This window comes from Aeromonas sp. R2-1, assembly GCF_040908425.1.
Taxonomy (GTDB): domain Bacteria; phylum Pseudomonadota; class Gammaproteobacteria; order Enterobacterales; family Aeromonadaceae; genus Aeromonas; species Aeromonas caviae.
Genome location: NZ_JBFODR010000024.1, coordinates 1 through 57,223, shown reverse-complemented (window position 1 = coordinate 57,223; position 57,223 = coordinate 1). Strand labels below are relative to the sequence as shown.

Below are 57,223 nucleotides of genomic sequence, written 5' to 3'. Positions count from 1 at the left end.
GGGCCGTCGCAGCAAATTGGAACCGCGATAGGTCTACCACATGCTCAGCAATCATGATGTTTCCTCACCGATTATTGGCACGGCTATTTTAAGTTTTAAGGACAAAGCTTCCATTGGAAGTCCCCGAACGGTCGGTCACCCCTCGCGGACTGACCGGATTCGACTGCCACCACATTAACAACAAGGCAATATACAGGAACAAAAAAAGCTAATGTTTAACATCTAATAAACAATAACCAGGGTTCTATTCCCGCCTATAATGATCGCTGTTTTATATCACCTTTATTTGATTGAAATCAATGTAAAACCACCCTCAATACATGTTTTTTCAAGGCAACTTATAGGGCTTTTCCCATTAATTATGGGAGCTTCATCACAAAAAACACCAAGTCGTAAATAATTGATTTAAATCAATTTTATGACACATCAAAATAGTTTCAATTCTGTTAAACAAATACGCAACCCCGGAAATAAAGCCCTCGCATCTCGATTATTTCAATAAATGGCCAGGCTCATCCAAAAATCAATTTAAACCCAGTAAAAACACATGTTTATGCGGATTGACACCCCCACCAAATTCATTAGTTTATCTAATCAAAAGCCCATAGATTTTCTTGTTTGCCCCACCCGGAAAGAGCTCCTACAATGCGCCTCGCAGTGAGGGCATACCTCTGAATACAGGCCGGTCATTCCGGGTTCCCGGTACGTATTCGATGAACATTTCGAACCTGTTTGTTGGGATTAATGATGAAAAAGTTTGTTGCCAAGACCATCCGTTACTACAAGCTTTCTTTCGTTCAACTCTATCAAATGAACCGACTCTGAAGCCTCGCGACGGCTCCTCTGTTTTTTCCCGACCGGTCTGCAGACGCGCTCACTGTCTGTGAACATCCATCCTGAATTGTCTTTGCCCACCGCCTGTGCCGTGGGCTTTTTTTTGCCCGCAAAACAAAAAGCCGCCTCAAGGGCGGCTTTTTGGTTCATAGCGCAACGTCTACTGATCTGCCGGTCGTTCCAGGCCAAAGTGTGCGTAGGCTCTCTGAGTTGCGATCCGCCCTCTGGGTGTACGTTGCAGATAGCCTTGCTGGATCAGATAAGGTTCCAGCACGTCTTCTATGGTGTCCTTCTCCTCACCGATGGCGGCGGCCAGGTTGTCGAGCCCGACGGGCCCCCCCATAAACTTGTCGATGACGGCCAACAATAGCTTGCGATCCATGAAGTCGAAACCTTCGTTGTCCACGTCCAGCATGTCCATGGCACGGGCCGCAATGGGTCCGTCAATTCGCCCGTCAGACTTCACCTGGGCAAAATCTCGTACCCGCCTTAACAAACGGTTAGCAATCCGCGGTGTCCCCCGGGAGCGACGGGCTACCTCGAGAGCGCCGTCTTCCGTCATGTCGAGCCCGAGGCAGCGGGCGCTGCGAGAGACGATGTCGGTCAGGTCCTTGACGTTGTAAAACTCGAGGCGCTGCACGATGCCAAACCGATCCCGCAGGGGGCTGGTGAGGGAGCCGGCCCGGGTGGTGGCACCGATCAGGGTGAAGGGAGGGAGATCGAGCTTGATGGAGCGGGCCGCTGGCCCCTCCCCTATCATGATGTCGAGCTGGTAGTCCTCCATGGCCGGGTAGAGCACCTCCTCCACCACCGGGCTGAGACGGTGGATCTCGTCGATGAAGAGCACATCGTTCGGTTCCAGGTTGGTGAGGAGCGCCGCCAGATCGCCGGCCTTCTCCAGCACGGGGCCTGAGGTGGTCTTGATGTTGACCGCCATCTCGTTGGCGACGATGTTGGCCAGCGTGGTCTTGCCAAGGCCGGGAGGCCCGAAGATCAGCAGATGATCGAGGGCCTCCCCGCGCTGGCGGGCGGCCTCGATGAAGATCTCCATCTGATCGCAGACGTGATCCTGTCCGGTGTAATCGGCCAGCTTTCTGGGCCGGATGGCCCGATCGATGATCTCGTCCTCACGGGCGGCACCGGCCGAGATGAGGCGATCCGCTTCAATCATTGTCTACCTCACACCAGGCTGCGCAGGGATTCACGAATGATCTCCTCTACCGACATGCCGTCGGCGGCCACCTTGCTGACGATCTGGCTGGCCTGCTGCGGCTTGTAGCCGAGGGCCACCAGTGCACTGGCCGCCTCCTCGCTCGCATCCGGGGCACGCAGCGGACTCTCTTTCGCGGGCAGGGTGATTTCGGCCGGGGAGAAGAGATCGTGGCTGACCCAGCCCTTGAGGCGGTCTTTCATCTCCACCACCAGGCGCTCGGCGGTCTTCTTGCCCACGCCGGGCAACTTGACCAGTGAGCTTATCTCCTCGCGCTCGACGCTCATCACAAACTGGGTGGCCGTCATGCCGGAGAGAATGGCCAGGGCCAGCTTGGGGCCGACCCCGTTGGTCTTGATCAGCTCGCGAAACAGCGCCCGCTCCTGCTTGTGGTTGAAGCCGTAGAGCAGCTGGGCATCTTCACGCACCACGAAGTGGGTGTGAATAACGGCCTCCTTCCCGAGTTCGGGCAGATCATAGAAGCAGCTCATGGGCATATGAACCTCATATCCCACCCCTCCGACTTCCAGCAACACCTCGGGGGGTTGCTTCTCGATGATGACGCCTCTCAAGCGACCGATCATGTTCTTTTCCTCGCCACGCAGACTCTCGCAAATTGGGTCATAGCATAAAGAATAACTGGATAAGTATCCAGCATAGGTCCATGCAGATCATGGGATGACCCGCTCTTCATACCCGGCCATTTCCCTCGTTCAGAACACAGTCTGTCACTTTATTTTCCATCGGGGATGGCACATCTTCGTCATTGATTGAACACTGAAATGGTCTTGTTCGGCACCATGGAAGGCTTGAATCATGAAAATCGTCACCACATCCAACCTCGGACTCACCATTCTGCTCGGCTGCACCCTGGGCATGGGGGCGATCGGCTGGTATGGCAGCCAGCGGCTGGCTGATCTGCTCTCCTACGTCCTGGGTGCCGCCTGGCAGACGGCAGATGGTGCCATGGAGGGTTCCATCGAACTCGGCAACCAGTCGCTCTATATCCAGAAAATGCTCTCGGGGATCCCCCTCGACGCACCGGAGCTGCAACGGGCAAAAGAGGCGGCCAGCGACGCTTTGCGCCGGGTGGAGCAAGGCGGGCTCATCGATGCGGCAGCCATCACCACGCTGAAGCAGCATGAGCAGACCTATCAGCAAGAGCAGGCACAGCTGCTGACCCTCTATCGCACCTTCACGAGCGCCGATGAGGCGCTGCGCGCCAGTTCTGAACGCATGTCACGCCTCTCCACCAGGCTGGAGGTGATCGGTGACGAGGCCGTCGAGAGCCTCACCCGCTCACCGGATCAGGCCATCAGCTGGAACGGCGGCCTCGCGACCCGCTGGCAGGCGGCCGATGGCGGCATGGAGGCCAACATCGGATTCTTGCGCCAGCTCTATGCGCTGGAGAAGATGCAGAGCGAAGGCCCTACTCCTGCCATCCAGGCCGAGCTGGCACAAGCCACCCGCTTCTATCAGGAGGCGGTTGACGGCATGCTGGCAACCGGCCAGTTCGATGTGCCCGGCGACGGGGAGTTTGCAGGCCAAATGCTCTCCACCCAGTATCGCGCCCTGCAAGCCGACAATGCCCGCCTGATCCGTGAATGGACCACAGCCCTGAGCGCTTATCAGAACCAGCTGGCCCGTTACGAACACAGTGCCGACCAGCTCAGGCTGGCGCTGGTCGAGGTCGAGGCCCAGGGGGACGCCACCGTCGAGGATCAGGTTCACCAGCTCAACGCCATCATCGACTACACCAGGGGACTCATCCTGGGGGGCTTGCTGCTCAGCCTGCTGATCGTCACCTGCTGCGGCTTCTGGCTGGTTCGCACCATTGTTCGCCCGCTACTCCAGGTCGACAAGCGCATGCAGGACATCGCCGCCGGGGAGGGAGATCTCAATGCCCGCATCAACCTCTCACGCGACGACGAGATTGGCTCCCTGGCCGGCAGCGTGGATCGCTTCATCGAGAAGCTGCAGAAGATGATCAGCGCCACCATGGACAACAACCAGCACATCAACCAGCACGTGCACACCTCGGTCAACCGGGTCCAGGCCATCAGCCAGAGCAGCCGCCAGACCGCTGCGCATGCCCAGGCGCTGCACCACGACAGCGAGCAGATGGTGCAGGTGGCCACCACCATCTCGGACAACTGCAACCTGGCGGCACACAACGCCAACGAGGTACGCCAGCTCACCACGCAAAGCAGCCAGTATGTCTCCTCCGCCACCGCCGGCATGCAGCGGGTGGTCATGGAGGTGGGTGAATGTGCCACCGCCATCAATGCCCTCAAGGAGCAGGCAGGGCAGATTGGCCAGATCATCTCCACCATCAGCAATATTTCGGAGCAGACCAACCTGCTGGCACTCAATGCCGCCATCGAAGCCGCCCGGGCGGGCGAGATGGGACGCGGTTTTGCCGTGGTGGCCGACGAGGTGCGCACCCTGGCCAATCGCACCGCCACCTCCAGCGCCGAGATAACGGACGTGATCAACAGCATCCAGCAGCAGACAGAGCAGGCCTATCTGATGATGCAACGCAACCTGAAAACCGTGGAATCGGGTATGGCGGACTCCGACAACACCAAACAGATCCTGTTCAAGGTAGAAGAGGCCATCGATCAACTCGCCGACATGGTGCAACAGGTAGCAGAGGCGACCAGCCAGCTCTCCCACACCCTGGGACACACCACGGGCAAGGTTTCGGATATCAGCCTGCAGGCCCAGACGGGCGAACAGGAAGCCCAGGAGTGCCTGCAACTGGCCTCCTCCCTCCATCAGGCCAGCAAGCAGCAACAGCAGTTGCTGTCGCAATTTCGGGTCTAGTGTGGGCGGGGCAAGGCCCCCGCCCTCCCCCCAGCGCCGCTGAATTTAGCCCTTGGGCCGGGGGGCTTCGCCTGTTAAAATTCCGCACTTGAAATTTTCCAGGGCCAAGCCGCCCGAACTAGCGAAGGTCTACCGCGATGCGTACCAGCCAATATCTGCTTTCCACTCTCAAGGAAACCCCCTCCGACGCTGAAGTTGTCAGCCACCAGCTGATGCTGCGCGCCGGGATGATCCGCAAACTCGCTTCCGGCATGTACGCCTGGCTGCCGACCGGCCTGCGGGTCCTGAAGAAGATTGAAAACATCGTCCGCGAAGAGATGAACAATGCGGGTGCCGTCGAAGTATCCATGCCGGTGGTACAGCCCGCCGAGCTGTGGCAGGAGTCCGGCCGCTGGGATGACTACGGCCCCGAGCTGTGCCGCCTGACCGACCGTCACAACCGCCCCTTCGTGCTGGGCCCGACCCACGAAGAGGTGATCACCGCGCTGGTCCGTTACGAAGTGAACAGCTACAAGCAACTGCCGCTGAATCTGTACCAGATCCAGACCAAGTTCCGCGATGAAGTGCGCCCCCGTTTCGGCGTGATGCGCGGCCGCGAATTCCTGATGAAGGATGCCTACTCCTTCCACATCGACAAGGCTTCCCTGGTCGATACCTATGAGAAGATGCACGCGGCCTACTGCACCGCCTTCACTCGCATGGGTCTGAACTTCCGCCCGGTGCAGGCCGATACCGGCTCCATCGGGGGCACCGGCTCCCACGAATTCCAGGTGCTGGCTGAGAGCGGTGAAGACTTGATCGCCTTCTCCGATACATCCGATTACGCCGCCAACATCGAGATGGCCGAAGCCCTGGCACCGGCTGGCGAGCGCGCTGCCGCAACCAAAGCCCTGACCAAGGTGGCCACCCCGGCCGTCCACACCATCGACGAAGTGGCCGCTTTCCTGAACGTGGCGCCGACCGCCATCGCCAAGACCCTGCTGGTACTGGCCGAGGAAGACGAGCACGGCAAACAGGCCGTCATCGCCCTGGTATTGCGTGGCGACCACGAGCTGAACGAAATCAAGGCTGAGAAGCTTTCTGGCGTGGCTAACCCGCTGACCTTCGCCAATGACGAGCAGATCAAAGCGGCCGCCGGTTGCGATGCAGGCTCCATCGGCCCGGTCGGCTTTGCCGGTCGCATCATCGTCGATCGCAGCGCCGCCCATCTGAGCGATTTTGTTTGCGGCGCCAACGAGACCGGTTTCCACCTGACCGGTGCCAACTGGGATCGCGACATCACCTCTTTTGAGGTTGCCGACCTGCGCAACGTGGTAGAAGGCGACCCGAGCCCGTGCGGCCAGGGCAAGCTGCTGCTCAAGCGCGGTATCGAAGTGGGCCACATCTTCCAGCTGGGTACCAAGTACTCCGAAGCGATGAAGGCGAGCGTGCTGAACGAAGGCGGCAAGTCCGTCACCATGGAGATGGGTTGCTACGGTATCGGGGTTTCCCGTCTGGTGGCTGCCGCTATCGAGCAGAATAACGACCAGTACGGCATCATCTGGCCGGACGCCATCGCCCCGTTCGAAGTGGCCATCGTGCCGATGAACATGCACAAGTCCGAGCGCGTGGCCGAGCAGGCACAACAGTTCTACGCCGAGCTCAAAGCCGCCGGTGTGGACGTGCTGTTTGACGACCGCAAGGAGCGCCCGGGTGTGATGTTCGCCGACATGGAGCTGATCGGTGTGCCCCACGCCATCGTCATCGGCGACCGTGGTCTCGACAACGGCGTGGTGGAGTACAAGTGCCGCCGCTCCGGCGAGAAGCAGGAAGTGGCCATCGGCGAGATCGTTGCCCTGCTCAAGGCCAAGCTGGGTCGTTAATTCCGCCCTCTTGCCGAGATAAAAAAGCGCGCCAAATGGCGCGCTTTTTGTTTCTGCTCTTCTGGGCGGCAAGGGCCGGAGCCCACTATCTCAACTATTGCGACCGATGAAGAGATCGGTCACATGGCAGCTGCTTCTCGCGGCCAACGCATCCAGCATGTAGGCCGCCGCGTCTTCCGGCGTCATGAAGCCACTCGAATCCACGTGATCCGAATTCTCCCAGAACTCGCTGCGGATCCCGCTCGGATAGAGGTTCACCAGTCGCAGGGGAGCACTCTTCAGCTCGGCCCGCAAGGATTCGAGAAAGCCGCGCATGCCCCATTTGGAGGCGCAATAGAGGCTCTCGTTGGCCTTGCCGGTCTGGGCGGCAGAGGAGAGCACATTCGCCAGCACGCCGCCCTTGTCACCGATGAGACGCACCGTCTGCTGGGCCACCAGTATGGTGGAGATGAGATTGCTCTCCACCACCCGGCGGATCTGCTCGGCGGTGTAGACACCCACCGGGCCGAACTCGCCGACACCGGCACAGTGGATCACCATGTCGGGCAGGCCGCCCCACTCCACCGCAGCGGCAAAGGCGACATCCACCTCTTCGTGGTGTGCCAGATCGGCGGCAATGCCGATCACCGCCTTACCGAGCAGCTCTTCCTGCTCCTGCAGTTTCTGGTAACGGCGACCCATCATGGAAACCTGATGGCCGCGTTCAACCAGCCCTATGGTCAGGGCGCGGCCCAGTCCGGACCCCGCGCCAGTCACTATGATGTGGCCCATGCGTGCTCCTCAGGGAGATCAGAAGGTAAATTCACCACCGATGAACCAGCCGTCGATGGTCTGATCGACGCGATCGAAGTCCATCTCGGCCTCACGCCAGCCGGCGCGGATCTTGAGCGGCACGGAAGAGAACTTGTAGGAGCCGCCCAGACGGTAGTCGTAGTTGTCGGCATCCTGCACCCGCATATCGCCAAACGCCGCAAAGCCGGTCCCCGGGATGCGTACTTCACCCCCGGTGTAGGCCATCAGCACATCCTTGTCATAGGAGTAGTGCTGGGTGTTGAAATCACCGTCGTAGCGACGACCGGTCAGACCCAGATCGATCTGGAACAGATCGTTGTTGAACAGGCGATAGTAGAGGCTCAGGTCGTAAGCCAGCAGATCGTTGTTGAAGCTGCCACCGCTGCTGCTGAAGTCGGACATTTCGAACTTGGCGTTGGGCAGCAGCAGGATGCCGTGCTCCAGTTGCAGGTAGCCGCTCCAGTTGTAGTTCTCGTCGTAGCTGCCATCGGCACCCACGCTGCTGACCTGGCCACTTCCCTGGGCATTCCACAGATCGGCACCCGCCGCAAAACGCCAGTCATTGGCGGCCATGGCCCCATGGCTGAGCAGAGCCATCACAGTGCCGGCAATCAGGGTCTTCTTCATCACTTCGCTCCATTTTGGACTGGAAAGGCCATCATTTTACCCGCTGGGCAAGGAATACCTAGAGTAAAAAGCTGAACAAGCGTCCATAAATGTCAGTGCTTCATCCCTTTCATGGGTTCGACCGGCTTCACGGGCAGGCTCAGTGACAGCGTCTGCCCATCGTCCAGGGTCAGGGTCAGCGGGAAGGGCGTGCCCTGGGACAGGGTATGGATGTCGAACAACATGATGTGCAGGCTGCCGGGCTTGAGCACGGCCTCCCCCTTGGCCGGGATCTCGATACTCTCCACCTGGCGCATCTTCATGACGCCGTTCTCGTGCAAATGGGTGTGCAGCTCGACACGGCCCGCCTCAGGAGACGCTCCCGCCACCAGTTTCACCGGTTTGTCTCCATCGTTCCTGAGCACCATGAACGCCGCCGTGTTCGGCGAACCAGGGGGCAGCAGGCGCACATAACCATCGACCGCGTCGACCTTGGCCAGGGCCGGGGCGGCCAGAAGCAGTGCCATGGTGGAATAAAACGCACGTTTAAACATGGTTGAAATCCTTTTATGATGTTGTTAAACGAGACAAAGCTTACCCCTGTGGCAAGCTTTTGACAGCCCCCGACAACAAGGATTCAGACATGGCCCTCACAATTCTGGCCGAACAGCAGGACGGCTTGCTCACCCTGACCTTCAATCGACCGGAAAAGCGCAATGCCCTCAACACGGAGACGTATCTGGCGCTGACCGATGCACTGCGCCAGGCAGCCCGGGACGAAGAGGTCCATGTGCTGCTGTTGCAGGGCCAGGCGGAGTGCTTCACCGCCGGCAACGATCTGGCCGACTTTGTTGGCAAGCATGCCCTTGAGCCGGACGACCCCATCCTGCAATTTCTGCACACCCTGGCCGACTTCCCCAAACCTGTGATCGCCGCAGTGGGCGGCCCGGCAGTCGGCATCGGCACTACCCTGCTGCTGCACTGCGACCTGGTCTATCTGGGTGACAACGCCCGGCTGCAGCTGCCTTTCGTCGAGCTGGGACTGGTGCCGGAGTTTGCCGCCAGCCTGCTGCTGCCACGCGCCGTCGGTCACCTCAAGGCGGCGGAGCTGTTGCTGCTGGCAGAGGCCATCGATGGGGAAGAGGCGCTGCGTCTCGGGCTCGCCAACCGGGTGCTGGCCCCGGCGGACCTGCTCCCCTTCGCTCGGGAGCAAGGATTGAAACTAGCGGCCAAGCCGCCGATGGCGCTCCAGAAGAGCAAGGCGCTGCTCAAGCAGGAGCTCAAACAGGCGGTGCATTTCGTCATCGACCTGGAAGCGCGCGCCTTCGCCCAGGCCCTGCAAGGGGAAGAGGCGCAAAACCGCATCGCCAGCAAGCTGCAAAAACGGCGCTGAACTCAGTTGAGACGGAACCGGCCTATCAACTCGCAGCCCTGCACCCTGTCCTGCACCTGGATAAGCCGGGCGATCTCCGGATTGGGGTGGCGCTTCAAGAAGGAGAGCAGGGCGGCGCGGCAGCAGCCCAGCTCGCTGATGAGGGATTCGCACTCCCGGTTGGGGCACTGGGGCACCAGGGCAGTGACCAGCTCGGAGGCGAGCTTGAGGTAGCGCAGTTCATAGGCGGGCTCTTCCATGGCACGCCAGAAGTCGGCCATGCGGTGACAGGTGGCGACCCGCATGCTGGCCAGTTCGTCCAGATCCCCGGAGGCCAGCTCATACACTTCCCCCAGGGCCTGCTGATAGAGGCAGATCGCCGTGCCCAAAGCCCCCATGCCAAGGGCGTTCTCCGCCTCCAGCATGTAACGTTGCCAGTTCTGATGTTCCATGTTCCTCTCCTTTGCCGACACGAGTGGAGTTTGTATCATGGCCAATCGAGAACAAATATCAACCAGACCCTTTGTGCAGGATCCCTCAACCCGCCGTTCTGGGCTGATTGACGCGACACTGCTTGCCGGGGTAACCAGGCAGATCCGACGCCTTGCTGCTGCACGCCAGCCGTTTGGCTTCGGCGAGGCGATCCGCGAGGTTGACCTCATCGATCGGCTGCCAGGCCATCTGCTGGCCGAGCCAGCTGGCCCAGGCAAACTCGACGAAGTAGACCTGATCCTTCTTGCTGAAGTAGCCCGCATCCTGCAACAGCCCCGCCAGGGTGCGGTAGGGGTAATCCGGCAATTCACCGATATGGCCGGGCAACTGCTCGGGAGTCAGGGGTTGACCCCGTTCATCCTTGAGCCAGGCCCAGTGGTTGTTCTGCATCTGGCTCCAGAAATTGGCCCTGTCCTGCAACCGTGCAATCACCTTGACCCTGACCTGCTTCACCCCCTGCTGCCACAGCGCCTTGGTCAGGTGGTGCCTGTCCACCAGCCAGTAACCCCCATCCGGCGCGATGACGATGGGGATCTCTTTCTTTTTCATCAGCTTGTCGAGCTGCTTCTCGCTCTTGTCCGCCAGCTCCCGGGCTGTGGTATCCACCTGCAACTGACCGACGCCGCCCTGGGTGGGGTGCAGCGCCTCTATGTTCACTTCGCACCAGCTTCCCACCGAGCTGCTCTTCTCGCACGGGGACAACGCCCAGGCGCCCTGGCTCAGCACGCAGGCCAACAAGATCCATGCTCTCATCACTCTCTCCTTTTCCTGGCGCTCACGGCGCCCCCTCGTTGACAGCCGCATCGGATATCATGGGACTCATGCTGGCGGTCTGACCAGCAAAGGGGATATCATGATTTCCCATCTGCCGGCGATGCATTCTCGCCGAGTTTTCTCCTCGCTTCACACATTTTGAAGGATTCACCATGAAAGGATGGAGCCCCCTACTGGCCCTGCTGGGCTGTGCCTGCGTCCAGGCCGCCGATGTGCCGCCCGGTACCCCACTCGCCGCTGAACAAGCCGTCGTCCGTCATCTCAAGGATGAACCGGCGAGCCTGAGCCCTCTCAAGCTGGTGGGACTGCCGGAGCTGCAGGTCCTCAGAGACCTTTACGAGGGGCTGCTGACCCAGGGGCCGGACGGCAAGGTGCTGCCCGGGGTGGCATCCCGCTGGGACAACGAGGGGAACCAGACATTCACCTTCCACCTGAGGCCGGATGCCCGCTGGTCCAACGGCGACCCCGTGCGCGCCGCCGACTTCGTCTATGGTTGGCGCAAGCTGGTTGACCCCAGGGAAGCCGCCACTTTCGCCTGGTTCGCCCAGCTTGCCCGCTTCGACAAGGTGGACGACATAGTGGCAGGCAAGCTGGCCCCCGATGCGCTCGGGGTGGAGGCCGTCGATGACCATACCCTGAAGGTGACCCTCTCCCAGCCGGTGCCCTATTTCCTGAGCCTGCTGACCCACCCCAGCCTGTCGCCCCTGCACCAGGCCAGCATGGAGCAATATGGCAACCAGTGGACCCAGCCCGGCAAGCTGGTGGGCAACGGCGCCTTCGTGTTGAGTCACCGGGTGGTGAACGAGAAACTGGAGCTGACGCCCAATCCCTACTACTGGGATCGCGCCCACACGGTGCTGACCCGCGTCACCTTCGTGCCCATCAACCAGGAGAGCGCGGCCACCCACCGCTATCTGGCCGGGGATCTGCACATCACCGAATCCTTCCCCAAGGAGCAGTACCAGAGCCTGATGGCCCAGATCCCGGGGGAGGTCTATACCCCGGAACAGCTCGGCACCTACTACTACGCCTTCAACACCCAGCGCCCGCCCCTCAATGATGTACGGGTTCGCCAGGCGCTCTCCTACACCATCGACAGGGGCCTGATTGCCGACAAGGTGCTGGGCACCGGGGAGAAACCGGCCTACCACTTCACCCCGGACGTGACCGCCGGCTTCGACCCCAAGCCCAATCTGCTCTCCACCAGCAGTCAGCAAGCGCTGGACGAGCGTGCCAGAGCCCTGCTGAAAGAAGCGGGCTACGGCCCAAGCAATCCCCTCAGGCTGACCCTGCTCTACAACACGGCGGAAATTCACAAGAAGATGGCGCTGGCCATCGCCAACCTGTGGAAACAGAAGCTGGGGGCCCGGGTCGAGCTCACCAACCAGGAGTGGAAAACCTATCTCGACAGCCGTCAAAGCGGCCAGTTCGAGGTGATCCGCTCCTCCTGGGTCGCCGATTACAACGACCCCTCCGCCTTCCTCGGGCTCTGGGGATCGGGCCACAGCGGCAACATGGCCCGGTTCACCAACCCGGCTTACGACAAGCTGCTGGCGCAGGCGGCCAACAGTCAGGATCCCGCAGAGCGGGCCCGCCTGTTCGATGAGGCCGAGGCCATCTTGCAGAAGGAGGCCCCCATCGCCCCCATCTACCAGTACACCAATGCCCGGCTCATCAAGCCCTGGCTCAAGGGGTATCCCATCAACAACCCGGAAGACGTGGCCTACAGCCGTCAGCTCTACCTCGTCAAACACTGAGTCCGGGGAGGGGTCGGGACATCTGACCCCTCCTGGCACTGTTCCTGTTCAAGTTCCCGGCATAAAATGCCGCCTCTTTTCATTCATCAACCCCGTGATCCGATCCTGCCATGCGTGCTCTGCTCCTGATTGCCCTGTTTGTTGCCCTTCCCGCCAAGGCCGCCGATGAAACCGAATGCCGCCAGGCCTTCCTCGAATGGATGTTGAGCCAGCAGAAGCAGTTCAGCGACCGCAAGGCCAGCAAGATGGAGCGGCGCAATGCCGAACGAGCCATCGATCAGGCCCGGGATGCCTTCGCCAAGCAGGAGAGTTTCTGCCAGGCCATGGCCTGGGTCGCCAGCGCAGAAGACAATGACCCCCGCTTCAAACCGAGGACGGGGGAGATCCACGACTTCACTCCCCGCGGCTGAGCCCGCCATCTACGACTTTTTTCAGCCTTTCCCGTGTTGATTTATTGACCCAAGCCAAGGTGGTGTAACAGTCCGCATCTACAATGACGCCGTAACAATCACAAATATAAAAAATAACTTTATCAGTTACTTGGCTCATTCAGGATGCGCACATGACCACAACCCGGCACGAAGGGGAGATCCGTTTCCCCGATCACATCTCACTGATCTCGACCACGGATCCCGCCAGTCACATCACTTATGCCAACCAGCACTTTTGCGATGTGGCGGGCTACAGCGCGACCGAAATGGAAGGGGAGCCCCACAATCTGGTCCGCCACCCCGACATGCCCAAGGCCGCGTTCGCCGACATGTGGCGCCGCCTGCAACAAGGTAAGAGCTGGATGGGGCTGGTAAAGAACCGCGCCAAGAGTGGTCAGTTCTACTGGGTCAACGCCTACGTCACGCCGATTCTCAACGATCAGCAGCAGATCATCGAATACCAGTCTGTCCGCACCCGTCCCCAGGATCACGACATCGCCTGGGCAGAGCAGCTCTATGCCCGGATCCGTGACGGCAAGGCACTGCCCTGGCTGACCCGGCTGACCCTGGAGCCGGGGCAGCTGTGTCTGCTGCTCTCTGGCACCGCCCTGCTCGGCATGGGGGCCAGTCTGGTCACCGGCCAGCCGGGGTGGGGCGTCATCACCCTGCTCTGCTTGCTGGCCCAGATGGGGCATGGCTGGCATCTGCAACGGCGGCTGGCCAGACTGCTGGCCATGGCGGGCGAGGAGCAGGGCAGCGCCCTTTGCCAGGTACTCTATGCCAGGCGTCAGGACAGCCTGGCCGCCCTTGAACTGCTGCTGCGCATGAAGAAGGCGGAGCTGCGCGCCGTGGTGGGTCGCAGCGCGGACACCAACCAGCAGATCCTGCAGGCGGCGGAAGATGACAGGGGGCATATCCAGACCATAGACACTCACCTGCAACAGCAGCGGGCCCAGAGCGAGCAACTGGCGGCGGCCATCACCCAGATGAGCCAGTCCATCCGCGATGTGGCTGACAATGCCCACCAGGCCAATGCGCTGGTGGGCGAGGTCCAGCAGGTGTCCGCCAGTGGTCAGCAGGCGCTGGCCACCACCCGGGATTCGGTCGACAGGCTTCATCAGGAGCTGGACGCCAGCCAGGGCGTGCTGGCGCGCCTGACCCAGGACAGCCAGAAGATCAACGGCATTCTGGAGGTGATCGGGCAGATTGCGGATCAGACCAACCTGCTCTCCCTCAATGCGGCCATCGAGGCGGCACGGGCCGGTGAACAAGGGCGCGGCTTTGCGGTGGTGGCCGACGAGATACGGGCCCTGGCCCAGAAGACCCGCAGCTCCACCGGCGAGATAAGCGACATGATAGGGGCGCTGCAACAGAGCACCCGGCAACTGTCCGATGGCATGGAGCAGGGGGCCCAGACATCAGTGCTCTGCCAGCAGCACATGGGGGCCACCGCCGAGGTGCTCGACCAGATCAACCGGATGCTGGCCCGGGTGACCCACACCAGCGACGAGATAGCCCAGGCGGTGAGCCAGCAGGCGGATGTCACCAGCACCCTGGATCAGGGGATCCACCAGATCCACCAACTGGCGAGCCACACCGCGGACAACAGCCGTCAAGCCCTCGATGGCATCACCTTGCTGGTGGAGCGGCTGCAAAACCTCTCCCGCCTGATCAACCAGTTCCACGACTGACCCCCTTGCCGTGTAGTTTGGCGCGCCCCCGGGCGCGCTGCCGATCTCTCCTCTCCTTCACGACGACAGGCTCCCGCCGGGGGCAAGAAGTCCGTCTCAGGATTTGCCCTTGAACTGCTTGATGCTGCGCTTGCCCTGGGTGCGACGGTTCGCCTGCTTGTCTCTTGGCGCCCGTTTGCTCTCCCCGCTGGCGGGTTTGTCGGTCACCGGGAAACCTGCCAGCGCCGCCAGGGGCAGGGGCCGACCGGTCAGGGCCCGGATCCCCTTGAGCGCCTCCCCATCCCCGTGACAGGTAAGGGAGATGGCCAGACCGCTCTGCCCGGCACGGGCGGTACGACCGATACGATGCACGTAGACGGGGGCATGGTCCGGCAGATCCAGATTGATCACCACCGGCAATGCCTCCACGTGGATGCCGCGCGCCATCAGGTCCGTGGCCACCAGCACCCGCACCCTGCCCTCCTTGAAATCCGCCAGCGCCTGCTCCCGCGCGGCCTGATCCTTGTTTCCGTGCAGGACCGCCACCGTCATGCCAGCCCTGGCGAGTTTCTTGGCCACCCCGTCCGCGTCGTCCCTGGCACTGATGAAGACCAGCGCCTGGGGCCACTCTCCGGCCTCCAGCAGGGCGATCAGCGCAGGCACCTTGCTGCTCCTGTTGACCAGATAGAGCCGCTCCTCGATGTCGCTCACCAGGCTGTTGAGCGGCTCGGCCTCGATGCGCACCGGATCCTGCAGCAGGCCAGAGGCCAGGCTCTCCAGCTCGACCGGCAAGGTGGCGGAGAAGAGCATCTGCTGCCGCGCCTCCGGCATCGCCTTCATCAGCCACTGGATATCGGGCCAGAACCCCATCTCCAGCAGGCGATCCGCTTCATCCAGCACCAGCATGCGCAGGGCACCCAGCCCCAGCGTCTGCTGGGCCAGCAAGTCCCGCAACCGTCCGGGGGTCGCCACCAGCAGTTGGGGGCCGAGAGCCAGTTCCCGCTCCTGCCACTCCTGGGCCACCCCGCCACACAGGGTCAGAAGGCGCACCCCCAACCCGTCGGCAATCTCCTGCAGGGCGGCGCTCACCTGGCTTGCCAGCTCCCGGGTGGGGACCAGTACCAATCCCTGTACCCGGTCGCTGGCTGCGTCCAGCCTCTGCAGCAGCGGCAGGCCGAATGCCAGGGTCTTGCCACTGCCGGTCCTGGCCAGGGCAAGCAGATCCCGTCCTGACAAGGCAGCAGGAATGGCTAGCTGCTGAATGGGGGTCGGTTTTTCCAGCGCTGCGGGCAGCAGGGGCAACAGGGCGGGGGCAAGGGCGAGTTCGTCAAACGTCATGGGGATCGCAGATACAGGCTGAACGAGGATGTGGAGGCGAAGTCTAGCCAGACCCACCCCATAAGTAAAAGGTTCGGGAGCGCAATAAAAACGGCCTGCCCCGTGTGAACGGGGCAGGCCGTCAGGCAATCAGCCTGTGGCGCGACTTACAGAACGGCCAGGGCGGCGGCGTAGTTCGGCTCGTCGGCGACTTCGGCCACCAGCTCGCTGTGCAGCACCTTGTCGTGCTCATCCAGTACCACGATGGCACGGGCAGCCAGACCCACCAGCGGGCCGGAGGAGAAGGCCACGCCGTAGTCCTGCAGGAAGGAGACACCACGCAGGGTGGAGAGGTTCACCACCTTGTCCAGACCCTCGGCGCCGCAGAAACGGGCCTGGGCGAACGGCAGGTCGGCGGAGATGCACAGCACGACGGTGTTGTTCAGGGCGCTTGCCTGCTCGTTGAACTTGCGCACGGAAGTGGCGCAGGTCGGGGTGTCGACGCTCGGGAAGATGTTCAGGATCTTGCGCTTGCCGGCGAAGGTCGCCAGGGTCGCATCGGACAGATCGCCAGCAACCAGGGAGAAGGGCTTGGCCTGCTCACCGGCAACGGGGAAGTGGCCGGAGACGGAGACGGGGTTGCCTTGCAGGGTGACGGTATTGCTCATGTTAGGTCCTTGATGATTGATGTGGGATCCAGGGTCCCCAGTATAGGCCCGCCACGGGATGACAAACACCCGCTAATGAAAGGGATTTGGCATCCCTTTGCGTCCCTCCAGCTCCAGGGGCAGATCAGCGGCCACGGTCATGGTCCCGGACAAAGAGGAGAAGAGGACTTGACCTTGGACTTTACACCAAGGTTTACACTCGGCTCAGTCATCCAGGATCCCGCAGGGGCGGGATCCCTCAAGAGGAACGCATCATGAGCAAATCCTGCTGCAGCCATCAACACGCCGCTGCCCCCATCAAGGCCGTCAGCAAGGCCGCCACCCCACAGGCCGGGCACAGCCACACCAGCCACTGCTGCGACAACGCGACACAGGCCAGTGGTGTCGCCAACCCGACCCGCCACGATCATCAGGGGCAAAGTGGCGCAGACGGCCCGGGGGATGAAGAGCCCCCCAGAGGCGCTTGCGCCACCGACACAGCCCACGACCACGACCACGACCACGACCACGATCATCATGAGCAGGGGCACGCCCACACGGCCGCCGCGACCGAGCCGCCGCTGGCTACCCCCGAGCAGAACAGCCGCCGCCATAGCTGGCAGGTGCTGGGCATGGATTGTCCCAGCTGTGCACGCAAGATAGAGACCGCCGTCAGCCGGGTGGAGGGCGTACAGCAGGCTCGGGTGCTGTTTGCCACCGAGAAGCTGGTGGTGGATCTGGCCCCCGGCCTCTCCCCCGATCCCGTTACCGCCGCCGTGCTGGCCGCAGGCTTCCAGCTCAAAGGAGGCGCTCAAAACACGGCTCGCAGCGAACCGGGCCGCAGCCCGCTGATGCAGAGAGTCAGCAATCTGCTCGCCAAATATTGGCAGCCCCTGTCGCTCGCCGGATTGATGGGGGTGGCGGCCCTGCTGCCGAGCCAGATCGGTCAGCCGCTCTTTACCCTGGCCACCCTCTGGGGGCTGTGGCCCGTCGCCCGCAAGGCGTGGGCACTGACCAGAAGCGGCTCCCCCTTCGCCATCGAGACCCTGATGACGGTCGCCGCCGTGGGGGCCCTGTTCCTCGGCGAAACCGCCGAAGCGGCCATGGTGCTGCTGCTGTTCATGCTGGGGGAACATCTGGAAGCCTACGCCGCTGGCCGCGCCCGCGCCGGGGTCACCGCCCTGATGGCGCTGGTGCCCGACAAGGCGCTGCGCATCCGCACCACTGCCGAGGGCGAGGTACGGGAAGAAGTCGCTGCCGACCAGCTGCGTCCCGGTGACATCATCGAAATCGCCCCGGGTGCCCGCCTGGCCGCCGATGCCCGCCTGCTCGACCCCCTCGGCGCCTTTGACGAGAGCGCCCTGACCGGCGAATCCATCCCGGTGGAGCGCCGCCGGGGTGACAAGGTCCCCGCCGGCAGTCTGGCGGCGGATCGGGTGCTGCGCCTCGAGGTGGTGTCCGAACCCGGCAACAACGCCATCGACCGCATCCTGCATCTCATCGAGGAGGCCGAGACCCAGCGCGCCCCCATCGAGCGCTTCATCGACCGCTTCAGTCGCTGGTATACCCCGGCCATGATGCTGGTCGCCCTGCTGGTGGTGCTGGTACCGCCGCTCGCCTTCGGCCAGAGCTGGGACGAGTGGGTCTATCGCGGGCTGGCGCTGCTGCTGATCGGTTGCCCCTGCGCCCTGGTCATCTCCACCCCGGCGGCGGTCACCTCGGCGCTGGCGGCAGCCACCCGGCAGGGGGCTCTCATCAAGGGGGGCGCCGCCCTGGAGCGCCTCGCCCACATCGATACCCTGGCCTTTGACAAGACCGGCACCCTGACCCTGGGCAAGCCGCAGCTGACCGAACTGGTGAGCCTCAATGGCCAGCCTGAGGCCGACCTGCTGGCACTGGCGGCCGCCATCGAACAGGGCTCCCACCACCCGCTGGCCCGCGCCGTGGTGACGGCGGCCAGTGAACGGGGCCTCAACCTCGCCGCCGCCCAGGATCTGCGCGCCCTGCCCGGCATGGGGGTAGAGGGTCGCATCGACGGTACCCTCTGGCAGTTGCTGGCACCGAGCCGGGTCGCCACCCTGGATGCGGCGATGCAGGCCCGGGTCGCCACCCTGGAGCAGCAAGGCAAGACAGTGGTGGTGCTCGGTCAGCCTGACGTCGCCCCGGCCGCCCTGCTGGCCCTGCGCGACCAGATCCGGCCGGAGGCGGCTGCGGCGCTGCAAGAGCTGAGCGAGCTTGGTCTCAAGAGCATCATGCTGACCGGTGACAACCCCCGCGCCGCCGAGGCGATCGCCGGCGAGCTCGGCATGGGCTGGCGCGCCGGCCTGCTGCCGGAGGGCAAGGTCGATGAGATCGCCAAGCTCGGCCTCAACCAGAAAGTCGCGATGATCGGCGACGGCATCAACGACGCCCCGGCCATGAAGCGGGCCAGCATCGGCATCGCCATGGGAGGTGGCACCGACGTGGCGCTGGAGACCGCCGATGCGGCGCTGACCCACAACCAGCTCGGCGGGGTCGCCGCCATGATCCGGCTCTCCCGCGCGGCGCTGGCCAACATCCACCAGAACATCGCGCTGGCGCTGGGGCTCAAGGCCATCTTCCTGGTCACCAGCCTGCTCGGCATCACCGGCCTGTGGATTGCGGTGCTGGCCGACACCGGCGCCACCGCCCTGGTCACCGCCAACGCCCTGCGCCTGCTGCGAAAACGCTAGGCCGACCGTTAACGGTACAACCAACAGCCGCCCCAACGGGGCGGCTTTTTTATTGCCTCGCCCACAGCAAAGAAAAAGCGCGGCTGCCGGTCGGCAGTCGCGCTTTGCTTACTCTCTCGGTGTTATCCCGCCCTTGGCGAGGCGGAATTCAACCCGGGGCTGCCGAGCCAACCCCGGGCTCGATGGGAAAGACTTACTTGGCGCTGCACTCCTGGATGATGACGCTGCCCACCTCGCCGGAAGTCTGAGTCGGGTCAACCTTCACCAGGAAGCTCCACAGACCCTGTTCCAGCGTGATGCTGTTGTTGCCCATGCCACCGTCGCCGTGCTGGAGCGGGTAAACCTGCTCGGGCTCCAGTGCGATCAGGGTGCCACCGGCATCCTTCACGAAGAACTGCTTGCTCCAGTTGACATCGTCGTTGGCAAACTTGAAGTCAAAGCTGCCCGCGTAGTTGAAGGCGGCCTGGTAGATGGCGAGGTTGCCTTCCATCCCCTTGTAGCTCAGCTGGTAGGCCGGTTGGGCGTTCCAGTCGCTCAGACTGCCGCGCACATAGAGCGGGAAGCCGAGCGGATTGCCCGCGACGGTATCCAGCACCTTGCAGCTCTGCGCCGGTTCGGTGTAGCTGACACTCAGGGTGGGCTTGTCCTTGTTCATGGCGGTGAAGACAAACTTGTAGGTGCCAGCCTTCTCCACGTTGAACGGCAGATCCCCGCCATTGGCACAGAGCGTATTGACCTGGCCGGTCGCAAGCTGGTCGGTATCGCTGCACTTGCCGTAATTGACGGGGCCGCTCCACTCGTTGCCAGCGATCTTCACCTGGGTCGACCCCAGCTGATCCGCCGTCACCTCGGTGGTGAACTCATAGGTGAAGTTGCCACTGAAGTTCATCTTGTTGACCGGATCCCACTGATTCAGGAAACCGCGCACGAACACCTCGGTGTCACCGAAGGGAGGCAGTGTGCTCAGATCCGTCTTCTTGCTCACCGGCAGCCCCGCGCCCTGAGCACCGCTCTGCGGCTTGACGAACACCGCCGCCGACCAGGCGCCAAGGGTCAGCTGACCGCTGTCATTGGCCGCCCCGCTGGCGATGCTGTCGGAGTCACGGTGGGCACCGCTCAGGACCATGCCGGTCAGATCGATGGGCTGATCCTTGCCGTCACGGAAATCGCCGATGCTCTGGGGCTGATTGGTGGCGTTGATCATCACCACCAGGCCGTCGATGGCCGGATCCAGATCCGCACCGGCGCCCACCCCGTCATCCACACTCATCACGATGAGACCCGGGATCTGCTCAGGGCCGGTGTTGCGGAAGTCGACCCGCTTGATCACCTCGGCGCCGCTGCCAAGACGCAGCAGACGAGAGGATTGACGCAGTTCGGAGAGCTCCTGGTAGAAGTTCACCATCTGATGCATCTCGGCCGAACCCGGCTTGGCGTGCTGGCCGAGCACCTGCTCGATCAGCTCGTAGTTGGCCTCGTCCTTGTCCTTGCGCGGCAAGCCCTTGTCGAAGTTGTTGTCGCCAAGGGTGTAATCGACCCGGTTGTACCAGTCACCGGAGTCGTAGCTGTCCCGCTCCATGGACTTGGAGCGCAGCAGTTCGACACCCGCGTGGGTGAAAGGAATGCCCTGACCCAGCATGGCAGTCGCCAGAGAGACCCCCTGCATCCGCACCAGGTCGGCCCCGGCGGGTGCCTTGTACGCCAGGTTGTCGAACAGGGTCTGGTTGTCGTGCTTGTCGACATAGTTCTGGATTTCGGTCGGATCCTGGGCATAGCCCGCCGGTTGACCGTTGTAGTCGATGTCGGAGCCTTTCTTCGGAATGCCGTCCTTGTCGGTCAGCACGAACTCCTTGAGGTTGCCCGCCATGCCGAGGCGCACCAGATCGGACTGATGCAGGGCGGTGGCGAGATCGACGCCGTCCAGCTCGTTGGCATCCACCAGGGCGCCGTTGCCAAAGCCCTGGGTCTTGCGAATGGCTTCGCCGCCGTCGAACGGGCTGCCGCCGCGCACCGCGTCACGCAGCCGGTCGGAGAAGGAGCCGATGCCGGTACCGGCCAGATGCTTCTGGGTCGCCTGCACGAAGCGCTTGTCATCCTGTACCTCACCGAAGTTCCACCCCTCGCCGTAGAAGTACATGTCCGGATTGACCTTCTTCACCTCGGCCAGGGCCTGCACCATCTGATCTTTCGGGTGATGGCCCATGAGGTCGAAGCGGAAGGCATCGATCTTGTAGTCCCGTGCCCAGGTGACCAGGGAGTCATCCATCAGCTTGGCGAACATGGCGTGTTCCGGCGCCGTGTTGGAGCAGCAGGTGGAGTTTTCCACCGAACCGGTCTCCGGATTGAGGCGCTGGTAGTACCAGGGCACAATCTTGTCGAGCACGGATTTGGACCCGAGACCCGCTTCGTTGGTGTGGTTGTAGACCACGTCCATCACCACGTTCATGCCGATGTTCTGCTTGATGGCCTGCACCATCTCGCGGAACTCCTTGATCCGGGTCGTCCCCTCCGCATTGGTGGCGTAGGAGCCTTCCGGGGTGGTGTAGTGGTAGGGGTCATAGCCCCAGTTGAAGGAGTCCACCCCGCGCAGATAGCCGTACAGCTCCTGCACCACGGGGTTCTCCTTGCTGTCGCTGGCTTGCAGATCACCGAGCACGGCTTCGATGGTCTCGCCGCCACCACAGTGGCTGGCAAACCTGGAGTTCTTGACCTCGGGATTGACCTCGCACAGCTTGCTGAAGTCATCGCCGATGTTGGCCACCTTGGCCGGGTCCTCGTTGACGGTGGCGATGTCGAACACCGGCAGCAGGTGCAGGTGGCTGACGCCGCTCTTGGCCAGGGATTTCAGGTGTGTGACGGGCACGCTGTCGCTGTCGGTCAGCCCGAGGAACTTGCCGCGGTGCTCCACCGGCGTCGACTCGTCGTTGCCGGTCAGATCCCGGACGTGGGCCTCATAGATGGTGATGTCGGCGGGGTTCTTCTGGCTGTGGGGCGCCTTGAGGCTGTCCCAGCCTTCCGGCTTGAGGGCCGGATCGTCGAGATCCACCACCTGGCTGAACTCGGAGTTCATCGCCAGGCTCAAGGAGTAGGGGTCGGTCACCTGATAGGATTCCAGCTTGCGGCTGACCGGGTGATAGACCTGGATATCGTAGCGGTAGTATTTGCCGACAAGATCGCTGCCCCCCTGCACGCTCCAGCTGCCGCTGGCCTCGTCCAGGGTCATGGCGCGCTCGCCAAGCGACTTGTGCTGCTCGTCGAACAGCGCCAGCTTGACCGACTTGGCGGTCGGTGCCCAGAGCCGGAAGGTGACATTGCCCCCCTCCACCACGGCGCCGTAGGCCAGCTTGGTGGCCGCCTCGCTGTAAAGGGCATCGAGGGCACCGGCACTCTGCACCAGGGTCGCCCCCTGCAGGATGCCGTCCGCATCGGTCCCGATGGCGACCAGCTCACCCTTGAGCAGGGGCTTGAGATCTTTCCCCGCAGGCAGGGCGAAGGCGGCGGCATCCTTGAGGTGCGGGTATTTGGCCTGCTGCTCTTCGGTCAGGCTGGTCGGAGTCAGCTTGAGGTAGGGGAAATCGAATACACCCTCGCTGTTTGCGGTGATGGTGCCTGACTCTGTGTAGTAGAGGCGCACATAGGGCTTGTCCTTGCCCCCTTGCCAAATCAGGGTGTTGTCGTCGATGAGGTGGGCACTGGCCCCCGCCACGCCGAAAGCGGCGGTGAAGGCTTCCGCCCGGCTGCCGAAGATCTCGTTCTTGCCGGCGACGATGGCCACGGTGCGATCCGGGTGATCGCTGAAGACCACCTTCATGTCGCTGCCGGTCAGGTTCGCGAGATCGCCGTTGCGGGCGATGAAGTTGATGCAGCCTTCCATCTTGGAGAGCGGTACGACCCAGGCCGGACCAAAACTGTCCGCCGCGGACGGCGTCTTGCTCTTGTCATCCCAACCTGTGTTGAGGCCGCCCTCCGAGGTCGAGTTGCAGGCATCGTTGTTCCACAGGTGCAGGCTGTGGCTGGCGAACGGGCCGGTGACACCGCGCGCCGCGCTGGTCTGGGTATCCACCAGGGCGATGACCGCTTCGTCGGGGCCGGCCGTCAGCAGTTCGGCCGGGGGCTGGACGTTGGGAAGACGAGCGACGGGCTCATCCTGAGGGGCAGGAGCAGAAGAACTGTTGTCGTTACAGCCTGACAAAAGCGCGAGCAGTGAGGCTGTTACCAGCGCCACTTTGGTCTTTTTCATATCCATTTTTTTATAATTCCCGCTGTAGTTAGTCTCGATATCCGAGTACCCGGTCATTGCCGAGCGGTGCCATATTAATCAGCGGGAATTGCCGTAAATGTGAGCGGATGGGCAAAAAAAACCAATCCGCATCAACAAGATAACGTTTTCATAACGAAAGTTAGATCGCGCTCACAGACCTGGCACCGCTTTCGGCCCATACCAGCGTGAAGAGGGGAGCGAGTGACGAAATCAATGTCCAATCAAATGGATAGAGGGGGCTGGGTGATGAAACGGATTGAGGAGCAGGCCAGGCGGCTGGACCAGGAGTATCAGGGCATTGCCCAGTTGTTCGATCAGTTCTGCCAGCAGGCCGGCGTGCTCGCCGAACGCTATCACTTCTTCAACTGGCCGGATTATGAAGAGAGCCCGCCCCTCGCCCGCGCCTTCACCCTGCTGGGGGAACCACGGGAGCTGCGGCTGCGCTGTCAACCCGGCGAGGGGGGTTCCCTGAACGGCCTCCTCCAGGTGTGTGGCGAGGAAGGCAAGGTTCACGCCAGCCTGAGCTTTCATGCCGACGGCCACCTGCTGCTGGAGCCGGGCCGCCTGCTCGACGACCCGCCGGGACTGCTGCTGAGGCTGATGCTGGGCTCCCTCTGGCAGGATCAGGGGAGCGAGCCTCCCCGCTGACGCCCGCCAGGGGCGTCAGTCGGCAGACACTTCGATGGTCAGGTGCACCAGCTCCTCGTGGATGGCGAGGCGCTCGCGGATCGCCTGTGCCGGGACCGGGGTCGCCATCTGCAACGACATCGCGGCGGCATACTGCGTCTGCCCCACCCGCCAGACGTGAAGATCGCGGATCTCGGCGCCAGGCAGCTCGGCGATCACCTCGCGGATCTCGTCCACCAGGGGCGCATCCATCTCCGCATCCAGCAAGACGCGCCCGGTATCACGCAGCAGCCCCCTGGCCCACACCGCCACCAGCACGGCCCCGGCGATGCCCATCAGGGGATCCAGCCAGTCCGCCCCCCACAACATGCCTCCCACCAGCGCCACAATCGCCAGCACCGAGGTGGCCGCGTCCGCCAGCACGTGGAGGTAGGCGGCCCGCAGGTTGAGATCCTGATGGCCGTGGTGGTGATCGTGCGAGTGGTCGTGATGACCGTGATGGTGGTCGTGACCATGGTGATGGCCGTGATCGTCCCTGAGCAGCCAGGCACAGGCCAGATTCACCAGCAGGCCCAGCAGGGCAATGCCGATCGCCTGCTGATAATGGATGGGGCTGGGGTCCAGCAACCTGGCCACCGACTCGAACAGCATCAATCCCGCCACCCCCACCAGCAGCAGGGCGCTGCTGAAGCCCCCCAGCACCTCTATCTTCCAGGTACCGAAGCTGAACCTGTGATCCCGCGCGAAGTGGCGGGCAGCGCGATAGGCCAGCACCGAAAGGCCGAGGGCCAGGGCATGGGAGCTCATGTGCCAGCCGTCGGCCAGCAGCGCCATGGAGTTGTAGAACCAGCCCCCACCGATCTCCGCCACCATCATGACGACGGTGAGCAGCACGGCCCAGCGGGTCTTCTGTTCGGCCAGGGGATTCCCTTCGTGGACGACGGGGTGGTGGCAGTGGGATGAAGCGAGGGATGGCATGGATTTCTCCTGAAAACAAGGATGCTATATACTATACCCCAGTATAGTTTTATTGATCGAGAGGATCCTGCATGTCACACACGGTTCACGACAAGAAGAAGCTGCTGGCACGGGTCAGGCGCATCAAGGGGCAGACCGGTGCCCTGGAGAGCGCTCTGGAACAGGAAACAGACTGCGCCGCCATCCTGCAGCAGATTGCCGCCATCCGCGGCGCCGTCAACGGCCTGATGCTGGAGGTGCTGGAGGGACACATGCGCGAGCATCTTGGCGCCGAGGAGGCAACCCATGCCGAGCGGCTGGAGGATCTGGATCAGGTGGTGAGGGTACTGCGTTCCTATCTGAAATAAGGGCGCCCGGTGATGACGGGCGCCCCTGTCAGTCGAAGTCCGCGTAGGGAGTGAGAGGCCTTGGCGGCATATCGAGATCCCCTTGCCAGGGCTTGAAGGTATAGCGCAGGAACAGGGTGACATGGCTGGGGGCATAGTCATCCGCCTGCTGGATGTCCACCCGGCCACCGATGCGCCAGTGCTCCGTCAGCCTGTGTTCCACCACGCCATTCAGGGTGTAGCCGAATCCACTGCTACTGCCCCCTTTCACAGGCGCATTTCTGTCTGGCAAACCGCTTGGCAACAGGCCTTCCAGCGGGTAGCGGCGACTGTCGTCGGTACGGGCGTAGGACCAGGATCCCGATCCCCCCAGCTCCCACGACCAGTCCGGGGTACGCTGCCGGTAGCTCACCGGCACCGAGAGCGAGAAGTACCCCTGCGGGCTGTAATACCCCCCCTGCCCCAGGGTATAGCCCCCCAGATCCTGCTGGTAGTGCCACAGCATGGTGCTGATCCCCACGCTGGCACGGCGATGGGTCTCGTTGACGAACTTGTAATAGCCCCCTCCCATGAGCCGGGTGCGCCAGTTGTCGGGCACGTTCTTGCCGGTCAGCAGGTGCTGCTGGGCGCTGCCCCAGAACCCGACGGCCCCTCCCAGATCCCGGCTGAGATCGAGGCGGACCCCGTTCGCCCGCACCCCGCCCCAGCTGATGCCCGTGCCCGGATCCACCGTTCCCCCATAGGAGAGCAGCGAGCTGCTGACGGGCCGACGCGAGAGGGTCATCCCCCACCCCAGCGTGTGCCAGTCACCGGTCAAGGTGGCGCCACCAACCCAGTCCACCACCTCGAAACCGAGGGGCGTGGTCCCCAGATCGAACGCCCAGGCCCCCCGCTGCCAGCCTGCCGCCAGGGTGGTCCCCCGGCTCTGCTGGTGCGCGTCCCCGCGACAGTCCCTGGCCGCACAGGTACCGAACTGCGCCCGGTAAGGGGAGTCCGGCAGATCTCCGGCATCCATGTCGACCAGTTCAAGGCGGCCGAAGGCGGTACCACCGGCCAGCGGCGTATCCAGTTGCGCCATCTGGGTCAGCGCCCGCAAATCCGAGTAGCCCCCGGTACCGCTGGAGCCCCAGTAATCGCTGTCGAGGGAGAAGGTGGTCTGGCTCTGCCGGTAATGCCTGTCGAGATCGCTGCGCAGGCCGGATGCCAGCCACCCCTCCCCATCCTGACTGCGGGCCAGCCGGGTCAGCTCGCCCCCCTCCAGATCCTCGCGGGGGGCCAGACCTGCGGCCACCAGCCCCTTGCGATCCCGCACCAGGGCCTCTTCCACATCATGCTCGGCAACGCGCTGGCGGGCGGCATCGCGCCAGAACAGTGCCGCCTGCTGGGAGGCCGGTTGCATCGCCACCAGGGGTTCGTAGTCGGTGAAAATGGCGCGGGCTGTCTCGCCCTCTCCCAGCGCCTGATAGAGATTGGCTACCCGGCGGTAGTAGTTGGCCCCCTCCGGGGGCAGCGGGCTGACCGGCCAGGCGGGCAGCCAGTGACGGGCCTTTGCCAGATCGCCCCTGGCCTGGGCCAGTTCGGCCATGCCAAGCCTGGCCTCGGGCTGTTGCGGCGTGCGGGCAAGCACCTCCTGATAGCGCTGCTCCGCCAGTGCATAGGCCCCCCGATCCGTGGCCCACTCCGCCAGCATCAGACTTACCTCTTCATCCGGCTGCAACGGCTGAAGCAGGCGTTCGGCCCCCTCATCATCCCCGGCCTCGTGACGCGCCCTCGCCCTGGCGAGCACCTCGTCACGGGCGAGGCGCTGATCCAGCGCATCCATATCCTGTGTCCAGCCGGACCTAGGGATGGCGGCCAGCACCCCTCTCGCCTCCACCATCTTGTCCTGCCCCGAGAGATAGAGGGCGGTGGCGTAGCGCAGGGTGGCATCCTGCGGGTGCGCCGCCAGCCGTTCCCGCAAGAGCCGCTCCCCGCTGCCAGCCTCCCCGAGGCGGGCCCGGGTATCGGCCACTCGATAGGCCAGCCACACCTCTTCCGGGGTCAGCGCAAGTGCCTGCTCGCGAAGGCGCAGCGCCGCCGCCACCTTGCCGGCCCGATCAAGCTGATCGGCCTCCTCCTGCAACAGCCCGGCCTTGAGCCGCCGCCCTTCGGCCTGCATCCCGGGGGTGCCCTGCTGCTCCAGCAGGGCCAGGGCACGTGCCGGATCCTGCTCCTTGTAGAGATCGAACAGGCGGGCCAGGGCCCGCTCCCGCGCGCTCCCCATGGCGAGCGCCTTGCGATAGGCGGACTCCGCGTCGGCATCGCGATGGCGGCCACGCTCGCTGTCTCCGAGCCCCAGCCAGGCTTCGGGTTCATGCCCATCCTGGGCGATGGCACGGCGATACAGGGTCGCCGCCTCATCCCACTGCTCCCGTTCCAGGGCGCTGCGCCCCTGGCTCACCAGCAGCCAGTAGCGGTTGGTAGCCAGCAGGCTGCGCCATTTGTCCTTGTCGGTCACCTCGGGGTGTGCCAGCACCCGTTCAAACTGGGCGATGGCCAGCGCTCGCTGATCGTTGCGGGAGTAGGCCTGCCCCAGGGCCCCCATGAGTTCGGGATCCCCCGGGTTGGCAGCCAGGGCACGCTGCAAGCGGGAGATGGAGGCACCACCTCCCGCCGTGCTTGCGAGCGCCGACTGGCGTGCGCGATAGGCAGGCGAGGCCCACTTCTCCTCCTGGGCCGCGAGCAGCTGTTCCGCCTTGGTGGTATCCCCTTCGCCAAAGAGCACCATGTACTCCTGCAAGGCAGCGATGCTCCCGGGACCGATGGGCAGGGATTCGATGTCCGCGAGCCAGATCTCGGCGGCCTCGTCCCGCTGATAGGGATCTCGCGCCATCTCGCGCAACAGGTTCTGCGCCCCCTGGCGCCGACCCTCCGCCAGATAGAGGCGAGCCAGCCCGCCCCGCACTCTGGGCTCACCCGGATATTGCCGGTTGAGTGCCTCCAGGGCCGCCAGCCCCTTTGCCTTCATGGCCGGGATCCGTGTCTGCAACAGGGCATAATCCACCGCCACGTCGAGATTGGGGGGCAAATCACCGGAGAACAGGGAGCGATAGAGACGCTCGGCCTCCTCCAGCCTGCCGGCGCTGGTCAGCAGCCTGGCTTGTTGCAGTTGCTGGCGCCTGGCCGGTTCGTTCAGGGCCAGGTTGGCCATGCCCTGACGATAGAGCGCAGAGTCGGGGTCTTGCTTGCCAAGGCGGGCCAGCAGTGCCCCGGCCTCCTTGACCTTGCCCTGGCGCAGGGCCTGACGGGCCTGGGCTGCCAGCAGCTCCGGATGATCGGGCTCAACCAGGGAGAGGGAATAGAGGCTGTTGCTGACGAGATCTTCCCGCCCACGGGCCTCGCCAATCCTGACCTGCTCCAGCAGCCAGGCCACCGGCTGTACCGTCCCTTGCGCCAGGGCTCCGCTCATCAGGCAGGCGAGCAGGCACCCCAGGGTCACTCTGCCTGACATGACTCGCTCCAATCCGGCTGCAGGGTACCGTCGGCGGCAAAGCGATAACGCCCCTGATCCCAGCCTGCACCGAACAGGGTCAGCACGCTGCCGTAGTAGGCATCCGCATCCAGCCCGTGATCGGAGACCTGCTTGCGCAAGGTGACCTGCGCCGGCAAGCCCCGTGACAGGGGCAGGAGGGCGGCGGCAAAGCCGCTCGGCCCCTTGCCCTGAACCTGACCACTTTGGCTGGAGACCCGCTCGGGCAGATGACCCGATTCGGTCAGCTGCGCCAGCATGGGGGCAAAGTGGGCCACCAGGGAAGCCCTGGCGGGATCCTCCTCGCTCAACATGCCGAGCCAGAGATAGACGCGGATGGCGTCATAGCCACCAGTGTCGCCCTTGTCCGCCGTCACCTGCCATCCCTTGTCGGCCTGCCAGTCCACCCAGTCCGGGGCAAAGCCACGGGGCGCACTCTCCTGCAGCAGCTTGGGCAAGAGGGCCCGCATCTCGCCCCAAGGCCCCTTGAAGGAGGCGAATCTGGCCAGCAGTTGTGGAGGCAGATAGCTGGGGTTGAGGGTCCAGCGTCCCTCTCCCTCATAGCCTTTCGCCCCGGGCAGCAACACGGGGCCGAGACCCGGCAGCGTGGCGACCTCCTCCCGAGCGATGCGGCGCAGCAACAGGGTGCCGAGGGCAGAGTAGCTGTGGTTGTCCCACAGGCGACCCGCCTCCAGCAGGCTGTAGGCTATCCAGAGATCCGAATCGGACGCGCTGTTTGCATCCAGCACACCCCAACTGCCGTCCTGCTGCCTGCCCCAGAGCCAGGATGGCAGGAAGCCGGTCAGATCCCCGCGGGCGAGCTGCCGCTCCGTCCAGTCGAGCAGGCGGGCAAAGGTCTCCCTGTCATCGTTGACCAGGGCGAAGAAGAGGGCATAGCTCTGGCCTTCCGAGGTGGTGATGCGGCGCCCCTCGGCAGGGTCGATGACCCTGCCCTCTTCGCTGATGTAGTGCTGGCGAAAGTGATCCCACTCCGGCCAGTGGCAGACGGCCTGCGCCGGGAGGGAACAAAGGGCCCAGAGGAGCAGGGCACCACAGACATTTTTCATCTGAGTCATCTCTTAATCTTCCTTCAGACGGCGGCGACTGGCACTGGCAAGCAGCACCCGCAGGCCCCAGCCCAGTACCAGCATGCAGAGCAGGGTCAGCCCGGCAAGACGCACCGGATAACGGGCAAACAGTTGCCAGAGACGCTCCCACCACGGCAGGTAGCCCACCTCGTAGCGATCCCCCACCACCAGGCTCTTCACCCCGGATTCCCGGATGATGGCCACCGAGCCTGCCACCTGATCGCGCAGGGTCCGGGTCTGCAGGGCATCATTGAGCAATGTGACCCCCGCCGGCCCATCCGCCAGCAAGGCCACCAGGCTGCGCTGATCATGGGTCGGCGATTGCAGCCCCAGGATGACGGCGATGGCCCGATTGCCCGTCATGCCCACCCGGGCCTGGGGCTGGCGATCGGCCATGGTGTGCAGCAGATCTCCCTTGTGCTGGCGGGTTGGCTCGTTGACCCAGCTGCGCGTGGATTGCAGCAGGGCATCGGGAGCCAGATCCCCTCGAAACTCCTCCGGCAGGGTGCCGATGAGCAGGGTATCCCGATCCGCGGTGCGCGCTCGCTCCCAGTCGTCCAGAACCTGCAGGGAAAGCGCCGGATACCCGGTCTCGGCCCCGATGGCACCGACGGCATCGAGCAAGGTGGTGATCTGCCCGGGATGGGGTCTGGCCGGCATGACAATCTGGGTGTCGGCGAGATCCGCCATCCGGCTGAACGGGAAGCCGGCATAGGCGAACGCCTTGAGGTCGGGCATCTCGATGAAGTGGCGATAGCCGGTGAAGTCGATGGTGGAGCCCTCGTCGATGCGCACCTGATGGGCTGGCGGCATCACCAGGTCGCAACGGCCATCCTCCGTTCCTCCCATGTATTGCTGGGCATACTCGAACGAGAAGCTCAGACTGTTGGCCTGGGTGGTCTTGAGCCCGGGCATGCGCAGCGCCATGGTGTCGCCGTCGTCGGCAAACCAGAGCGGCAGGGTCAGCAACCGCTCACTCTTGACCTCGCCGGGCTCGAGCGTGAACGACTTCATGAGCTGGCCGTTGACCCCCACATCCAGCCGGGAACCGTCGCGCAGGGTGGGCGAGGTGTGGTGATACTTCAGCTCCGTCCTGATGCCGTTCTCCCCCAGCAGATAGAGATCCGGCGGCAGGCGCAGCGTCAGGCTCATGGGCCACAGCGTGCGTCCCGTTGCCTGCAACTGGCCCGGGTACTCCGTGAGCTCATCAAAGCGCATCTTGCGATCCAGTCGCACCCAGTTCGGGGCGTCGTAGGGTTGACGCGGCGAGAGCGGCTTCACCTCGTCCACCATGACGCTCTGGCCACGCAGCATGACATCGCCTCGCGCCAGCCCCTGCACCGCCGTCAGCAGATCCTGCTGATCCCGCCCCAGGATCAGCAGCAGCTTCACATAGGGGTTGTCGGGGGAGCTGATCATGTCGATGGTGGGCCCCTTCACCTCGGGATAGTCCACCAGGAAATCGGGGCGCGCGTCATTGGTGGCAAAGATCACGGCGTTGCGATCCGGCAACTGGTTGATGAGCACCGGGAAATGCTGGCCCCGCCACTGGGCCTTGGTGCCGAACCAGGAGGCCAGCACCGCCGCCGCCTGCTGCTGCTCCGGGGGTACTGAGCCCGTGAACACCATGGGCAGAGTCAGCTTGCCATTGTCCCGCACGTCGAGGAACGGCATGGGGAAGAAGGAGAGCTCGTTGCGCACCGGCAGGGTCTGCAACTGCAGGGTCAGCTTGCTGTCCCGGTTGACGTTGAGCCAGAGGGTATCGCTCGCCGGGTTCTCGCACACTTTCTGATAGTGGCCAACGAAGCTCACCTTGAGGCGGTTGAAATCCTTGGCATAGCGGGGATCCAGCTCGATGCTGGCATGGGTCATCGTCCCCATCTGATCCTGGTTGAGAGCCGTCACCCCCATCAGCTCGTCATTGAGATAGACCTTGACCTGGGAGATGAGCGGCAGCAGGGAGGGCGATGGCGTGAAGTTCAGGTCCAGGGTGGCCCGGGTCACCACCTCGTCCCGCCGCACGGTGAAGTCGGCCAGTCCGTCTGGCGCATTGCCGCGCAGGGAGAGGGTGCCTGGCGATGACGCCATCTGTTCGAAGCTCATCCCCTGGGTGCGCACCGGAGCGGGAACGGGCGGCAGGGGGCCGACGGCCTCGGCGGCGGTCGCACCCTGCGCCATCAGCAGGAGAGGAATAAGGTAGCGTTGTGGTTTCATCATCCTTTCACTGTCTGTGAGGTCGGAGTCCCGGCCCGGAAATCTGGGGAGACGCGACGGGGAACGAAGGAGAGGAGCCAGCGAGCCAGCTTCTCGAGGAGGATACAAACAAAGCCGATGGGTGAGGTACGGGCCAGACGCCAGTAAGCCCCCCAGCCGAGCAGGGTAATGTCGATCAGGCTGTGGAGGGGGCGATCCTTGCCCAGACGCTGCTGCCACAGGGACCAGGTATCGGCCCGGGCGAAGGTGCACTGGATGAACTCGACATGCTGTGCCTGCGCCATGGGCTCCAGCTCCAGTCCCAGCTTGCAGCCGAACACCCGCTGCACCTTGGCGGCGAACGCCTGCTCCCGCTGGTCATGGCGCAGCAGCAACCAGACCCTCTCCTTGTCGGCCAGGGGCAGGGGCGCCTCGAGCAGCACCCCGACCCCCCCGTTGGAGTAATCCCTGACAGTACAGGGGTAGAGGTGACCGTTCGCCAGCCTGATGGCCGCCGGCATTACCATCTCCACCCTGGGATTGGCACGGACCTGCCGCGACTCGAAGGCCACCGCCAGGGCGCCGCCCAGTATGGTCATGTTGTAGAGGGTCCAGATCATGCTGAGGATCAGGGTCGGCACCTCGTCGGCAGGGCCGGTGCCGATGCGCCAGAGGCCGAACCCCAGCCCGCACAGATTGAGCAGGATCAGCAGCAGATAGGGGCGGGAGACCGACAGATCGAGGAACACCTCCTCCGTCATCTCCCCCTTGGCGGTCACGTTGAACGTCCCCTTGTGGGGTGCAAAGAGCGCCACCGTGGTCGGCCTGGCGATGTACCAGGCCAGCACCGTCTCATAGACCTCGCCCCAGAAGGAGTGGCGCACCTTGCCCTGCAACCGGGAGTTGGTCAGGGCGCTGTGGAAGATGTGCGGCAACATGTAGAGGGCGATGGCCGCCGCCGGGGCATAGATGATGTAGGCGTGCAGGATCAGGAAGGCGAGCGGCGCCGTCAGGAAGATGAGCCTCGGTATGCCCGAGAGGAAATGCAGCATGGCATTGAAGTAGCACAGCCGCTGCCCCAGCTTGAGCCCCTTGCCGAAGAGGGGGTTGTCCAGACGCAGGATCTGCACCATACCGCGCGCCCACCGGATGCGCTGACCGATGTGGGCAGAGAGGCTTTCGGTGGCCAGCCCCGCCGCCAGCGGGATCCGGATATAGGCCGAGGTGTAGCCGAGGCGGTGCAGCCGCAGGGAGGTGTGGGCATCCTCGGTGACCGTCTCCACCGCGATGCCGCCGATCTCGTCAAGGGCGGTGCGCTTGATGACGGCGCAAGAGCCGCAGAAGAAGCTCGCATCCCACATGTCGTTGCCATCCTGCACCAGGCCGTAGAAGAGTGCCCCCTCGTTCGGCATCTTGCGAAACCGTTGCAGGTTGTGCTCGAACGGATCGGCGGAGAAGAAGTGGTGGGGGGTCTGGACCACGCCCAGACGGGGATCCCGGTAGAACCAGCCCACCGTCATCTGCAGGAAGGAGCGGGTCGGCAGGTGGTCACAGTCGAAGATGGCGACCAGATCCCCGGTGGCCATCTTGAGGGCGTGATTGATGTTGCCCGCCTTGGCGTGCTCATGGGTCGACCGGGCCACATAGCGGATCCCGGCCTCCTCGGCGAAGTCGCGAAACGCCGCCCGCCCCCCGTCGTCAAGCAGCCAGATGGTCAGCTTGTCGGCGGGCCAGTCGAGCCCCATGGCGGCGTAGACAGTCCCCTTCACGATGGCGAGATCCTCGTTGTAGGTGGGGATCATCAGATCCACGCTGGGCCACTGGGCCGGATCCGCCGGCAGTTGTGCCGGGGGGCGGTGCAGGGGCCATGCGGTCTGCCAGTAGCCGAGCAGCAGCACCAGCCAGGCATAGGTCTCGGCGGCCAGCAGCAGCAGGCCGCAGGTCAGGCTGACGGGGTCGAACCAGTCGAGGGTCGAGGTGTAGCGCCACCAGATGTAGCGGCAGGAGATGGTGAGGGAGAGCACCATCATCATCAGCATGGGATAACGGCCCGGCACGGCGCGCAGGATAAAGGCCATGGCCGCCAACAGGAGGACGAACACCAGCTGCGCCTGCAGGGTGAACGGCTGGGTGACGCAGAGCAGAGAGAGGCTCCCGGCCACCACGCAGAGCAGCACGCTCTTCCAGCGTGCCTCGCGGGGCGTGGCCCTAGCGGCGGCCAGCCCTTTCTCCTCCTGGCGGGCCAGGAAGGCGCCGAGAGTCTGGGTGCCCCGGTGCCAGATCCGCTGCCAGGAGGCAGGCCAGCGCAGAGGGATGGGCTGTGGGCGACGCACTATCATCCAGAGGCTCTGCAACAGAACGCGCAGGGGATCCCCCACCCGGGGGTGCGTCAGCTGGGGATAGAGCCCCCGGGCATGGCCCAGCACCCATTGCCAGCCATGACGCTCGAGGGGGAAGATAACCCAGGCCAGCAGCCAGCCCAGTGTCAATGCGGCCGCCCCCGGGCGGGAAGCCCCCCGCTCGCGCAGTGCACCATAGCGCTGCGAGCACCAGAGGCCCGCAGCCGGCGTCAGCAGCCGCACTCTCATCGGGGCGCCTCCCCCTCTGCCAGACACCAGGTCGCCAGGGCGGCCAGCTCGTGGGCAACCAGACTGGTGGGGGCATAGCGGCCGACCGGCAGCTTGGCGGCCATGGCCTCCGCCATGGCTTCGTCCCTGTGCAGATGAAGATTGAGCAGAGGGAGCCCCCCTGCCAGCCAGAGATCCAGCAGCCCCTGCTGCAGGGCCCGCTGGCTGGAGAACTGGGTCACCAGCAGACGCTCATCGGCCGCCCAGGAGTGGCGATGAAGCCGCACATGGCAGTTGGCATCCGCATTGACCACCAGCAAGCGCCTGCAGGGGATGACGGGGGCCATGCCCCGGGGCAGATCCAGCAGCACCAGATCATAGCCATCGATCCCCGCCAGCCACTCGGCTGACGCCCCCTCCCCCCCGCCATGGGAGAGCAGACCCAGTCCCTCCTCCCGGCGGTGAAGCGCTCCTCGCCACTCCCGCGCCGGCTGGGTCAGCCGGCTCCAGCCTCCCGGATCGTCATGGGGCAGACCAAGATGGATGCCAAGCTGGTTGTCCGGGCAGAGATCCACCGCCAGCACCCTTGCCCCCTGCTCATGGGCAGCCTGGGCCAGTCCGGCCACGATGGCGGTGGTCCCCACGCCTCCCCGGATCCCCTGCAGGGCGATCACCTTCATGCAGACCTCCCCTCGCCAGTCCCCTCGGGCCCTTTCACTGCCACCTCCGCCAGCAGGGGGAAGCGTGCGCACAAGGCGGCGAGCCGCTCCCTGGCGGCAATATCCTGGTAGGAGAGGCTGACACCAAAGGCCTGCTGGACCATGGCCACGTCATTGATTACCGTGCCCTCCACCGGGACACCGAAGGGGGTTTGCATGTCTGATTGCCGTTCGCTGCGCATCGTCACCTCCGGTCTCATTGGGGATAGGGGACCCAGTCCCCCTGCCCCAGCTTGATGTGGTACTTGCCCTGATATTCGATCACCACCGAGCCCTGGTTCTCGGACACCGACGGGGTCTGCGGCAGGTCGCCCAGCAAGGCATCCCAATCGATGGTCTCGCTCCCGAACACATCCTTCCCCACCAGCCTGGAGACCAGTTCTGATACCGCCAGGAAGCTGCTGGGGGTGTCCACGTTGCGGGTCGCTTCGTGGGGCGCCTTGGTACCAAGCAGGGCAACCCCCACCGGCACCTGGGTGATGCTCGGGCTGGGAATGTCCCGCAGCCCGGCCATCTGCATTTTGTCGCCGGTGAGAGCGGCGCCGTGCTCAGGCACCATCACCACGGCCACCTTGCGGCCGGATTGCTCCAGCGTCGTCATGAAGTCGTCCAGCTGATCCAGCAGGGTCTTGAGCCTCGCCTTGTAGGGCGCTATCTGGCGGCTCGCCACATAGCGGTTGCCATCGTGCAGGGCGATGAGGTTGAAGAAGGTGACGTTGCGTGCCGCCTGACTCTGTGTCCGCTCGTTCAGCCAGCGGCCGAACAGGGCATCCCCGCGATAGATGGGTTCGCCATCGAAGGAGGCGAGGTCATGGGCCAGCCCCTTCTTGTCCATGGGGGTCACATCCAGCCCAGCATACTGCTGCAGGCCGGTCAGGTAGTTGCCAAAATCCCCCGAGTGATCCATGGCCACCTGTTTGGCAAAGCCGAGCTGGGCCAGGTTCTCGAACAGCAGACACTGCTTCGGCGCCGTCACATAGAGCCCCTGGTGGCTGGTCTGCCCGCAACTGGCCCGCAGCAGGCGAATGGAGCTCGGGCCGCTGTAGGAGGTGGCGGAGTTGAAGCGGTTGAAGCGAATGTCGAAGTGGGACCAGACCGGGTGCCCGGTCAGGCCGCTCGCCTCCACGTCACGCCAGGCCAGGGAGCAGACATTGATGATGAGCACATCGAAGGGGGTCGCCTGGGCTGGCAGGCTCTCCGGGAAGTGCACCAGCCTCTCCTGCTCCTCCCGATAGAAGTCATCGAGATAGGCGTTGAGGTTCTCGTTGGTCGGCGGGGCACTCTGGTCAAGCTGCTCCTCCATGGGCAGCACTGAGGGGCGGGTTTCCTCCCGGGACGTGTTCACGACGTGCTCGCTCGCCCCCTTGCTGCTCGCGAAGGGATTGCTCACCTGGGGAGAGACCCAGAGCCAGAGCAGCGCCAGCAGGATCCAGGGGGTGAAGCGCAACCACTGGGCGATGAACAGATAGAGTGTCAGCAGCACGAACCCCGCACCGACCATCTCCCAATTGATGAAACGCCCGAGCAGCTCAGCCCAGTAATCCAGGGTGAAGGAGAAGACCTGGCTGCCCTGGGCACGAATGCTCTCTATCCCCGGCAACCAGGTATCGTGATAGAAGATCCCCGCCCCCACCGGCAACGCCAGCCAGTGCCGCGCACGGCGCCACCCGGCCCTTGGCAGGGGAAAGATCAGGAAGGCGGCAAACACCAGGTTGATCAGGGGGTGGAAGTTGAGATATCCCCCCCAGAGCAGGGCGAACTTGGCAAGAAAATAGACATTCCAGCCACCCAGGCCGTGCCAGTCCAGCCAGGGGGAATCGGCATCAGAAACATGTCGGGTCATCGGCGATGAGTCACCTGTTATCGTGGGCCCCCCGAAGGGGCCGGGCACACTGCAATGGTTGTCAAAAGAATAGCCTGACTATTATGCAACTATTTCTTTTGTCTCAGGCGGCGCCGAACCTGGCTCCCCCGGATGGGTGGGAGGGGAATGAGAGGGGCCGTATGCATCCATATATTATCCAAACGATGCCGATAAGGCAGCCTTCTCTGACAAAATGGGGGGAACGTGCAGACGGGATGCAGGATCCTGGCAAGGGCCCCGCGCTCACCACTGCGACAGACTTTGTCAGCCCTGTCGCCATCTCGAACAACTTGAGGCCACCTCTGGATTGCGCCATCATATCGGCCCGGCTGATGGCCGGCCGAATTGGACAGTCAACTTCAAGGACCCCCCATGTTTGAACACGTCGATGCCTATGCTGGCGACCCCATACTGACGCTAGTCGAAACCTTCCACAAAGATACCCGCGAACAGAAGGTGAACTTGGGGATTGGCCTCTATTACGATGAGCAGGGCCGCATTCCGCTGCTGCCGTCGGTGCAGCAGGCCGAAGCGCAGCGCGCCGCCGCCCCGGCCCCGCGCCCCTACCAGCCAATGGAAGGCGCCGCCAACTACCGCACCGCGGTGCAGCACCTGCTGTTTGGCGCCGAGCACGAAGCGGTCAAGGCGGGTCGCATCGCCACCATCCAGACCATCGGCGGCTCCGGCGCGCTGAAGATCGGCGCCGATCTGCTCAAGCGCTACTTCCCGACCTCCGAGGTGTGGGTCAGCAATCCCACCTGGGACAACCACAAGGCGATGTTCGAGGGGGCCGGCATCAAGGTGCACGACTACCCCTATTACGATGCGGCCACCGGCGGCGTGCAGTTCGACGCCATGATCGACTGCCTGAGCAGCCTGCCTGCGAAAAGCATCGTGCTGCTGCACCCCTGCTGCCACAACCCGACCGGGGTGGATCTCTCCCGTGCCCAGTGGGACCAGGTGATCGCTCTGGTGGTCGAGAAGAACCTGATCCCCTTCATGGACATCGCCTATCAGGGCTTCGGTGACGGGCTGGAAGAGGATGCCTATGCCATCCGCGCCATGGTGGCCGCCGGTGTCAGCTTCTTCGTCAGCAACTCCTTCTCCAAGAACCTCTCCTTCTACGGCGAGCGTTGCGGCGGCCTGTCGGTCATCTGCCAGGATGCCGAAGAGGCGAGCCGGGTGCTGGGGCAGATGAAGGCCACCGTGCGCCGCAACTACTCCAGCCCCCCCACCCACGGCGGCCAGATCACCGCGGCGGTAATGAGCCAGCCCGAACTGCACGCCATGTGGGTCGGTGAGGTGACCGAGATGCGCACCCGCATCAAGGCCATGCGCCAGAAGCTGTTCGAGGTGCTGAGTGCCAAGGTGCCGGGCCGCGATTTTGGCTACTTCATCAACCAGCGCGGCATGTTCAGCTACACCGGCTTCACGCCGGAGCAGGTGGACCGCCTTCGGGAAGAGTTCGCCGTCTATCTGGTGCGCTCCGGTCGCATGTGCGTGGCGGGCCTCAACAGCCGCAACGTCGACTACGTGGCCGACGCCATGGCCGCCGTGCTCAAGGGCTAAGCCCGCAAGCCCCGCTCAGGCGGGGCTTTTCGTTTGTCCCCTTGCCCGTGGAACCGTGATGGATCTCATTGCCCTCTCCCGCCTCGGCGGTCGCCACCTGGTGACCCTGCATCTGCTGCTCGACACCCGCAGTGTCACCCGCAGCGCCGAGCGCCTCTGCACCACCCCCTCCACCGTCAGCAAGACCCTCAACCAGTTGCGCGAACTGCTGGGGGATCAACTGCTCTACCGCCAGGGCAACCAGTTGCTGCTGACCCCGTTTGCCGAGCGCCTCGGCCCGACGCTGCGCCGCCTGCTGGGGGAGCTCAACGGCCTCACCAGCCAGGAAGGATTTGCCCCTGCCAACTGGCAGGGGGAGCTGAACCTGGCGATGCGGGAGAGCAGCATGATCTGGCCCATGGGGGCCGTACTGGGTCAGTTGATGCAGGAAGTGCCGGGGCTGATGCCCGTCGTGCGTAACAAGGACGAGCAGGGACTGGCTGCTCTGGCGGCGGGCAAACTCGACTTCGTGATCCTGCCCCACGATCAGAGCCAGCCCGGGGTCAATCAGCCCGGCCTCGTCTGGGAAAACATGCGGGAGGATGAGCTGGTCTGCCTGATGCGCGCGGATCATCCGACGTTGACGCGCCCCTGGGATCTCGATGCCTACCTGAGCTGGCGCCACATCGCCATTCGCGATCAGGAGCTGGCCGATCCCTTCTTCGAGCAGAGTCTGGCCCAGCGCCAGGTACGGCGCAGACTGGGGGCCACCCTGCCGGATTTTGGCAGCGCCGCCGCCCTGCTGCGCCAGAGCGATCTCATTCTCACAGCCGTGAAGGGCTGGGCTACCCGGGCTTGTACCCAGGGGCTGGTGAGCCGCCCTGTCCCCTTCGATTACGGCGCCGTGACCCACAGCCTGGTGTGGTATGGCCCCCTGGGGGAAGATCCCGCCCTGCGCTGGTTCCGTCAGCGCATCCTGCAACTGGCCCGGGAGCTGGACGCCCCAAAATGATGCCTGGCCGCAGGAATCAGGGCTTCTTGGTATAGATGGGGCCTGGGAAAGAGGTGACGTTGTTGCCCAGCTCGGTGATGCGGGCGGCCCCCTGCTTGCGCACCTGATCGACCCGCAGCACGTGGTGCATGGGAATAAGGGTGCGGGTGACGTCGGCAAATTCGCTCTTCAGCTTCTCGTGGCTGGGGTCGACGATGAGCGCCGTGTGGTTGTCCCACACGAAGTGGGCGATCTCGATGAAGCCGAACAGCTGGCCCTGATTCACCTCTCTTACATAGACTTCGTAACGCTCGCTGTGACAAATGAACTGCACTCGATAAAGGGCGTTGGATTCACTCATGGGTATCTGTTGGTGATGGACGGTTTGCCCATTCTAGCCGTCCCCTCGGACAGCCCCTATAGACAGAGTTCACAGTTGCGTCATATCGGGTCACAGCATCCCTACGTGCCGCAGAGCTCAGATCGCAGGCAGCATCACCGACCCAAACCCCTTGGCCTTCAATGCGTTGGCAAGCACTGTCAGATCAGCCGACCCGGCTTCTGGCCATGACAGCGCCTCCCCTCGCACCCCGTGGTGGCGAAAGCCGTTGAGGCGGATGGGCACGGGCCCCAGCGACAGCAAAAAGGTCGTCAACGCCTCCTGCAGCGCGCCAGTGGCATCGAGAAAATCGCTCCGCCCCGGCACCATCAGCAGCCGCACCTCCGCCAGCTTGCCCGCCTGCGCCAGCAGTTGCAGCGATACCAGCACCCGCTCGCGGCCCCGCCCGGTCAGGGCCAGATGCACAGGCTCGTGCCACCCCTTGAGGTCTATCATGGCGCCGTCCAGCACCGGCAACAGCCGCTGCCAACCCGTTTCACCCAGGGATCCGTTGCTGTCGAGCAGGCAGGTGAGACGGGCCAGATCCGGCGCAGCCTTGATGGCCGTGAACAGGGCGATCACGAAGGGCAACTGGGTGGTCGCCTCCCCGCCGGAGACGGTGACGCCGGTGAGCAGCGGGCCATAACGGCGCAGCAGGGCCAGCACCTCGGCCACCGACATCTGGCGCGTCTTGGGGTTGGCACTGCGCGGGCAGGCCTCCAGACAGGCGTCGCAATCGGTGCAGAGCGCCTCCTGCCAATGAACCTTGCCCTCGCTCATGGTGAGGGCGCCACTCGGGCAGACCGCAAGGCAGTCGCCGCAATCGTCGCACAGCCCGATAGTGTGGGGATTGTGACAACCGGGGCAGCGGAAGTTGCACCCTTGCAGAAACAAGACCAGCCGGTTGCCCGGCCCGTCTACGCAGGAAAAAGGCAGCACCCTGCTCACCAGGGCGCTGCGCGTCAGCAGAGCTTCATCCATCGGACTCGGCTCAGTACTGGCTGATGGTCGACTCATTGGCCACCACTCGCGGTGCCCGCTGGCGAATAGCGGTCACGTCACTCGCCTCGGCACCAAGACAGGTGGTCTGCAACCGCGAGCCCTCCTCTGCGAAGCGGGCCACGTCGCTCTTGCGGATCATGTAGCCGGTCACCCGAACCAGATCGCTGTCGGCCACGTTGGCGGTGAACTCGCGCATGCCGATGGCGAGCGCCCCCTTGCAGAGCTGCAGCAGCGCCTGCGGATTCTGGCGGATGGTGGGCTCCAGAGTCAGGATCTCGCTGATCCCCGAGTGGTAGTAGCCGTGGTGGGGCGCCAGGGCCAGCAGGTGACTGGCGGGATCCGGCTCCTGCCCGTAGGGAATCCGCACTCCCGGGGTCACCGCCACATCGATGCTGAGGCCGCCCTGTGAGTGCAGCAGAGCGTGCCCACCCCAGGCATGGGCCTGCGGCGTCGTAGTGACATATTCCGAAAGCTGGGCCGAGATGCGATAGCCAAGCTGATTTGCCTCTTCGTCGTGACCGTAGCGGCCCGGCAGATTCTCTTTATCCATCAGGATGTTGACCGCTTCCGCCATGCCGTAGATGCCGAACATGGGGACGAAGCGCTCCTCATCCAGCAGCCCCTCCTTGATCAGGAAGCTATCGAAGAAACCGGACTCCTCGTGCAGGAAGGCGGCGCGCACCGCGATCAGCTGGGACGTGAGGCGGCAGTAGTGGGGCAGCAGACAACCGAGGAAGTCATCGATCCCCTGTGCCTGCTCGGCGACCCGCTTGAGGGAGATGCGCACCAGGGTGTTGGCACCACCGGCCTGCGGCAGGGCGTTGTAGCAGCTGACGATGCCAAAACCACGCTGATCGAAGGTATCGCGATGGATCGGGTAGTTGGCGATGTGCGGCTTGCTGCACTCGGCGATATTCTTCACCGCCATCAGCAGCAGATCGTCGGGAGTCTGCTCCGGATCGTGGAAAAAAGTGAGGTTGGGGGCCACCTGCTTGAGCTCGTTGTCGATGCGCAGGATCAGCCGGCAGATCCGGTTGTCGTCGGGGCCGATGTTGACGTGCATGAAGGCATCCGGCAGCACCCGATCCAGGTAGATCCAGAAGGCCCTCAACTTGCGATGGAGCGCTTCATCATCCAGCTCACCGACGAAGGGCAGCAGCAGGTGATCGAGGCGCCCCAGCCAGACCGGCATGCCGGTGACGGAAGGAACGTGGTGATAGAGGATGCGCAGGGCATCGAGCGCTTCATCGAAATCCCGCGGCGCTGCCAGCTCCAGCCAGGCTGAGCCCTGGGTCAGGAACTTCTCGTAGTCCGGCAGCACATAGCGCGGCTTGTAGGGGGCGTGCCCCTCGAACATGTCGCACAGCATCCCTTGTGCCATGGCATCCAGCACGGCGGCAGGCAACTCGGGGTAAGGCAACGCGTTTTCGGCGGCGAGCGCCAGGGCCCGACTCTTCTGGGCCGGTGAGAGCAGAGGGTCGCGCACGATGCGCTGGCAGGTTTCGGTGAAGGACATGGTTCACTCCGTGGCGGGTGGAACCAAAATCCTCACACTTGGGAGGCCTTTTTTGAAGTGACATTCCCAACAAGGCGGATATCCCATCAAGACATCCGCCATGCCGGATCACGACACATCCTTCACCAGGGCCAGAACAGGGCCACGCCCCCCAGCCAGCGCAGCAGGAAGAAGCCCCCCATGCCGACGACCACCACCACCAGGGTAGGCAGGCGCAGCAGGGTCAACACCGTCACCAGCAGGGTGGCGGCCAGGTAGTCCGGATCCCAGTCCAGCCCGTGGCCGGGCTCATAGCTGAAGACGATGGGCAGCCAGATGGCGGTCAGCACCGACTGGGCCGAGAAGCTGAGGAAAGCCCCCATCTCGGCCCCCGGCTGATAGCGGGTCAACCGCGAGAAGAAGGCAAAACGGTTGAAGAAAGTGATCAGGGCCAGCAGCCCTATCATCAGCCAGCCCATGATCACCTCCTCATCCGGTGCAGCACATAGCCCACCACCATGCCGGCCAGGGCCGAGACGATGATGTGGATCTCCGCCAGCAGCGGCTTGGTGACGAGCGCCGTCCCGCCGCTCACCAGGGTGGCCGCCACCATGGGCAGGTTCTTCATGGCGGGGAGCGTCATGGCGATAAAGGTGGCGGCGATGGCAAAATCCAGCCCCATCTTGTCCAGCCCGTCAATGTACTGGCCGGCGGCGATGCCGAGCAGGGTCGCCAGGTTCCAGAACAGATAGAAGACAAAGCCCGCGATGAGCGCATAGGCGGGATTGAAGGCGCCGCTGCGCTCCCTCTCTTTCAGCGCCACCGCAAACATCTCGTCGGTCAGGAAGAAGGCGAGACTGGCCCGCCAGCGCAGGGAGAGCGGCAGCACGTCTCGGCGGAAGGTGAAGCCATAGAGCAGATGCTGGGAGGTGATCACTATGGTGGAGCCCATGATGGGCAGCAGCGGCGTCCCCGCCCCGAACAGGGTGGTGGCCGAGAGCTGGGCCGCCCCCGCATAGACCAGCAGCGACATCAGCTGTGCCTGGAGCGGGCTCATACCCGCCTGAAGCGCCAGGGCGCCGCACAGTATCCCCCAGGGGATGACGGAAATGGAGAGCGGGAGCATATCCAGGGTGGCGCGCCACCAGAGTGCCCCCGTGCGCTCGGGCGCAGGGAGGCGGGTTTCCGACATCATGGGATCATCCTTGTCACAGCCAATGCGAACCGGAAAAACTAGCACGGCGCAGGAGGCAGTGTCACGTCATGGTCTGCGACAAATGCAACGCCCGCATGAGAGCGGGCGTTGGCAGGCGGGATCAGGGCTCGATGATGATGGGGGTGCCTGGCTCGATGGCGTTCCAGATCTCGTCCATCTCGTGGTTCAGCACCGCAATGCAGCCATTGGTCCAGTTGGACGGCTGCACCCTGCGATCCCCCAGGCTGTTGCGCTGGCCGTGGATCATGATCATGCCGCCCGGGTTCACACCCAGCTCGTTGGCGCGCTTGATGTCGTCCAGATTCGGGTAGTTGATGTGAATAGCCTTGTAGAAACCGGAGTTGCTCTTCTTGTAGTCCAGGGTATAGCGACCTTCCGGGGTACGCTGATCCCCCTCACGCTGCTTGTGTCCTTTGGGAGCCGGGCCCAGGGCAATCCAGTAGCGCTTCACTTCCTTGCCATCCTTCATCAGGGTCAGGCTGTAACTCGACTTCTTCACCACCACCATATCGGCGGACAGAGTGGCAAAACTCAACGCGGGCCACAGCCCCAGCAAACACAGCAATACGGCTCTCACTATCCATCCCTCTGCGAGCCTTCTGGGCTCTCTTGTTAGCAAATCATCTGAATGTCGCCACTCTCTGGTGGCGAGCGAGCGCCATGATATGGGATCGCCGTGAATACTCAATATATCGGGAGAAACATATCTGTGGCCAGCAGGGGGAAATGGCCGTCAACCCGCCATGCAGAGGCCCTGCCAAGGGCTGGGCGTCGTCTCTTGCCTGCAACCGGGCACCTCAGCGCAGGTCGTCAAGGCCAGGAAGATGGCGCAGGGAGAAAAACCAGCGGGCAGCGCCGCCGCCAGTGACACTTGAGCCTGTCCACCCGCCAATCCCCGGCTGGCACCATGGGGTCAGGCCATCTCAACGCACAAGAAAAGAGCCCCTGATGGGGCTCTTTTGACTGTGCAACACCGGGCTCAGGCCTGGGTCACTGGTTCGGCGGTCTCAAGGCGCCGGATCCAGGCCTCGAACTCTGCCAGCATGCGCGCCTCGGACTCGCTGTTGTCGGCGATGAGCTCGGTCCCGTGCACCACCCGGATATGGGCGTCGAGGGGTGTCCCCTCCCCTGCCGGTGGGCGCTGCCGCGCCGCCGCCATGCACGCTTGTGCCTGTTGCCACGCCTCGGCGGCACTCCGGTTGCACGCCTCTGCCAGCGGCACCGCACTGAAACCCTCGCCGGTGAGGCTCTGCAGCGTCTCGTCATGGGTCATGCCGTTGCCCGGTCCCCAGTAGTGGGCGGCCAGATCCGGTCCGATGCGCGGGTTGTCGGTGAGGTAGCCGTCGCGTTTCAAGAAGTAGGCGCGGGTCTGCTCCACCGCCATCAGCGCCAGCAGATAGCCGTGATAGGCGCAGGCCGACTCCTGGTTCAGAAGGTGCGGGATGGCCAGCAGCGGGCGCGGGCTCTCCACCCCCAGGATCTTGCGCTCCCACTTGCGGGCCAGGGCCAGCACGGCGGCCGGGGTGCGCTCGCTCTCTGCCATGGCGTAGAGATCCCGCTCGAAGTAGGCCACCAGCGCAATCTGGCGCTCGTTGAAGGCGCGAAATGGCTGGCGCGCTTCAATCATGGCCTGGATAAGCGCATCGGGGATGGGTTCTCCCGCCGCGTTTCTGGCATAGCGCTTGAGCCAGTCCGCATCGTCCAGCAGGCTGTCGCAGAACATGGACTGGGTCTCGGCATAGGCCATGGAGGTGGGCGGAAACTCCTGGGAGAAGCAGGGGGCGTTGCCGGTGACGTTGGCAAAGTGCGCCGCGTGGCCGCCCTCGTGGAACAGGGTGTTGAGCCCGCTCCAGCCGCTGCCCACCTGGGCCGGATTGGCCAGGCTGGTGAAGTTGACCACCGCTGGCACCCACTCCCCCTCCTGCCAGAAGCTCGGCACCGGGCCGTGACAGAAGCCGTTCTCGTATTTTCCCTCCCGGGTCAGCAGATCCAGGGTGAGGGTGGCACCGCGGTACTGGATGCCGAGGCGGCGGAAGCTCTCGACCCAATCCTTCAGCGCCCGGGAGAAAGGCACGTAAGGGTCGAGCTGGCGGGTCACGTCACCACTCACGCTGTAGCGCAGGTTGTGGGGCAGCAGGGCTGCTTCCCCCTTGGCCGCTTTCAGCTCCGCCAGACTCTGGTGCAAGCGGGCATCGGTACGGGCGATGAAGTCGTCGAGAATGGCAAACAGCTGCTCCGGGCTCATCTGCTCGTTCTTGTGCACCTTGTAATCGAAGTAGTCGCGATAACCCATGGCACGGGCGAAGCGGTTGCGCAGCGCGACGATGTCAAGATAGCCGTTGTCGACCACCCACTGCTCCAGGGTGTGGAACATGGCGAGCGCGCTCTGGCGCACCGCCTCGTCGCTGCTGGCGGCCAGCGCCGTGCTGGCGGCGGGCAGACTGCCGGGCACCTGGCGGCCCTGCTCGTCCAGCAAGGTGAGCTTCAACCCCTTGCGACGGGCGAAGAGATCCGCCTCGGCGGCCACCAGCTCGTCCATCAGGGCGGAGGCACCGGGATCTTCGATGACGTTGCACTCGAAGAAGGCGATCCAGCCCCCCAGGCCGCGCCTGAGATCCGCCTCTTCGGCCTGGGCATGCATCTCCCGCAGCACCGGCAGGCGGGCAGGATCGGCACAAAATGCCTTGTAGGCCTGTTCGGCCGCGGTGAAGCCTGCCTGATCGTCGCTGGTGCCCATGTAGGTGGACCAGAACAGGTCCTCCTTGCGTCTGTGCACCTGCAGGTAATCGGCATTGAGCTGGTTGAGATAATTCCTGGCAATGGAACTCATAACTTCCCTCTTGTTATGGGGCGACCACGGGGCGCCCACTCCTTTTTGGTGAAATGCCAACCCATTCACACTTCTTGCGAATGGAGCAGACAAATTGTGCGCCGGGATGCGCGCCATCACGCTATCAAAAGCGAGGGTTTCTGTCTGCTGGCTATACTGGTTGTCAAACTGCTCAATTGGCTGTTTTCCATCGCAACCCATTGAAAGTTAATGATATGTTAAAAACAACAATAATCAGGTCCGGCCGCTAGAACGGCCACAATCAGACCCGCATGGGAAAGTAAGGATAAGACTATGTTCAAGCTCGGTGATATTGCCGTGAGTCGCAAACTGATGCTGCTGCTCTCACTGGCCCTGGTCGGCTTCATCGCACTGCTGCTCATCTCGGCCAGTGCCCTGCACCGCAATCTGATGAGTGAACGGGAAGCCAGGCTGCAGGCGGTGCTGGATCTGGCCATGAGCCGGATCCAGGCCCTGGCCGCCACCCTCCCCCCGGAGCAGGCCAAGGCACAGGCCAAGGCCATGCTCGACAGCATGCGCTTTGACGGGGACAACTACCTGTTCGTACTGGATGAAGACCGTCGGGTGGTGGTGCATCCCGCCAAACCCGAGCTGGTCGGCCAGCAGATGGGCAACAACCCTGCCGAGTCCCACTGGCAGCACATGGTGGATCTCGGCAAGGGCGGCCACCAGGGCAGGCTGGAGTATCAGTGGGTCTCCCCGTCCGGCGAGGCGGCCCAGAAGATGTCGCTGGTGACGGGCTACCAGCCCTGGGGCTGGATCCTGGGCTCCGGTGTGTTGTTGCAGGACATTGAGGCCACTATGTGGTCGCAATATGAGTGGATGGGTGGCGCCACCTTGCTGGTGATCCTGTTGATGGGGCTGCTGGGACTCGCCATCAGCCGCTCCATCGTCAATCCCCTGGCCGAGATCAACAAGGCCATGGCCCGGGTCGCAGCTGGCGATCTGGTGGTCAGCATCCCGGTGCTGGGCAGGGATGAGCTCGGCGCCGTCGCCAGCTCCACCAACCAGGGGCTGGATGCCATCCGCCGCGCCCTGCTGGAAGCGAGCCTGGGGGCCCGCAACGTGGCGGATGCCGCCCTGCGCATCGCCGCCTCCGCCGAACAGACCAACCAGGCGGTCAACAGTCAGCGGGATCAGCTCGCCCAGCTCGCCACCGCCATGAACGAGATGAGCGCCACCATCGCCGACGTGGCGGGTCACGCCGAGAATACGGCCCGCGACACCCAGGATGCCACCAGCGAGGCCGGGCTCGGCAACCAGGATGTCCATGCCAGCGTGCACGGCATCCAGGCGCTGGCCACCGAGGTGGACCAGGCCACCTCGCAGGTCAACCAGCTCAAGGAGGGAGTGATGCAGATAAGCGAGGTGACGGCGGTCATCAGCGCCATCTCGGAGCAGACCAACCTGCTGGCCCTCAACGCCGCCATCGAGGCGGCCCGGGCCGGCGAGCAGGGCCGTGGCTTCGCCGTGGTGGCCGACGAGGTGCGCCAGCTGGCCAGTCGCACCCGCCACTCCACCGAGGAGATCCAGAGTACCATCACCCAGTTGCAGCAACGGGCTGTCACCGCCGCCAACGCCATGGACGCCAGCCGCAAGCTGGCGGAGAGCAGCGTCAACCAGTCCGAGAAGGCGGGGCAGGATCTCTCCCTCATCGTCAATCACATCCAGCACGTCAGTGACATGGCGACCCAGATCGCCACGGCGGCGGAGCAGCAGAGCATGGTGGCGGAAGACATGAACCGCAACGTCAGCGGCATCAACGACTCGGCGCTCGAGATGTCCCAGGCGGCCTCCCAGTTGGCCCAGGAGAGCGAACTGCTGGCCGGTCTCTCCCGAAGCCTCGACGAGCGACTGGCGGTGTTCAAGCTGGACAACGCCCAAGCCCAGGACAGGATGATGCGACCGACCCAGGCGTCCTCTTCCCGAGCAGGCATGCAACCCCGCCACTGAGTGGCCCCGTGAGCCCCTGCCAGGCTTGCAGGGGCTCCTTTCCTGTCATGGCCACGGGAGCCTCTCCCGGGCCACCCTCTCGCACTGAACCAGCGCGCAGATCCCGATGGAGTGATCTGCCGCTGATGCGCTGCTCCGATGAGATGGCACTGTCAATTTTTACACTTAATTTTTTAACAAAATATAGTCATGATGAGTGGTCGCCACAGGCGGCACCATGATCCTTTCTGTAGTCATTTGGCAAACTGGTTGAAAGGCCAGGACGCAAAGCCTCCGGTCTAAAGACAAGCTGTCCAGGATAGCGGGGTTGCAGCACCGTGTTTCGGGGAACTCCCCTGCCAACGTGACTGCCCACATCACCGAACAGAGGAATGTATGGCAGCAAATATCCGACTCACCCATCTCGCGGCAGCGCTGGCGCTGCTGGCCAGTGGCGGCGTACTCGCTCACGGCTACATCAGCCAGCCCGAAGGGCGCAACTACCTGTGCAAGACAGGGGGCAACAGCCAGTGTGGCGCCATCCAGTGGGAACCCCAGAGCCTGGAAGCCCCCTCCGGCTTCCCCGATGGCGGCCCCACCGACGGCCAGATAGCCTCGGCCGGTCACCCCCAATTCGGCGAGCTCAACACCCAGACCCTCGATCGCTGGACCAAGCGTGAGGTGCAGGCCGGTCCCTTCGCCATCAGCTGGACCTTCACTGCCAACCACGTGACCCGCAACTGGCGCTACTACCTCACCAAGCAGGACTGGAACCCGAACCAGCCCCTCACCCGGGATGCGTTCGATCTCAATCCCTTCTGCGTCATCGAGGGCAACATGGTGCAGCCCCCCAAACAGGTGACCCATCAGTGCACCCTGCCCGCACGTACCGGTTATCAGGTCATTCTCGGGGTGTGGGAGGTAGGGGATACCGCCAACAGCTTCTACAACCTGATCGACGCCCGGTTCAAGGATGGCACCCAGCCCCCGCTGACCTGGAGCCAGGGAGGGACCATCTATCCCTCCATCGACCTGGTGGCGGGTGACAAAGCCAGAACCCGGGTGTTCGATGCCAATGGCGAGCGCACCGATCTCCAGACCGAGCTGACCATCGCCAGCGCCGGGCAGGGCCAGAAGAACAACTGGGCCCACGCCCTGGCGAGCAAGATCAACGCCGAGCAGAGCCAGATCCGTGCGGGCCAGCAAGGTACGGACGGCCAGTTCAACCCCGTCTATGGCCAGAACCCGGTCTACCTCAAGGCTGGCAGCAACCTGCAACGGGTCGAGATCCAGCTTGAGCAACAGCAGCCCCCGGTGGAGAACGGGATCAGCGTGAGCGGTCTGGCGAGCGACTACCCCCTCGACAACGGCAAGCTCACCCTGACGTTCACCGTCACGGCCCAGGGGGATCTCGCCATCACCAACACCCTCTATGACCACGGCGGTGTCGCCAAGGGACAGAGCAGTGCCGATATCAAGGACGGCAGCCAGAGTTTCTCCATGGCGCTGACCGGCTTGAGTGCAGGCCACCATCAGCTGGTGATCGAGGCCAAACCCAAGGCTGGTGGTGACGCGGTGCAGCAGACCCTGGACCTCATGTTCAAGGATCCGGCAAGCGGGGGCGATTACCAGTTCACCTTCCCGGACGGCCTCAAGTCCTACACCGCCGGAACCCGGGTGCTGCAGCCGAAAAACGGCAAGGTCTATCAGTGCAAACCCTTCCCCTACAGCGGCTGGTGCAGCCAGTGGGCGAGCACGGCCACCCAGTATGAACCGGGCGTAGGCTCCCACTGGCAGGAGGCCTGGACAGCGCAGTGATGGGACGTCTCCGATCTGACGGGAACCCGCTCGGCGTTTCCGGTGCCAGATCAGGTCAACATCAAACAAACGGGGAGCCCATGGCACCCCGTTTTTCATCTATCCCTCGGTTCAGATCTGATAGTCGAGCAGGGGCTCGTTGCTCATGGCGCGGGCCTGGATCTCCGCCAGCGCCAGATCGGGGTTGCAGAGCTGGATGAACTGCCAGGCAAAGTTGTGCTGGAACTGCCCCTGCTTGAGGCCGATCCAGGCGGTGTGCGGCGCAAACAACCGACTGCCGTCTAGCTGCACCAGCCCCTTGTCCCGCTGGGAATCGAACGCCATGTCCGCCAATATGCCCACCCCCATCTCCAGCTCGACATAGGTCTTGATGACGTCGGAGTCCTGGGCGGTCAGCAGGATCTGCGGCACTATGCCCGCCTCGGCAAAGGCATCATCCACCCGTGCCCGACCGGTGAGGCCGGCCTGATAGGTGACGATGGGCCAGTGGGCCAGAGCGGCCAGGGTCAGCTCCCGCTCGGCGGTGAGGGGGTGCTGCTCCGGCACGACGATATTGTGGTGCCAGCGGTAGTAGGGAAAGGCCACCACCCCTTCGCTCTTGTCGAGCTGCTCGCTGCTGATGCCGATGTCCACCTCACCGGTCTGCACCAGCCGCACTATCTCCTCCGGGCTCCCCTGACGCAGCTCCAGCTGTACCAGGGGAAATTGCTCCCGAAACGCCTTCACTACCCTCGGCAGGGCATAACGGGCCTGGGTATGAGTGGTCGCGATGAGCAGCCGGCCTGAGTCGCGATTGGCAAAGGTGCTCGCCAGTTTGCGGATGTTGTCGGCATCCCCCAGGATACGCTCGGCGATCACCAGCAACTCCTTGCCCGGCTCGGTCATGCCGAGCAGACGCTTGCCATAGCGAATGAAAAGGGCGAGCCCCAGCTCCTCCTCCAACTCGCGAATGTGGCGGCTGACCCCGGACTGGGAAGTAAAGAGGGCATTGGCCACGTCGGTCAGGTTGTAATCCCGCCGTGCCGCCTCCCGAATGATTCGCAATTGCTGAAAGTTCACCTCATCGCCTCCTGCGCTGAGTGGCGGTGGCTCGTGCCACCGTCCTCTTGTTATGGATTGCCGGGATCATAACCCGGCAGCAAGCCTGACAGAGGGCCGCACCTCGCGGCTTGCCCTCAGATCTGGTAGTCGGGATAGAGCTGTGCCTGCCTGGCCACCAGACGCACCCCCTGGCCGGGGGCAAAGGCCCGGGCGGCCTCCTTGCTCAGTTCAGCCTCGTAGTGAGCGCCTCCCGTCTCCCCATCGCCACGCAGTTCCACCCGAATGCGCGGCCCCATGGGCAGCAGGCGGGTAATGGTGGCGCGAATGCCACCGGGGGCATCCGAGGGCAGGATCTCCAGCTCGTGGGGGCGCACATAGGCAATGGCCGCACTCCCTTCTGCCAGATGGGAGGGGATGGGGCCACCCAGTTGCTGTTCACCGATGCCGAGCCCCTGCCCGGCCACCCTGCCACGAAACAGGTTTACGCTGCCAAGGAAGCTGTGCACGAAGGCACTGGCGGGCTGATCATACACTTCGGCAGGGGTGCCAATCTGCTCTACCTTGCCGGCGTTCATCAGCACCACCCGATCCGCCACCTCCAGGGCCTCTTCCTGATCGTGGGTCACGAACAGACTGGTGACATGCAGCTCGTCGTGAAGCTCACGCAGCCAGCGGCGCAGCTCCTTGCGCACCTGGGCATCGAGGGCGCCGAAAGGCTCGTCCAGCAGCAGCACCTTGGGCTGCACCGCCAGGGCCCGGGCCAGGGCGACCCGCTGGCGCTGACCACCGGAGAGCTGGGTCGGGTAGCGTGCCGCGACGTGGCTGAGCTGCACCAGATCCAGCAGCTCCTTGACCCGGGTGCGGATGGCCGCCTCGTCCGGGCGTTCGCTGCGCGGCTTGACCCTCAGGCCAAAGGCCACGTTCTCGAATACCGTCATGTGGCGAAACAGGGCGTAGTGCTGGAACACGAAGCCAACGTTGCGCTCGCGCACATGGAGATCCGAGGCATCCTCGCCGCGGATGATGACGCTGCCACTGTCCGCCTGCTCCAGCCCGGCGATGATCCGCAGCAAGGTGGTCTTGCCGCAGCCGGAGGGGCCGAGCAGGGCGACCAGCTCACCGTCGTGAAAATCGAGGTTGATGTCGGCCAGCGCCGCGTACTGATTGAAATGCTTGTTGAGCCCTTGAACCTGAATGCTCATGAATGCCTCTCCTATAACCGTTAATTCGGGATCAATGGGACTGGGTCGGTTGGCCGCGCAGCCTGGCCAGCAGGGTCTCACCCAGCAGGGTGAAGATCCCGAACAGCGCCAGCAGGCTGGCCACCGCGAAGGCGGCACCGGTCTGGTACTCGTTGTAAAGGATCTCGATGTGCAGCGGCAGCGTGTTGGTCTGGCCGCGAATGTGGCCGGACACCACGGAGACAGCGCCAAACTCCCCCACCGCCCGGGCGGTACAGAGCAGCAGGCCATACATCAGGCTCCAGCGGATGCCGGGCAGGGTCACCCGCCAGAACATCTGCAACCCGCTCGCCCCCAGCATGATGGCGGCCTCCTCTTCCTCCGGGCCCCGCGCCTCCATCTGGGGCAGCAGCTCGCGAACCACGAAGGGCACAGTGATGAAGGTGGTCGCCAGGATGATCCCCGGGGTAGCGAAAATGATCTTGATGTCGTGCTCGCTGAGCCACTCGCCGAACCAGCCGCGACTGCCGAACAGCAGCACGAACATCAAGCCCGCGATGACCGGCGAGACCGAGAACGGCAGATCGATGAGGGTGATAAGCAGTTGCCGGCCAGGAAAGCGGAACCGGGCGATGGCCCAGGCAGCGGCCAGCCCGAACAGCAGGTTCAGGGGCACCGAGCAGAGCGTCACCAGGGCGGTCAGCCCCAGGGCGCTCAGGGCATCCGGCTCGCTGATGGCGTGCCAGAAGAAGGCCAGACCCGGGCTCAGCGCCTGGATGAAGACGGTGGCCAGCGGCAACAGCAGCAAGGCGGCAAACCAGCCCAGACCGACGGTGACCAGCAGCCATTTGACCCAGACCGGTTCATGGGTCACCGGGGGATGACGCGCCGGGGTGACCGGAGCGGACTCCTGGGCCTGATCGAGATGTGCAGTAGAGGCGTTCATATACGGCTTCCTCCGATGCGAGCCCAGCTCCAGGCTTGCAACTTGTTGATGAGCAACAGCAGCACAAAGGAAATGAGCAGCATGACGGACGCAATGGCCGATGCACCGGCGTAGTCATACTCCTCCAGGTGACTCATGATCATCAGGGGGGCAATCTCGGACACCATGGGGAGGTTGCCGGCAATGAAGATGACAGAGCCGTACTCCCCCACGCCGCGAGCAAACGCCAGGGCAAAACCGGTGAGCAGCGCAGGTACCAGGGTCGGCCACAGTACCCGGATGAAGGTCTGCCAGCGGTTGGCACCCAGGCTCGCGGCCGCCTCCTCTTGCTCGCTCTCCGCTTCCCGCAGCACCGGCTGCAGGGTACGCACCACAAAGGGCAGCCCGATAAAGGTCAGGGCAATGACCACCCCTATGGGGTTGTAGGCAAGCTCGATGCCCAGCGGAGCGACCCATTGGCCAATCCAGCCGTTGGGGGCAAAGATGGCGCACAGGGCGATGCCGGAGACGGCAGTCGGCATGGCAAAGGGCAGGTCGATCAGCGCATCCACCAGTCTGCGGCCGGGGAAGGTATAGCGCACCAGTACCCAGGCCAGTATCAGACCGAACAGACTGTTGAGCAGGGCGGCAATGAAGGCGGCGCCAAAGCTCAGGCGAAAGGAGGCGAGCACCCGGGGGGAGCCGATCACCTGCCAGAACTCGGCGGCGCTCAGGTTGTTCACCGCAAACAGCACCAGTGCCGAGAGCGGCAGCAGCACCAGTATGCCCAGATAGAGCAGACTGAAGCCCAGCGTTGGCCCCAGGCCTGGCAGGACGGAATAAGAACTTAATCGCATAACACATCCGTTTGTTATAAATACTTTGGATGTGACGATTTTGCTCACGGCGGCCAGGGACAACAAACACCAATAATGCCTTTGCTAAGCACTTTTTTATCTAACAATGGTGGAACAAGGCTTTTAGAGCGATAAGCATAAAAAAAGGTCTTTTATATAAATAAAAGACCTAAAAGACGGAGCGGTAAAACCGGGAACATGCAAAGTCAGTCACGCTGGCCAAGTTGCCAGCCCGCCTAGAAATCGTGCCGAGACAATCCGAGGGTCCCTCATCTAAAACTGAGTGCGGCCTGCTTGCCCCACTCGGCAGGAGCAGGCTCCACCACCATTTCGGCACGGCGGTATAGGGTGCCGAGCAAAGCGAGCCCCTGGTGCCACTCCCCATGGCCGGACTGGGCATTGATATGGCCCACCTCCCCCGCATCGAACAAGGGCACCTGCCACTGCCGGCTCCAGAACTCTGCCCGCTCGAAACTCATCCAGGGGTCATTGCGGCTGGCGATCAACTGGGCAGAGACCTTGATGGACCCCGCCAACACCTCATCCGGGATACCGAAACGGGCAGGATCGGCAGGGGCAACGATGAAGATGGAAGAAACCTTGTCTGGTTGCAGTCTGGCGGCAGCGATGGCCGTCAGAGCGCCGAAGGAGTGAGCGACCAGGTGGACCCGGCTGCGCCGGCTCCTGAGCTTGCTCGCCAGCTTGGCGCTCCAGACCGTGAGATCCGGCTTGTCCCAGGGCAGACCCATCATTCTCTGCCACTGGGGAAATTGCTGGTGCCAGCGGCTCTGCCAGTGATCCGGCCCACTGTTGTGCAGACCGGGAACCAGAAGGATCTTGTTCATCGTGGTACTCCTATCTGTTGTCACAGGGGCCTGCGTCTCTTAGCGGCCCGGTTGGTAAATCTGGTCAAACGATCCGCCCTGGGCGAAGTGCTTCTTCTGTGCCTTTTCCCAATCTCCTTCCAGATCCTTGACAGTAAAGAGCGTCAGGTTGGGGAACTGGGCCGCGGTCTCCTTCAGGATCGCCGGATTGCTCGGACGATAGTGGTATTTGGCGATAATGCGCTGCCCTTCGTCGGAGTAGAGATACTCGAGGTAAGCCTTGGAGACGGCCTCGGTACCATGCTTCTTGGCTACCTTGTCCACCACGGCTACCGGCGGCTCGGCCAAGATGGAGACCGAGGGCACCACCAGTTCGAACTTGTCGCTGGTGCCCGGCTGATTGAGCACCAGCAACGCTTCATTTTCCCAGGCCAGCAACACATCCCCGAGCCCGCGTTCGATGAAGCTGGTGGTGGCGCCACGTGCCCCGGAGTCCAGCACCTTCACATTCTTGAACAGATCGCTGACAAACTGTTTGGCGCCCTCTTCAGTGCCGCTTTTCTTCAAGGCATAGCCCCAGGCAGCCAGATAATTCCAGCGCGCACCGCCGGAGGTCTTGGGGTTGGGGGTGATGATGGCGACATCCTTGCGCACGAGGTCGCCCCAATCCTTGATCTGCTTGGGATTCCCCTTGCGCACCAGGAAGACGATGGTGGAGGTATAGGGAGAGGCATTGTTGGCCAAACGCCCTTCCCAGTCGCTGGCGGTGAGACCTGCCTTGGCCACCGCATCGACGTCATAGGCCAGCGCCAGGGAGACCACGTCAGCCTCCAGTCCGTCCACCACGGCACGAGCCTGTTTGCCTGAGCCACCGTGTGACTGGCTCACCACCACATCGTCGCCGGTTTTGGCCTTCCACTCCTTGGCAAAGGCACTGTTGTACTCCTGGAACAGCTCCCGCGTCGGGTCATAGGAGACATTCAGCAGCCGCACCTCGGCGGCGTGGACCTGACCGAGAGCCAGCAGGGAGAGAACGGTGAGAGCGGTCATTCGCAGTTTCATGGTGATACTCCATATCGTTGGGTTGAGTACAGCATGCCCGCTTATGCATATTCCATGAAGAAAGAAAAAGCGCTTTGCTTATCTCTTATCCGCATATGAGCTCCCGATGGTCCTCTGGCACTCTCGGCCAGAGCGTATTCGCGTGCTTGCGATGCTCATCTCCAGACACGACAAAGCCCGGTCGATTGGCCGGGTTGGGAAAAGATGGAGGAGCAAAGAACCAGAGCGAAGGGTAAGCCCTGGGTAAAGGGACAATGCCAGACACGCAAGCACCACAGGGGGGAAGAGGCGGGTTGTCCGTCACAAGTGGCGATTCAGATCCGCCGGTTGCCTCTTGTTCTCTGAGCTCGTACCCAGATGCCAGAAAGCAAAAAGGCCTTCCCGATAGGGAAGGCCTTTCAATTTAGTGGCGGAGCGGACGGGACTCGAACCCGCGACCCCCGGCGTGACAGGCCGGTATTCTAACCGACTGAACTACCGCTCCGCATTCGGTTAGCTTTCGCTAAATCATTTGCCGCTTCTTAATGAGGTGTCATCCTCGCAGCCAGTCATGTGATTCTTCACATCACCGTTTAATTGGGTGCCTGGCAGTGTCCTACTCTCGCATGGCGAATGCCACACTACCATCGGCGCTACAGCGTTTCACTTCTGAGTTCGGCATGGGGTCAG

46 protein-coding genes, 1 tRNA gene and 1 riboswitch (1 of these 48 cut by a window edge) are annotated in these 57,223 nt (G+C 63.5%); of the genes, 13 read left to right on the top strand and 34 right to left on the bottom strand.

What is annotated here, in order from left to right:
* From AB5Y80_RS08430 to ruvA, 4 genes are all read right to left on the bottom strand, one after another.
* Positions 1-55, bottom strand: the 5' portion of a protein-coding gene (locus AB5Y80_RS08430; RefSeq protein WP_010672869.1) for a cytochrome ubiquinol oxidase subunit I. The gene continues 1,502 nt to the left of window position 1, outside the view; only the first 55 of its 1,557 coding nucleotides appear in the window; its start codon is at positions 53-55; the stop codon falls past the left edge of the window.
* Positions 56-741: 686 nt separating this feature from the next.
* Positions 742-984: a hypothetical protein gene (locus AB5Y80_RS08425; RefSeq protein ID WP_029313687.1), complete on the bottom strand. Its 243-nt coding sequence runs from the start codon at positions 982-984 to the stop codon at positions 742-744.
* A 10-nt stretch (positions 985-994) separates the two neighbouring features.
* Complete coding sequence (gene ruvB / locus AB5Y80_RS08420) at positions 995-2,005, bottom strand: Holliday junction branch migration DNA helicase RuvB (RefSeq protein WP_368172793.1); 1,011 nt, start codon at positions 2,003-2,005, stop codon at positions 995-997.
* 8 nt (positions 2,006-2,013) lie between these two features.
* Positions 2,014-2,628 (bottom strand): Holliday junction branch migration protein RuvA, encoded by a 615-nt coding sequence (gene ruvA, locus AB5Y80_RS08415; RefSeq protein ID WP_010672867.1) that lies wholly within the window; start codon positions 2,626-2,628, stop codon positions 2,014-2,016.
* 232 nt (positions 2,629-2,860) lie between these two features.
* Here ruvA and AB5Y80_RS08410 point away from each other — a divergent pair, with 232 nt between their 5' ends.
* Complete coding sequence (locus AB5Y80_RS08410; RefSeq protein WP_368172792.1) at positions 2,861-4,870, top strand: methyl-accepting chemotaxis protein; 2,010 nt, start codon at positions 2,861-2,863, stop codon at positions 4,868-4,870.
* Between the two features lie 137 nt (positions 4,871-5,007).
* The gene (locus AB5Y80_RS08405; protein WP_124244076.1) at positions 5,008-6,732 is read left to right on the top strand and encodes a proline--tRNA ligase; all 1,725 of its coding nucleotides are present in this window, start codon (positions 5,008-5,010) and stop codon (positions 6,730-6,732) included.
* 90 nt (positions 6,733-6,822) lie between these two features.
* Here the strand turns inward: AB5Y80_RS08405 and AB5Y80_RS08400 are convergent, their stop codons facing one another.
* The 3 genes from AB5Y80_RS08400 to AB5Y80_RS08390 form a co-directional block, all read right to left on the bottom strand.
* Entirely contained in the window at positions 6,823-7,503 is a 681-nt protein-coding gene (locus tag AB5Y80_RS08400) for an SDR family oxidoreductase (RefSeq protein ID WP_041214522.1), read from the bottom strand.
* A gap of 18 nt (positions 7,504-7,521) precedes the next feature.
* Positions 7,522-8,151, bottom strand: coding sequence for a TIGR04219 family outer membrane beta-barrel protein (locus AB5Y80_RS08395; RefSeq protein ID WP_010672862.1), 630 nt, complete (start codon positions 8,149-8,151; stop codon positions 7,522-7,524).
* Between the two features lie 92 nt (positions 8,152-8,243).
* Entirely contained in the window at positions 8,244-8,684 is a 441-nt protein-coding gene (locus AB5Y80_RS08390; protein ID WP_134997075.1) for a copper chaperone PCu(A)C, read from the bottom strand.
* Positions 8,685-8,773: 89 nt separating this feature from the next.
* Between AB5Y80_RS08390 and AB5Y80_RS08385 the strand changes: the two genes are divergently transcribed.
* Positions 8,774-9,523 carry an enoyl-CoA hydratase-related protein gene (locus AB5Y80_RS08385; RefSeq protein ID WP_201985516.1) on the top strand — a complete coding sequence of 250 codons (750 nt, stop codon included), beginning with the start codon at positions 8,774-8,776 and terminating at the stop codon, positions 9,521-9,523.
* A gap of 2 nt (positions 9,524-9,525) precedes the next feature.
* On the opposite strand, the gene AB5Y80_RS08380 is transcribed toward AB5Y80_RS08385, so the two are convergent.
* Together AB5Y80_RS08380 and AB5Y80_RS08375 are read right to left on the bottom strand one after the other, a co-directional pair.
* Positions 9,526-9,954, bottom strand: a complete 429-nt coding sequence (locus AB5Y80_RS08380) for a DUF2753 family protein (RefSeq protein WP_010672859.1) — start codon at positions 9,952-9,954, stop codon at positions 9,526-9,528.
* A gap of 85 nt (positions 9,955-10,039) precedes the next feature.
* Positions 10,040-10,747: a ParB-like protein gene (locus AB5Y80_RS08375; protein WP_041214520.1), complete on the bottom strand. Its 708-nt coding sequence runs from the start codon at positions 10,745-10,747 to the stop codon at positions 10,040-10,042.
* A 173-nt stretch (positions 10,748-10,920) separates the two neighbouring features.
* Here AB5Y80_RS08375 and AB5Y80_RS08370 point away from each other — a divergent pair, with 173 nt between their 5' ends.
* From AB5Y80_RS08370 to AB5Y80_RS08360, 3 genes are all read left to right on the top strand, one after another.
* The gene (locus AB5Y80_RS08370; protein WP_323934824.1) at positions 10,921-12,525 is read left to right on the top strand and encodes an ABC transporter substrate-binding protein; all 1,605 of its coding nucleotides are present in this window, start codon (positions 10,921-10,923) and stop codon (positions 12,523-12,525) included.
* A 110-nt stretch (positions 12,526-12,635) separates the two neighbouring features.
* Complete coding sequence (locus tag AB5Y80_RS08365; protein ID WP_010672856.1) at positions 12,636-12,935, top strand: hypothetical protein; 300 nt, start codon at positions 12,636-12,638, stop codon at positions 12,933-12,935.
* Positions 12,936-13,087: 152 nt separating this feature from the next.
* Complete coding sequence (locus AB5Y80_RS08360; protein WP_042864414.1) at positions 13,088-14,647, top strand: PAS domain-containing methyl-accepting chemotaxis protein; 1,560 nt, start codon at positions 13,088-13,090, stop codon at positions 14,645-14,647.
* A gap of 96 nt (positions 14,648-14,743) precedes the next feature.
* On the opposite strand, the gene AB5Y80_RS08355 is transcribed toward AB5Y80_RS08360, so the two are convergent.
* Together AB5Y80_RS08355 and tpx are read right to left on the bottom strand one after the other, a co-directional pair.
* Positions 14,744-15,964 carry a DEAD/DEAH box helicase gene (locus AB5Y80_RS08355; protein WP_368172791.1) on the bottom strand — a complete coding sequence of 407 codons (1,221 nt, stop codon included), beginning with the start codon at positions 15,962-15,964 and terminating at the stop codon, positions 14,744-14,746.
* Positions 15,965-16,110: 146 nt separating this feature from the next.
* The gene (gene tpx / locus AB5Y80_RS08350; protein ID WP_010672853.1) at positions 16,111-16,611 is read right to left on the bottom strand and encodes a thiol peroxidase; all 501 of its coding nucleotides are present in this window, start codon (positions 16,609-16,611) and stop codon (positions 16,111-16,113) included.
* 254 nt (positions 16,612-16,865) lie between these two features.
* Here tpx and AB5Y80_RS08345 point away from each other — a divergent pair, with 254 nt between their 5' ends.
* Positions 16,866-19,301 (top strand): zinc/cadmium/mercury/lead-transporting ATPase, encoded by a 2,436-nt coding sequence (locus AB5Y80_RS08345; RefSeq protein WP_368172790.1) that lies wholly within the window; start codon positions 16,866-16,868, stop codon positions 19,299-19,301.
* Between the two features lie 193 nt (positions 19,302-19,494).
* On the opposite strand, the gene pulA is transcribed toward AB5Y80_RS08345, so the two are convergent.
* Positions 19,495-23,547: a pullulanase-type alpha-1,6-glucosidase gene (pulA, locus tag AB5Y80_RS08340; RefSeq protein WP_323882534.1), complete on the bottom strand. Its 4,053-nt coding sequence runs from the start codon at positions 23,545-23,547 to the stop codon at positions 19,495-19,497.
* A gap of 261 nt (positions 23,548-23,808) precedes the next feature.
* Here pulA and AB5Y80_RS08335 point away from each other — a divergent pair, with 261 nt between their 5' ends.
* Positions 23,809-24,210, top strand: a complete 402-nt coding sequence (locus tag AB5Y80_RS08335) for a hypothetical protein (RefSeq protein WP_182935785.1) — start codon at positions 23,809-23,811, stop codon at positions 24,208-24,210.
* Between the two features lie 15 nt (positions 24,211-24,225).
* On the opposite strand, the gene dmeF is transcribed toward AB5Y80_RS08335, so the two are convergent.
* Complete coding sequence (gene dmeF / locus AB5Y80_RS08330; RefSeq protein ID WP_041214513.1) at positions 24,226-25,167, bottom strand: CDF family Co(II)/Ni(II) efflux transporter DmeF; 942 nt, start codon at positions 25,165-25,167, stop codon at positions 24,226-24,228.
* A gap of 71 nt (positions 25,168-25,238) precedes the next feature.
* On the opposite strand from dmeF, the gene AB5Y80_RS08325 reads away from it, so the two are divergent.
* A complete protein-coding gene (locus AB5Y80_RS08325; protein ID WP_041214512.1) occupies positions 25,239-25,514 on the top strand; it encodes a metal/formaldehyde-sensitive transcriptional repressor in 276 nt (91 codons plus the stop codon).
* Positions 25,515-25,542: 28 nt separating this feature from the next.
* Here AB5Y80_RS08325 and bcsC read toward each other — a convergent pair whose 3' ends face one another.
* The 7 genes from bcsC to bcsG are packed head-to-tail and all read right to left on the bottom strand — an operon-like array spanning position 25,543 to position 37,411.
* Positions 25,543-28,983 carry a cellulose synthase complex outer membrane protein BcsC gene (gene bcsC / locus AB5Y80_RS08320; protein WP_368172789.1) on the bottom strand — a complete coding sequence of 1,147 codons (3,441 nt, stop codon included), beginning with the start codon at positions 28,981-28,983 and terminating at the stop codon, positions 25,543-25,545.
* Complete coding sequence (bcsZ, locus tag AB5Y80_RS08315; RefSeq protein WP_234922326.1) at positions 28,968-30,077, bottom strand: cellulose synthase complex periplasmic endoglucanase BcsZ; 1,110 nt, start codon at positions 30,075-30,077, stop codon at positions 28,968-28,970. Before bcsZ ends, bcsC begins: the two co-directional genes overlap by 16 nt.
* A gap of 3 nt (positions 30,078-30,080) precedes the next feature.
* Positions 30,081-32,306, bottom strand: a complete 2,226-nt coding sequence (gene bcsB, locus AB5Y80_RS08310) for a cellulose biosynthesis cyclic di-GMP-binding regulatory protein BcsB (protein ID WP_201895087.1) — start codon at positions 32,304-32,306, stop codon at positions 30,081-30,083.
* A complete protein-coding gene (bcsA, locus tag AB5Y80_RS08305) occupies positions 32,303-34,870 on the bottom strand; it encodes a UDP-forming cellulose synthase catalytic subunit (protein ID WP_368172788.1) in 2,568 nt (855 codons plus the stop codon). The genes bcsB and bcsA overlap by 4 nt, the downstream gene beginning before the upstream one ends.
* Positions 34,867-35,529: a cellulose biosynthesis protein BcsQ gene (gene bcsQ, locus AB5Y80_RS08300; protein WP_368172787.1), complete on the bottom strand. Its 663-nt coding sequence runs from the start codon at positions 35,527-35,529 to the stop codon at positions 34,867-34,869. The genes bcsA and bcsQ overlap by 4 nt, the downstream gene beginning before the upstream one ends.
* Complete coding sequence (bcsR, locus tag AB5Y80_RS08295) at positions 35,526-35,750, bottom strand: cellulose biosynthesis protein BcsR (protein ID WP_010672842.1); 225 nt, start codon at positions 35,748-35,750, stop codon at positions 35,526-35,528. The genes bcsQ and bcsR overlap by 4 nt, the downstream gene beginning before the upstream one ends.
* Positions 35,751-35,764: 14 nt before the next feature.
* Entirely contained in the window at positions 35,765-37,411 is a 1,647-nt protein-coding gene (gene bcsG, locus AB5Y80_RS08290; protein ID WP_041214509.1) for a cellulose biosynthesis protein BcsG, read from the bottom strand.
* Positions 37,412-37,804: 393 nt separating this feature from the next.
* On the opposite strand from bcsG, the gene AB5Y80_RS08285 reads away from it, so the two are divergent.
* Positions 37,805-39,001 (top strand): amino acid aminotransferase, encoded by a 1,197-nt coding sequence (locus AB5Y80_RS08285; RefSeq protein WP_109112889.1) that lies wholly within the window; start codon positions 37,805-37,807, stop codon positions 38,999-39,001.
* Positions 39,002-39,059: 58 nt separating this feature from the next.
* On the top strand, positions 39,060-39,992 hold the full coding sequence (locus AB5Y80_RS08280; RefSeq protein ID WP_274798841.1) for a LysR family transcriptional regulator: 933 nt from the start codon (positions 39,060-39,062) through the stop codon (positions 39,990-39,992).
* A 16-nt stretch (positions 39,993-40,008) separates the two neighbouring features.
* On the opposite strand, the gene AB5Y80_RS08275 is transcribed toward AB5Y80_RS08280, so the two are convergent.
* The 7 genes from AB5Y80_RS08275 to AB5Y80_RS08245 form a co-directional block, all read right to left on the bottom strand.
* On the bottom strand, positions 40,009-40,332 hold the full coding sequence (locus AB5Y80_RS08275) for a DUF1820 family protein (RefSeq protein ID WP_010672837.1): 324 nt from the start codon (positions 40,330-40,332) through the stop codon (positions 40,009-40,011).
* 117 nt (positions 40,333-40,449) lie between these two features.
* Positions 40,450-41,331, bottom strand: a complete 882-nt coding sequence (locus AB5Y80_RS08270; RefSeq protein WP_274798842.1) for a YjjW family glycine radical enzyme activase — start codon at positions 41,329-41,331, stop codon at positions 40,450-40,452.
* A gap of 10 nt (positions 41,332-41,341) precedes the next feature.
* Positions 41,342-42,868, bottom strand: a complete 1,527-nt coding sequence (locus AB5Y80_RS08265) for a YjjI family glycine radical enzyme (RefSeq protein ID WP_368172786.1) — start codon at positions 42,866-42,868, stop codon at positions 41,342-41,344.
* 122 nt (positions 42,869-42,990) lie between these two features.
* The gene (locus AB5Y80_RS08260) at positions 42,991-43,326 is read right to left on the bottom strand and encodes an AzlD domain-containing protein (protein ID WP_010672834.1); all 336 of its coding nucleotides are present in this window, start codon (positions 43,324-43,326) and stop codon (positions 42,991-42,993) included.
* Between the two features lie 2 nt (positions 43,327-43,328).
* Entirely contained in the window at positions 43,329-44,042 is a 714-nt protein-coding gene (locus tag AB5Y80_RS08255; protein WP_368172785.1) for an AzlC family ABC transporter permease, read from the bottom strand.
* Positions 44,043-44,163: 121 nt separating this feature from the next.
* Positions 44,164-44,640 (bottom strand): murein L,D-transpeptidase family protein, encoded by a 477-nt coding sequence (locus tag AB5Y80_RS08250; RefSeq protein WP_029313677.1) that lies wholly within the window; start codon positions 44,638-44,640, stop codon positions 44,164-44,166.
* A 402-nt stretch (positions 44,641-45,042) separates the two neighbouring features.
* The gene (locus AB5Y80_RS08245; RefSeq protein ID WP_368172784.1) at positions 45,043-46,893 is read right to left on the bottom strand and encodes a M3 family metallopeptidase; all 1,851 of its coding nucleotides are present in this window, start codon (positions 46,891-46,893) and stop codon (positions 45,043-45,045) included.
* 294 nt (positions 46,894-47,187) lie between these two features.
* Here AB5Y80_RS08245 and AB5Y80_RS08240 point away from each other — a divergent pair, with 294 nt between their 5' ends.
* Both AB5Y80_RS08240 and gbpA read left to right on the top strand, forming a co-directional pair.
* A complete protein-coding gene (locus AB5Y80_RS08240; RefSeq protein ID WP_103260826.1) occupies positions 47,188-48,867 on the top strand; it encodes a methyl-accepting chemotaxis protein in 1,680 nt (559 codons plus the stop codon).
* A 229-nt stretch (positions 48,868-49,096) separates the two neighbouring features.
* A riboswitch (cyclic di-GMP riboswitch) is annotated at positions 49,097-49,182 on the top strand.
* A 60-nt stretch (positions 49,183-49,242) separates the two neighbouring features.
* Positions 49,243-50,664, top strand: a complete 1,422-nt coding sequence (gene gbpA / locus AB5Y80_RS08235) for an N-acetylglucosamine-binding protein GbpA (protein WP_368172783.1) — start codon at positions 49,243-49,245, stop codon at positions 50,662-50,664.
* 111 nt (positions 50,665-50,775) lie between these two features.
* On the opposite strand, the gene cbl is transcribed toward gbpA, so the two are convergent.
* The 7 genes from cbl to AB5Y80_RS08200 form a co-directional block, all read right to left on the bottom strand.
* On the bottom strand, positions 50,776-51,723 hold the full coding sequence (gene cbl / locus AB5Y80_RS08230; protein WP_043156146.1) for an HTH-type transcriptional regulator Cbl: 948 nt from the start codon (positions 51,721-51,723) through the stop codon (positions 50,776-50,778).
* A gap of 116 nt (positions 51,724-51,839) precedes the next feature.
* Positions 51,840-52,907, bottom strand: coding sequence for a sulfate/molybdate ABC transporter ATP-binding protein (locus AB5Y80_RS08225; protein ID WP_010672827.1), 1,068 nt, complete (start codon positions 52,905-52,907; stop codon positions 51,840-51,842).
* A gap of 31 nt (positions 52,908-52,938) precedes the next feature.
* A complete protein-coding gene (cysW, locus tag AB5Y80_RS08220) occupies positions 52,939-53,832 on the bottom strand; it encodes a sulfate ABC transporter permease subunit CysW (RefSeq protein ID WP_201895078.1) in 894 nt (297 codons plus the stop codon).
* Complete coding sequence (gene cysT, locus AB5Y80_RS08215) at positions 53,829-54,668, bottom strand: sulfate ABC transporter permease subunit CysT (RefSeq protein ID WP_039039454.1); 840 nt, start codon at positions 54,666-54,668, stop codon at positions 53,829-53,831. The genes cysW and cysT overlap by 4 nt, the downstream gene beginning before the upstream one ends.
* 269 nt (positions 54,669-54,937) lie before the next feature.
* On the bottom strand, positions 54,938-55,513 hold the full coding sequence (locus AB5Y80_RS08210) for an alpha/beta hydrolase (RefSeq protein ID WP_039039453.1): 576 nt from the start codon (positions 55,511-55,513) through the stop codon (positions 54,938-54,940).
* Between the two features lie 39 nt (positions 55,514-55,552).
* Positions 55,553-56,554, bottom strand: a complete 1,002-nt coding sequence (locus AB5Y80_RS08205) for a sulfate ABC transporter substrate-binding protein (RefSeq protein WP_201895077.1) — start codon at positions 56,552-56,554, stop codon at positions 55,553-55,555.
* 407 nt (positions 56,555-56,961) lie between these two features.
* Positions 56,962-57,038 (bottom strand) — tRNA-Asp (locus tag AB5Y80_RS08200).
* Between the last annotated feature and the right edge of the window lie 185 nt (positions 57,039-57,223).

Bases quoted from the DNA above. Each gene is read 5' to 3' on its own strand.
- AB5Y80_RS08425 (WP_029313687.1), bottom strand. From the start codon at position 984: ATGAACCAAAAAGCCGCCCTTGAGGCGGCTTTTTGTTTTGCGGGCAAA.
- ruvB (WP_368172793.1), bottom strand. From the start codon at position 2,005: ATGATTGAAGCGGATCGCCTCATCTCGGCCGGTGCCGCCCGTGAGGAC.
- ruvA (WP_010672867.1), bottom strand. From the start codon at position 2,628: ATGATCGGTCGCTTGAGAGGCGTCATCATCGAGAAGCAACCCCCCGAG.
- AB5Y80_RS08410 (WP_368172792.1), top strand. From the start codon at position 2,861: ATGAAAATCGTCACCACATCCAACCTCGGACTCACCATTCTGCTCGGC.
- AB5Y80_RS08405 (WP_124244076.1), top strand. From the start codon at position 5,008: ATGCGTACCAGCCAATATCTGCTTTCCACTCTCAAGGAAACCCCCTCC.
- AB5Y80_RS08400 (WP_041214522.1), bottom strand. From the start codon at position 7,503: ATGGGCCACATCATAGTGACTGGCGCGGGGTCCGGACTGGGCCGCGCC.
- AB5Y80_RS08395 (WP_010672862.1), bottom strand. From the start codon at position 8,151: ATGAAGAAGACCCTGATTGCCGGCACTGTGATGGCTCTGCTCAGCCAT.
- AB5Y80_RS08390 (WP_134997075.1), bottom strand. From the start codon at position 8,684: ATGTTTAAACGTGCGTTTTATTCCACCATGGCACTGCTTCTGGCCGCC.
- AB5Y80_RS08385 (WP_201985516.1), top strand. From the start codon at position 8,774: ATGGCCCTCACAATTCTGGCCGAACAGCAGGACGGCTTGCTCACCCTG.
- AB5Y80_RS08380 (WP_010672859.1), bottom strand. From the start codon at position 9,954: ATGGAACATCAGAACTGGCAACGTTACATGCTGGAGGCGGAGAACGCC.
- AB5Y80_RS08375 (WP_041214520.1), bottom strand. From the start codon at position 10,747: ATGAGAGCATGGATCTTGTTGGCCTGCGTGCTGAGCCAGGGCGCCTGG.
- AB5Y80_RS08370 (WP_323934824.1), top strand. From the start codon at position 10,921: ATGAAAGGATGGAGCCCCCTACTGGCCCTGCTGGGCTGTGCCTGCGTC.
- AB5Y80_RS08365 (WP_010672856.1), top strand. From the start codon at position 12,636: ATGCGTGCTCTGCTCCTGATTGCCCTGTTTGTTGCCCTTCCCGCCAAG.
- AB5Y80_RS08360 (WP_042864414.1), top strand. From the start codon at position 13,088: ATGACCACAACCCGGCACGAAGGGGAGATCCGTTTCCCCGATCACATC.
- AB5Y80_RS08355 (WP_368172791.1), bottom strand. From the start codon at position 15,964: ATGACGTTTGACGAACTCGCCCTTGCCCCCGCCCTGTTGCCCCTGCTG.
- tpx (WP_010672853.1), bottom strand. From the start codon at position 16,611: ATGAGCAATACCGTCACCCTGCAAGGCAACCCCGTCTCCGTCTCCGGC.
- AB5Y80_RS08345 (WP_368172790.1), top strand. From the start codon at position 16,866: ATGAGCAAATCCTGCTGCAGCCATCAACACGCCGCTGCCCCCATCAAG.
- pulA (WP_323882534.1), bottom strand. From the start codon at position 23,547: ATGGATATGAAAAAGACCAAAGTGGCGCTGGTAACAGCCTCACTGCTC.
- AB5Y80_RS08335 (WP_182935785.1), top strand. From the start codon at position 23,809: ATGAAACGGATTGAGGAGCAGGCCAGGCGGCTGGACCAGGAGTATCAG.
- dmeF (WP_041214513.1), bottom strand. From the start codon at position 25,167: ATGCCATCCCTCGCTTCATCCCACTGCCACCACCCCGTCGTCCACGAA.
- AB5Y80_RS08325 (WP_041214512.1), top strand. From the start codon at position 25,239: ATGTCACACACGGTTCACGACAAGAAGAAGCTGCTGGCACGGGTCAGG.
- bcsC (WP_368172789.1), bottom strand. From the start codon at position 28,983: ATGTCAGGCAGAGTGACCCTGGGGTGCCTGCTCGCCTGCCTGATGAGC.
- bcsZ (WP_234922326.1), bottom strand. From the start codon at position 30,077: ATGACTCAGATGAAAAATGTCTGTGGTGCCCTGCTCCTCTGGGCCCTT.
- bcsB (WP_201895087.1), bottom strand. From the start codon at position 32,306: ATGATGAAACCACAACGCTACCTTATTCCTCTCCTGCTGATGGCGCAG.
- bcsA (WP_368172788.1), bottom strand. From the start codon at position 34,870: ATGAGAGTGCGGCTGCTGACGCCGGCTGCGGGCCTCTGGTGCTCGCAG.
- bcsQ (WP_368172787.1), bottom strand. From the start codon at position 35,529: ATGAAGGTGATCGCCCTGCAGGGGATCCGGGGAGGCGTGGGGACCACC.
- bcsR (WP_010672842.1), bottom strand. From the start codon at position 35,750: ATGCGCAGCGAACGGCAATCAGACATGCAAACCCCCTTCGGTGTCCCG.
- bcsG (WP_041214509.1), bottom strand. From the start codon at position 37,411: ATGACCCGACATGTTTCTGATGCCGATTCCCCCTGGCTGGACTGGCAC.
- AB5Y80_RS08285 (WP_109112889.1), top strand. From the start codon at position 37,805: ATGTTTGAACACGTCGATGCCTATGCTGGCGACCCCATACTGACGCTA.
- AB5Y80_RS08280 (WP_274798841.1), top strand. From the start codon at position 39,060: ATGGATCTCATTGCCCTCTCCCGCCTCGGCGGTCGCCACCTGGTGACC.
- AB5Y80_RS08275 (WP_010672837.1), bottom strand. From the start codon at position 40,332: ATGAGTGAATCCAACGCCCTTTATCGAGTGCAGTTCATTTGTCACAGC.
- AB5Y80_RS08270 (WP_274798842.1), bottom strand. From the start codon at position 41,331: ATGGATGAAGCTCTGCTGACGCGCAGCGCCCTGGTGAGCAGGGTGCTG.
- AB5Y80_RS08265 (WP_368172786.1), bottom strand. From the start codon at position 42,868: ATGTCCTTCACCGAAACCTGCCAGCGCATCGTGCGCGACCCTCTGCTC.
- AB5Y80_RS08260 (WP_010672834.1), bottom strand. From the start codon at position 43,326: ATGGGCTGGCTGATGATAGGGCTGCTGGCCCTGATCACTTTCTTCAAC.
- AB5Y80_RS08255 (WP_368172785.1), bottom strand. From the start codon at position 44,042: ATGATGTCGGAAACCCGCCTCCCTGCGCCCGAGCGCACGGGGGCACTC.
- AB5Y80_RS08245 (WP_368172784.1), bottom strand. From the start codon at position 46,893: ATGAGTTCCATTGCCAGGAATTATCTCAACCAGCTCAATGCCGATTAC.
- AB5Y80_RS08240 (WP_103260826.1), top strand. From the start codon at position 47,188: ATGTTCAAGCTCGGTGATATTGCCGTGAGTCGCAAACTGATGCTGCTG.
- gbpA (WP_368172783.1), top strand. From the start codon at position 49,243: ATGGCAGCAAATATCCGACTCACCCATCTCGCGGCAGCGCTGGCGCTG.
- AB5Y80_RS08225 (WP_010672827.1), bottom strand. From the start codon at position 52,907: ATGAGCATTCAGGTTCAAGGGCTCAACAAGCATTTCAATCAGTACGCG.
- cysW (WP_201895078.1), bottom strand. From the start codon at position 53,832: ATGAACGCCTCTACTGCACATCTCGATCAGGCCCAGGAGTCCGCTCCG.
- cysT (WP_039039454.1), bottom strand. From the start codon at position 54,668: ATGCGATTAAGTTCTTATTCCGTCCTGCCAGGCCTGGGGCCAACGCTG.
- AB5Y80_RS08210 (WP_039039453.1), bottom strand. From the start codon at position 55,513: ATGAACAAGATCCTTCTGGTTCCCGGTCTGCACAACAGTGGGCCGGAT.
- AB5Y80_RS08205 (WP_201895077.1), bottom strand. From the start codon at position 56,554: ATGAAACTGCGAATGACCGCTCTCACCGTTCTCTCCCTGCTGGCTCTC.